46 protein-coding genes and 1 pseudogene (1 of these 47 only partly in view) are annotated in these 57,099 nt (G+C 73.6%); 22 read left to right on the plus strand and 25 right to left on the minus strand.

Going from position 1 to position 57,099, the window contains the following annotated elements; translation table 11 throughout:
• A pseudogene (locus tag AB0O53_RS32980) lies at positions 1 to 266 on the minus strand (fasciclin domain-containing protein); the annotation flags it as partial.
• A gap of 96 nt (positions 267 to 362) precedes the next feature.
• A complete protein-coding gene (locus AB0O53_RS32985; protein WP_435886708.1) occupies positions 363 to 1,949 on the minus strand; it encodes a molybdopterin-dependent oxidoreductase in 1,587 nt (528 codons plus the stop codon).
• 192 nt (positions 1,950 to 2,141) lie between these two features.
• On the opposite strand from AB0O53_RS32985, the gene AB0O53_RS32990 reads away from it, so the two are divergent.
• The gene (locus AB0O53_RS32990; protein WP_365200561.1) at positions 2,142 to 2,624 is read left to right on the plus strand and encodes a peroxiredoxin; all 483 of its coding nucleotides are present in this window, start codon (positions 2,142 to 2,144) and stop codon (positions 2,622 to 2,624) included.
• Between the two features lie 172 nt (positions 2,625 to 2,796).
• Positions 2,797 to 4,083, plus strand: coding sequence for a class I SAM-dependent methyltransferase (locus AB0O53_RS32995; RefSeq protein ID WP_365200563.1), 1,287 nt, complete (start codon positions 2,797 to 2,799; stop codon positions 4,081 to 4,083).
• A gap of 93 nt (positions 4,084 to 4,176) precedes the next feature.
• Here AB0O53_RS32995 and AB0O53_RS33000 read toward each other — a convergent pair whose 3' ends face one another.
• Complete coding sequence (locus AB0O53_RS33000) at positions 4,177 to 5,076, minus strand: hypothetical protein (protein WP_351001874.1); 900 nt, start codon at positions 5,074 to 5,076, stop codon at positions 4,177 to 4,179.
• A complete protein-coding gene (locus AB0O53_RS33005) occupies positions 5,073 to 6,086 on the minus strand; it encodes an SPFH domain-containing protein (RefSeq protein WP_351001872.1) in 1,014 nt (337 codons plus the stop codon). The genes AB0O53_RS33000 and AB0O53_RS33005 overlap by 4 nt, the downstream gene beginning before the upstream one ends.
• 348 nt (positions 6,087 to 6,434) lie before the next feature.
• On the opposite strand from AB0O53_RS33005, the gene AB0O53_RS33010 reads away from it, so the two are divergent.
• Positions 6,435 to 6,887: a peptidoglycan-binding domain-containing protein gene (locus AB0O53_RS33010; protein WP_351001870.1), complete on the plus strand. Its 453-nt coding sequence runs from the start codon at positions 6,435 to 6,437 to the stop codon at positions 6,885 to 6,887.
• A gap of 20 nt (positions 6,888 to 6,907) precedes the next feature.
• Here the strand turns inward: AB0O53_RS33010 and AB0O53_RS33015 are convergent, their stop codons facing one another.
• Positions 6,908 to 7,732 carry a DUF4328 domain-containing protein gene (locus AB0O53_RS33015; RefSeq protein ID WP_365200568.1) on the minus strand — a complete coding sequence of 275 codons (825 nt, stop codon included), beginning with the start codon at positions 7,730 to 7,732 and terminating at the stop codon, positions 6,908 to 6,910.
• Positions 7,733 to 7,940: 208 nt separating this feature from the next.
• Between AB0O53_RS33015 and AB0O53_RS33020 the strand changes: the two genes are divergently transcribed.
• From AB0O53_RS33020 to AB0O53_RS33030, 3 genes are all read left to right on the plus strand, one after another.
• A complete protein-coding gene (locus AB0O53_RS33020) occupies positions 7,941 to 8,477 on the plus strand; it encodes a 2'-5' RNA ligase family protein (protein WP_365200570.1) in 537 nt (178 codons plus the stop codon).
• 3 nt (positions 8,478 to 8,480) lie between these two features.
• A complete protein-coding gene (pip, locus tag AB0O53_RS33025; protein WP_365200572.1) occupies positions 8,481 to 9,443 on the plus strand; it encodes a prolyl aminopeptidase in 963 nt (320 codons plus the stop codon).
• Between the two features lie 146 nt (positions 9,444 to 9,589).
• Complete coding sequence (locus AB0O53_RS33030) at positions 9,590 to 10,324, plus strand: HAD family hydrolase (RefSeq protein WP_365200574.1); 735 nt, start codon at positions 9,590 to 9,592, stop codon at positions 10,322 to 10,324.
• 87 nt (positions 10,325 to 10,411) lie between these two features.
• Here AB0O53_RS33030 and AB0O53_RS33035 read toward each other — a convergent pair whose 3' ends face one another.
• Complete coding sequence (locus AB0O53_RS33035; protein WP_365200577.1) at positions 10,412 to 12,031, minus strand: vWA domain-containing protein; 1,620 nt, start codon at positions 12,029 to 12,031, stop codon at positions 10,412 to 10,414.
• Positions 12,032 to 12,357: 326 nt separating this feature from the next.
• Here AB0O53_RS33035 and AB0O53_RS33040 point away from each other — a divergent pair, with 326 nt between their 5' ends.
• Complete coding sequence (locus AB0O53_RS33040; RefSeq protein WP_351001858.1) at positions 12,358 to 13,233, plus strand: hypothetical protein; 876 nt, start codon at positions 12,358 to 12,360, stop codon at positions 13,231 to 13,233.
• Positions 13,234 to 13,285: 52 nt separating this feature from the next.
• Positions 13,286 to 14,830, plus strand: a complete 1,545-nt coding sequence (locus AB0O53_RS33045; RefSeq protein WP_435886705.1) for a fused MFS/spermidine synthase — start codon at positions 13,286 to 13,288, stop codon at positions 14,828 to 14,830.
• Positions 14,831 to 14,894: 64 nt separating this feature from the next.
• Here the strand turns inward: AB0O53_RS33045 and AB0O53_RS33050 are convergent, their stop codons facing one another.
• Genes AB0O53_RS33050 through AB0O53_RS33060 form a run of 3 tightly spaced genes read right to left on the minus strand, consistent with a single transcriptional unit; the run spans position 14,895 to position 18,806 of the window.
• Positions 14,895 to 16,964: an iron ABC transporter permease gene (locus AB0O53_RS33050; RefSeq protein WP_365200583.1), complete on the minus strand. Its 2,070-nt coding sequence runs from the start codon at positions 16,962 to 16,964 to the stop codon at positions 14,895 to 14,897.
• A gap of 4 nt (positions 16,965 to 16,968) precedes the next feature.
• The gene (locus AB0O53_RS33055) at positions 16,969 to 17,949 is read right to left on the minus strand and encodes an iron-siderophore ABC transporter substrate-binding protein (RefSeq protein ID WP_350993227.1); all 981 of its coding nucleotides are present in this window, start codon (positions 17,947 to 17,949) and stop codon (positions 16,969 to 16,971) included.
• Positions 17,946 to 18,806, minus strand: a complete 861-nt coding sequence (locus tag AB0O53_RS33060; protein ID WP_350993229.1) for an ABC transporter ATP-binding protein — start codon at positions 18,804 to 18,806, stop codon at positions 17,946 to 17,948. Before AB0O53_RS33060 ends, AB0O53_RS33055 begins: the two co-directional genes overlap by 4 nt.
• Before the next feature lie 497 nt (positions 18,807 to 19,303).
• On the opposite strand from AB0O53_RS33060, the gene AB0O53_RS33065 reads away from it, so the two are divergent.
• Positions 19,304 to 19,735, plus strand: a complete 432-nt coding sequence (locus tag AB0O53_RS33065; RefSeq protein WP_365200585.1) for an SSI family serine proteinase inhibitor — start codon at positions 19,304 to 19,306, stop codon at positions 19,733 to 19,735.
• 43 nt (positions 19,736 to 19,778) lie between these two features.
• Here AB0O53_RS33065 and AB0O53_RS33070 read toward each other — a convergent pair whose 3' ends face one another.
• Positions 19,779 to 20,801 (minus strand): magnesium and cobalt transport protein CorA, encoded by a 1,023-nt coding sequence (locus tag AB0O53_RS33070; protein ID WP_434094395.1) that lies wholly within the window; start codon positions 20,799 to 20,801, stop codon positions 19,779 to 19,781.
• A 103-nt stretch (positions 20,802 to 20,904) separates the two neighbouring features.
• On the opposite strand from AB0O53_RS33070, the gene AB0O53_RS33075 reads away from it, so the two are divergent.
• From AB0O53_RS33075 to AB0O53_RS33115, 9 genes are all read left to right on the plus strand, one after another.
• A complete protein-coding gene (locus AB0O53_RS33075) occupies positions 20,905 to 21,195 on the plus strand; it encodes a WhiB family transcriptional regulator (RefSeq protein ID WP_350993235.1) in 291 nt (96 codons plus the stop codon).
• Positions 21,196 to 21,329: 134 nt separating this feature from the next.
• Positions 21,330 to 22,247: an SDR family NAD(P)-dependent oxidoreductase gene (locus AB0O53_RS33080; protein WP_350993237.1), complete on the plus strand. Its 918-nt coding sequence runs from the start codon at positions 21,330 to 21,332 to the stop codon at positions 22,245 to 22,247.
• A gap of 10 nt (positions 22,248 to 22,257) precedes the next feature.
• On the plus strand, positions 22,258 to 22,878 hold the full coding sequence (locus AB0O53_RS33085; protein WP_350993239.1) for a TetR/AcrR family transcriptional regulator: 621 nt from the start codon (positions 22,258 to 22,260) through the stop codon (positions 22,876 to 22,878).
• Positions 22,879 to 23,002: 124 nt separating this feature from the next.
• Positions 23,003 to 24,253, plus strand: coding sequence for a cytochrome P450 (locus AB0O53_RS33090; protein ID WP_365200591.1), 1,251 nt, complete (start codon positions 23,003 to 23,005; stop codon positions 24,251 to 24,253).
• A gap of 121 nt (positions 24,254 to 24,374) precedes the next feature.
• Positions 24,375 to 25,169 carry a class I SAM-dependent methyltransferase gene (locus tag AB0O53_RS33095; protein WP_365200598.1) on the plus strand — a complete coding sequence of 265 codons (795 nt, stop codon included), beginning with the start codon at positions 24,375 to 24,377 and terminating at the stop codon, positions 25,167 to 25,169.
• A gap of 182 nt (positions 25,170 to 25,351) precedes the next feature.
• Entirely contained in the window at positions 25,352 to 26,332 is a 981-nt protein-coding gene (locus AB0O53_RS33100; RefSeq protein WP_350993245.1) for a magnesium transporter CorA family protein, read from the plus strand.
• A 135-nt stretch (positions 26,333 to 26,467) separates the two neighbouring features.
• Positions 26,468 to 27,457 (plus strand): glycerophosphodiester phosphodiesterase family protein, encoded by a 990-nt coding sequence (locus tag AB0O53_RS33105; protein WP_350993247.1) that lies wholly within the window; start codon positions 26,468 to 26,470, stop codon positions 27,455 to 27,457.
• A 263-nt stretch (positions 27,458 to 27,720) separates the two neighbouring features.
• On the plus strand, positions 27,721 to 27,927 hold the full coding sequence (locus tag AB0O53_RS33110; RefSeq protein ID WP_350993249.1) for a hypothetical protein: 207 nt from the start codon (positions 27,721 to 27,723) through the stop codon (positions 27,925 to 27,927).
• A 124-nt stretch (positions 27,928 to 28,051) separates the two neighbouring features.
• Positions 28,052 to 28,339: a hypothetical protein gene (locus AB0O53_RS33115; RefSeq protein WP_350993251.1), complete on the plus strand. Its 288-nt coding sequence runs from the start codon at positions 28,052 to 28,054 to the stop codon at positions 28,337 to 28,339.
• A 29-nt stretch (positions 28,340 to 28,368) separates the two neighbouring features.
• Here AB0O53_RS33115 and AB0O53_RS33120 read toward each other — a convergent pair whose 3' ends face one another.
• From AB0O53_RS33120 to AB0O53_RS33130, 3 genes are all read right to left on the minus strand, one after another.
• Positions 28,369 to 28,755: a hypothetical protein gene (locus AB0O53_RS33120; protein WP_350993253.1), complete on the minus strand. Its 387-nt coding sequence runs from the start codon at positions 28,753 to 28,755 to the stop codon at positions 28,369 to 28,371.
• A gap of 38 nt (positions 28,756 to 28,793) precedes the next feature.
• Positions 28,794 to 28,994: a three-helix bundle dimerization domain-containing protein gene (locus AB0O53_RS33125; RefSeq protein WP_350993255.1), complete on the minus strand. Its 201-nt coding sequence runs from the start codon at positions 28,992 to 28,994 to the stop codon at positions 28,794 to 28,796.
• Between the two features lie 102 nt (positions 28,995 to 29,096).
• Positions 29,097 to 29,483, minus strand: a complete 387-nt coding sequence (locus tag AB0O53_RS33130; protein ID WP_365200604.1) for a winged helix-turn-helix transcriptional regulator — start codon at positions 29,481 to 29,483, stop codon at positions 29,097 to 29,099.
• Between the two features lie 3 nt (positions 29,484 to 29,486).
• Here AB0O53_RS33130 and AB0O53_RS33135 point away from each other — a divergent pair, with 3 nt between their 5' ends.
• A complete protein-coding gene (locus tag AB0O53_RS33135; RefSeq protein WP_365200607.1) occupies positions 29,487 to 29,894 on the plus strand; it encodes a RidA family protein in 408 nt (135 codons plus the stop codon).
• Between the two features lie 39 nt (positions 29,895 to 29,933).
• Here the strand turns inward: AB0O53_RS33135 and AB0O53_RS33140 are convergent, their stop codons facing one another.
• Positions 29,934 to 30,479, minus strand: a complete 546-nt coding sequence (locus tag AB0O53_RS33140; RefSeq protein WP_365200705.1) for a MarR family winged helix-turn-helix transcriptional regulator — start codon at positions 30,477 to 30,479, stop codon at positions 29,934 to 29,936.
• Positions 30,480 to 30,510: 31 nt separating this feature from the next.
• Between AB0O53_RS33140 and AB0O53_RS33145 the strand changes: the two genes are divergently transcribed.
• On the plus strand, positions 30,511 to 31,479 hold the full coding sequence (locus AB0O53_RS33145; protein ID WP_350993261.1) for an EamA family transporter: 969 nt from the start codon (positions 30,511 to 30,513) through the stop codon (positions 31,477 to 31,479).
• A gap of 196 nt (positions 31,480 to 31,675) precedes the next feature.
• Here the strand turns inward: AB0O53_RS33145 and AB0O53_RS33150 are convergent, their stop codons facing one another.
• From AB0O53_RS33150 to AB0O53_RS33160, 3 genes are all read right to left on the minus strand, one after another.
• Entirely contained in the window at positions 31,676 to 33,448 is a 1,773-nt protein-coding gene (locus AB0O53_RS33150; RefSeq protein ID WP_365200610.1) for a methyltransferase, read from the minus strand.
• A gap of 210 nt (positions 33,449 to 33,658) precedes the next feature.
• Positions 33,659 to 34,849, minus strand: coding sequence for a 4-hydroxybenzoate 3-monooxygenase (locus tag AB0O53_RS33155; protein WP_350993265.1), 1,191 nt, complete (start codon positions 34,847 to 34,849; stop codon positions 33,659 to 33,661).
• 335 nt (positions 34,850 to 35,184) lie between these two features.
• On the minus strand, positions 35,185 to 37,137 hold the full coding sequence (locus AB0O53_RS33160) for an FHA domain-containing protein (protein ID WP_365200613.1): 1,953 nt from the start codon (positions 37,135 to 37,137) through the stop codon (positions 35,185 to 35,187).
• Positions 37,138 to 37,306: 169 nt separating this feature from the next.
• On the opposite strand from AB0O53_RS33160, the gene AB0O53_RS33165 reads away from it, so the two are divergent.
• Positions 37,307 to 39,001: a serine/threonine-protein kinase gene (locus tag AB0O53_RS33165; RefSeq protein ID WP_365200616.1), complete on the plus strand. Its 1,695-nt coding sequence runs from the start codon at positions 37,307 to 37,309 to the stop codon at positions 38,999 to 39,001.
• A 42-nt stretch (positions 39,002 to 39,043) separates the two neighbouring features.
• On the opposite strand, the gene AB0O53_RS33170 is transcribed toward AB0O53_RS33165, so the two are convergent.
• From AB0O53_RS33170 to AB0O53_RS33180, 3 genes are all read right to left on the minus strand, one after another.
• Positions 39,044 to 40,285, minus strand: a complete 1,242-nt coding sequence (locus AB0O53_RS33170; RefSeq protein WP_350993271.1) for an NAD(P)/FAD-dependent oxidoreductase — start codon at positions 40,283 to 40,285, stop codon at positions 39,044 to 39,046.
• A 296-nt stretch (positions 40,286 to 40,581) separates the two neighbouring features.
• A complete protein-coding gene (locus AB0O53_RS33175; RefSeq protein WP_031157631.1) occupies positions 40,582 to 40,863 on the minus strand; it encodes a hypothetical protein in 282 nt (93 codons plus the stop codon).
• A gap of 546 nt (positions 40,864 to 41,409) precedes the next feature.
• On the minus strand, positions 41,410 to 42,393 hold the full coding sequence (locus AB0O53_RS33180) for a pyridoxamine 5'-phosphate oxidase family protein (RefSeq protein ID WP_350993273.1): 984 nt from the start codon (positions 42,391 to 42,393) through the stop codon (positions 41,410 to 41,412).
• Positions 42,394 to 42,976: 583 nt separating this feature from the next.
• On the opposite strand from AB0O53_RS33180, the gene rph reads away from it, so the two are divergent.
• Complete coding sequence (rph, locus tag AB0O53_RS33185) at positions 42,977 to 45,607, plus strand: rifamycin-inactivating phosphotransferase (RefSeq protein ID WP_365200708.1); 2,631 nt, start codon at positions 42,977 to 42,979, stop codon at positions 45,605 to 45,607.
• A gap of 61 nt (positions 45,608 to 45,668) precedes the next feature.
• Here the strand turns inward: rph and AB0O53_RS33190 are convergent, their stop codons facing one another.
• The 5 genes from AB0O53_RS33190 to AB0O53_RS33210 form a co-directional block, all read right to left on the minus strand.
• Positions 45,669 to 48,680, minus strand: a complete 3,012-nt coding sequence (locus tag AB0O53_RS33190; protein ID WP_350993275.1) for a condensation domain-containing protein — start codon at positions 48,678 to 48,680, stop codon at positions 45,669 to 45,671.
• A complete protein-coding gene (locus AB0O53_RS33195) occupies positions 48,670 to 50,514 on the minus strand; it encodes an amino acid adenylation domain-containing protein (RefSeq protein ID WP_365200621.1) in 1,845 nt (614 codons plus the stop codon). Before AB0O53_RS33195 ends, AB0O53_RS33190 begins: the two co-directional genes overlap by 11 nt.
• 1 nt (position 50,515) lies before the next feature.
• On the minus strand, positions 50,516 to 52,435 hold the full coding sequence (locus AB0O53_RS33200) for a non-ribosomal peptide synthetase (protein ID WP_350993277.1): 1,920 nt from the start codon (positions 52,433 to 52,435) through the stop codon (positions 50,516 to 50,518).
• Positions 52,435 to 55,620 (minus strand): non-ribosomal peptide synthetase, encoded by a 3,186-nt coding sequence (locus AB0O53_RS33205; protein ID WP_365200623.1) that lies wholly within the window; start codon positions 55,618 to 55,620, stop codon positions 52,435 to 52,437. The genes AB0O53_RS33200 and AB0O53_RS33205 overlap by 1 nt, the downstream gene beginning before the upstream one ends.
• 419 nt (positions 55,621 to 56,039) lie before the next feature.
• Positions 56,040 to 57,099: the 3' portion of a condensation domain-containing protein gene (locus AB0O53_RS33210; protein WP_365200626.1), read on the minus strand. 242 nt of this gene lie beyond the right edge of the window; only the last 1,060 of its 1,302 coding nucleotides appear in the window; the start codon falls outside the window, past its right edge; the stop codon is at positions 56,040 to 56,042.

Here is a 57,099-nt window from a genome sequence, read left to right on the forward strand (position 1 = left end):
GAGGCGGCAGTGGCGACCGGGTCCTTCGCCATCCCGTCGAACGAACCCGCACCCTCCTTCGGAACACCGGCACACGCCGCACCGAACGGCTGGTCACCGGTCATCGCGTCGTCGGCCGGGGTGCTCTCTCCGGTCTTGGCCTGGTCGCCCGCCGCGGGCGGCGCGGCCTTGGTGTCACCCGAGTCGGAGCACGCGGCGAGGGTGAAGGGCAGCACAGCCGCTGCGGCAACGGCAATCGCGGTACGGCGAATCTTCAGGGTATTCATGATCAGTTGCTCCCCTTGAGCTTCTGTCGATGGGTTCCACGAGGGTTCAGAGGTGGTGCTGCCGGAGCCCGCCCTGTGGTCGGCCGGGCCCGGGGTCTAGGGGACGGTGACGAAGACGCTGTGCCAGCCGCTCGCCCCGTCGGGGATGGTCCGGGCACGCTGCTCGGTCTGGACCTGGCCGGTGCCGTCGGTGGCGCGGACGGTGATCGTGTGCCCGCCCGGTGCTGCGTTCCAGCGGTAGGACCACTGGCGCCAGGTGTCGACGGTGTCCTGGGCGCCGAGGTCGGCGTCCTGCCACGGTCCGTCGTCGATGCGGACCTCGACGCGGGTGATGCCGCGTCGCTGGGCCCAGGCGACGCCGGCGACCGCGACCGTGCCGGCGGCCGGGCGGGCGAAGGGCTTCGGGGTGTCGATGCGGGACTGGGTCTTGATCGGCGCGCGGCGGGCCCACTTCCGCTTCACCCAGTACGGGTCGTAGGCGTCGAAGGTGGTGAGCTCGATGTCGGTGATCCACTTGCACGCCGACACGTACCCGTACAGGCCCGGGACGAGCATGCGGACGGGGAAGCCGTGGTCGAACGGGAGCGGTTCGCCGTTCATGCCGACCGCGAGCATCGCGTCGCGGCCGTCCATGACGTCCTCGACCGGCGAACCGAGCGTCATGCCGTCCACGGAGCGGGCCACCAGCTGGTCGGCCGTGCCGCCCTTCGACGGCGGTTCGACCCCGCACTCGGCCAGCAGGTCCGCCAGCCGTACGCCGAGCCAGCGGGCCGTGCCGAGGTAGGGACCGCCCACCTCGTTCGAGACGCAGGTCAGGGTGATGTCCCGTTCGATGAGCGGGCGTGCCAGGAGTTCGTCGAGGGTGTAGGTACGCGGGCGGGTGACGCCTTTGCCGTGGAGGCGCAGCCGCCACGTGCCGGCGTCGACCATGGGAACGGAGAGTGCGGTGTCGACGCGGTAGAAGTCCCGGACGGGCGTGGTGAAGGGGCTGATGCCGTCGACCTGCAGCCGGGTACCGGTCGGCAGTGCGGGAGCGGGAGAGGCGGGGGCGGGCAGGCGGAGGGTGTTGCGGGAGGCGACGGCTCCCAGTCCGCGCTGCCCGGACAGGACCTGGCCCAGCGCTCCGGCGGTGGCCGCCGCGGCCGCCGTGGCGGCAGCGGCGTTGAGGAATCCCCGCCGGCTCCAGCCGCCATCGGTGCGGTCGGCCCGGCTCGGCGGGCCGGTGGGGTCGGCCCGGCCCGCCAGGAGGTGGAGTACCGCAGCGCCCGCGACCGCCCCCGCGAGGGAGGGCAGGGCGTCCGCGGCTCCGGCACTGTCGGGCCGGCTCAGGGCGGCGGCTCCGCCGACGATCCCGAACACCAGCACCCCGGCCGCTCCCGCCCGCCGGTGGCGCAGGGCAAGGATCCCCAGGGCGATCGCGAACAGGGCCAGCAGGACGAGGATGCCGAGCCGGAGGACGAGCTTGTCGTTCTCCCCGAACGTGCGGATCGCGAAGTCCTTCACCGGGGCCGGGGTCCGGTCGATGACCGCGCCCCCGACCACCGTCACCGGTCCGGCCGCGGGCCGCACCAGGGCGGCCGTCAGCTCGGCCACCGCCAACGCGGTGACAGCGGCCAGCAGGCCGGACAGTGCCCCGAGGCCGGCCCGGTCGAGGGTGGTGCGGAAGCTGCTCACACCCGGGATTCGTCGGCACCCGTGCGGTGGATTGGCCCCTCACCCGAACGAATGAGTCCCCGGCCCCGGGCCTTCGGGCGGGGCGGCCGTTCGGACCCGCCGGCCCGGGCGGAGCCCCTGGCCTCCTGACGCGGCCTGACCTACCGTGAGGTCGCCGGCAGCCGAACCCGTGCCTGCAGCCGCACCACAGAAGGAGGGCGCATGCCCAGCACCCCGAAGATCGGGGACGTCCTCGGCGAGTTCCGCCTGTCCGGCGGACGGCTCGACGGGGAAACCTTTCACCTCGGCGACTACAGCCTCCACGAGCAGCGCGGGAACCCCGTGGTCCTCGCCTTCTACCCCGGCGACGACACCCCCGTCTGCACCGCGCAGCTGTGCTCCTACTCCGACGGGCTGGAGCAGTTGCAGTCCGCCGGGGCGGTGGTGTGGGGCATCAGCGCCCAGGGCATCGACAGCCACGAGCGGTTCGCCCGGGCCAGGCAGCTGAGGATGCCGCTCCTGTCCGACCCGGACCGGGCCGTGGCACGGTCCCTCGGCATCACCGCGCCCCTGATCGGGCTGAGGCGTTCGGTCTTCATCGTCGACGCGGGCGGCCGCCTGCACTGGAAACACGTCACGGCCGTGGGCGCCACCTTCCCCCCGGCCTCGGCCCTGGCCGAGCAGCTCGCCGCCCTGCCCGTCTGACCATTGCCCCTCACGCGCGACCCGACACCCGTCACCGGCAATCCGCCCGGCCTCCGGCTGCGAAGTACGGGTGGAACGGCCGCGCACCAGCGGCGTGTCGAGTGGCGGGAGCGGTTGTGGCAGAACACCGGAAGACGGCGGTCACCGACGGTGAAGGCGAAGGGGACGTCCGATGAAGCCCGCGGCCGAGCGTCTCGTCGCTCTCCTGGACCCCTTCTTCACCGGCCCGCTCCCCGTACGGGTGCGCGACTGGCACGGGAGCGAGGCCGGGCCCGCCGACGCCCCCCTGGTCGTACTGCGTTCCCCCGACGCCCTGCGCCGCCTGCTCTGGCAGCCCGGTGAGCTGGGCCTCGCCGAGGCCTACATCAGCGGCGACCTCGATGTGGAGGGGGACCTCGCCGCCGCCCTCTCCCGGGCCGGCCGGGCCGTGCGCGACCAGGGGGTCACCCGTCCCCGTCCGGCCCGGCTCGCGGCGGCGGCAGTCCTCGCCGTCGGGCTGGGCGCCGCCTCGCCGCCCCCACGCCGGCCGGACGGGCGCGCACGGCTCACGGGCCGTCTCCACAGCTCTTCCCGGGACCGCGCCGCGATCAGCCACCACTACGACGTGTCCAACGACTTCTACGCACTGCTGCTCGACGCGTCGATGGCGTACTCGTGCGCCTACTGGGCCCGGCCCGCCGACGCCTCGTACGGCCTGGCCGAGGCCCAGCGGGACAAGCTGGAGCTGATCTGCCGCAAGCTCGGACTGCGGGCCGGCGACCGGCTGCTGGACGTCGGGTGCGGTTGGGGATCCCTGGCCGTGCACGCCGCCCGCGAACACAAGGTGCGCGTCACCGCGGTCACCCTGTCGCGGCGGCAGCGGGACTTCGTCGCCGAGCGAGCCGTCCGCGAGGGCGTGGCGGACCTCGTGGAGGTCCAGCTGAGGCACTGGCGCCACATCGACGGCGGAGGGTACGACGCGGTCGCCGCCGTCGAGATGGGCGAACACGTCGGCGACGCCGAGTACCCCGCCTTCGCCGCCAAGCTGCACGACGCACTACGTCCCGAGGGCCGGCTCCTGATCCAGCAGATGTCGCGCGGCGCCCACGCACCGGGCGGAGGCCCCTTCATCGAGTCGTACATCGCACCCGACATGCACATGAGGCCCGTCGGCCGCACCGCCGATCTGCTGGAGACCGCCGGGCTGGAGATCCGCAACGTCGAATCCCTGCGCGAGCACTACGCGGCCACCATCGACGCATGGCGCACCCGTCTCGAGGACCACTGGTCCGAGGCCGAGGATCTCGTCGGTGCGACCACGGGCCGGGTGTGGCGCCTCTACCTGGCCGGCGCGTCGCTGGCCTTCTCCGAACGCCGCATGGGCGTCGACCAGCTCCTCGCGCTGCGCCCCACCCGCGACGGTGGTTCGGGCATGCCCGCGACCCCCTCCGCCTGGTACCCGTCGGAGGGCCGCGCGTAGGGCGTCGGACGGAGGACGCCGGGCTCCCGCGGGTCCGCACCACCTCGGCCACGACGGCTGCGGTCTGCGGTCTGCGGTCTGCGGGCAGGGCTCCTACGTCACCAGGCGCAGCGAGGTGCCCGCGATGCCCAGCGTCACGCTCTGGCCCCACGTCAGTTCCAGGGCGTCGCCTTCCATCCCGTCGCCGAACACCACGATCCGGTCCGACTCCACGGTCAGCCGCAGCGCCTGTCCGCGCTCCAGCTCCCCGGCGACCTTCGTCGTTCCGGACGTCGGGGAGGGCCAGGCCTCCCGTACGAACCACAGGAGCCGCCGCTCGCAGGGCGCGGGCAGCTCGGCGCGGCTGTCGCGCTCCAGCCACAGGGAACGCAGCCAGCCCGTGGCACCCGTGCCGGTGCCCACGAGCACCCCGGAGGACGCCTGGGCCTCCCCCGGGTCCCCGTCCCCGTCGGAACCCAGGCGGTAGCGGGCCGTCTGGTGACCGGGCGAGCCCAGGTAGATCTCGTTCAGGGCGACGAGGCGCTGGGTGTCGTCGGCGACGGCCTCGACCATGGTCAGCTCGTCCGCCCGGCTCCCGGCGGCGGTCGCCGCCCGCAGCAGGGCGGCCGTGTCGGCGCAACGGTGGCGGACCAGGACCCCGGGGTTGCGCCCCGGGTCGGTGTCGATGCCCACCACGGGCTGCCCGTGCAGGTACTTCGCGGTGTTGGCGACCAGGCCGTCCTGGCCGACCACGACGACCACGTCCTCCGGGGCGAACAGGAAGCGGTCCAGGTCCGCCCGCTCCACCCGGGAGCTGCGCCAGGTGAGCGGCACCGCCGCCGCCACTTCGCGCAGCGCGTGCCGCGTGCGCTCGTGGCGGCGGAGCACCTCGTCGATCGAGCGGCCCCGGCTGGAGAGGAAGAACGCGGCCTGCCCGTGCGTCCCGTGCCGGGCGAGCAGTTCCTCGTACTCGGTCCGGCGGTGCACGATCACCGCCCGGGGGGCGAGGCTCACGCGCCCGATCCGCCTTCCGGGCGTCCGAGCCTGCCGAGGAGCCCGGTGAGGACGTCGGGCGAGAGGGTGATGCTCTCGATCCGCGGCAGGTTCTCCGCCAGCCGGGTCGCTGCCAGGGCGTGCAACGTGCCGGGGTCGACCTCGCCGTGCACCCGCAGCCAGGCAGCCTGGGCCTCGGCGCGGGCGGCGCCCGTCTCGCGCTCCGCCTCGGCGTCCGCGCGGGCCAGGCGGACCTTGCGGGCCGCCTCGGTCTCGGTGCGGATGCCGTCGGCGGCCGCCTTCTCCTCCGCCTCGCGGCGGGCGTTGGTGCCGCGCTGGTCGATCAGCTGCTCCTCGCGCCTGGCCAGTTCGATCTGGCTGGCCAGCTCGTTCTCGGCGATGGCGCGTTCACGCTCGACGGCGACGGCCCTGCGTTCGTAGGTGGCCCGGTCCGCCTCCTGCTGGATCTGCTCGCGGGCCGGGGTGCGCAGGGCGCGCTCCACCTCGGCCTCGGGGCGGATCGCCACGACGCGTACGGCCACCACGTCGATGCCGGTGGCCGGGAGCCTGGGCTCGTCGGCGAGACCGGCGGCGACGCTCGTCCGTACGGAGGCGACGCCGTCCACCAGGGCGACGGCCAGCGGTGTCCTGGCCAGCACGTCCAGCGCGTGCTGCTGCGCGGTCTCGGTGAGGAGCGTGGCGATCTGCTCCAAGGGGGCCCCGCGCCAGCTGCCGGTGTCCGGGTCGACGGAGAAGTCGAGGCGGGCCGCCGCCTCGGCCGGGTCGCTGATCCGGTAGGTGACGGTGGCCTGCACGGCGACGTCCTGGAAGTCGGACGTCCGGGCGTGGAACGCCATCGCCAGCTCCCGGTCGTCGACCGGTACTTCGGACAGTGCCGCCGACAGCGAGCGGTACCAGAAGCTGAGGCCCCGACCGTCGTGGACGAGCCGGCCGCGCCGGTGGTGGCGGATGTGCGTGGTGGGCGCGGAGCGCAGATGGCGCCAGCCGAGGCGCCGGGTGATGTCGGCCATGGCGAACCCCCTTCATTTCGTCAGTGCGACGATAAAGGAGCGCCTCCATATCGTCAAGGGGACGAAAAGAGGGCCATGGCGGGTTGGGGCTCATGTCGGGACGCACGCGGGACGTCTGCGGGACATGCGCGGGAAGGGTTCGGGACGGGCTCGGGACACCGTGGGACGGGGGCCCGCCCGGGGTGTTGCCCGGGACCGGCCCCGGGACGCCCCTGGGAGGCGGGATCCGGCGTGCGCGATCCCGGCTAGGTTTCCAGGGGTCGGGCGGCAACGCACCGGCCACAAGCATCCGTTCGCATCCGATCGACTCCGCTCGCATCGGATCCGCACCCGGGGGTCGACCCACACATGAAGTTCAAGCGCACGCTCGCCACGCTCGGCTCCGCCGCCGCGATGACCGCCGGCCTGATCGGCCTCGGCCCTGCCGCGCACGCGGCCATCCCCGGCTGCACCAGCTACGCGATCTACTACAGCGGCAGCACCAACGCCTGGCACACGAAGGTCCCCACCGTCGGTCTCCAGGGCACCAACTTCTGCACCCTGCGCGCCGGCGCCAGCGGCACGCAGGTGTACCACCTCCAGGACACCCTGAACTACTGCTACGGCCAGGACGTCGGCGGTCTGGACGGCGTGTTCGGCGCGAAGACGACGGCCGCCCTCAAGCGCGTCCAGGCGAGCCTCGGCCTCGACGCCGACGGCGTCTACGGCCCGCAGACGCGCGACAAGCTGAAGTGGCACTGGAGCAACATGGAGGGTGCCCACAACACCTGCAACACCCTCACCGGCGCCGGCGCGCACTGACGCTCTGGGCGGACTCCCCGTCAGGACCGCGCGTACGGTCCCTCGGTCGCCATCGTGTTCTGCATCGCCGTCAGCCTCCGGACGAAGAGGAGGGCGAGGACGCCGGCGACCGCGGTGACCAGGTCGGTGGCTATCCCGAGCTTCCCCACCGTGAGCAGCTCGTCCACGGTCTCGGCCGCCTCGTAGAGGCGGCCGAAGACGCGGTCCCCGGACGCCGCCAGTACCCAGAGCACCCACCAGGACGCCAACAGCGTCACGGACGCCTTGCGTTCGGCGCCGTCGGGGCCGCGCTGGGTACTGGCCCGCCAGGTCTGCAGGGCGACCCGGCAGGGCAGGAACAGGTTCGCCACGGGGACGAACCACGCGCCGATGGCCCAGCCGCGGCCCAGGGTGAAGGCGTCGGGGCGGAAGATGCCGCCGTTGCTGCGCACCCGGTGGAACCAGACGATGAAGACGACGATCGTGGGCAGCACCGTGAGCACCTGCAGCAGCCCCGCGAGGATGGTGAGCCCGGGGGCCAGGCCGAGTTCGAGGTCGTCGAAGTGGGTGTCGCCCGGGAACCCCTGGAGCCACGACTGCTCGTACGTGCCGACGCCGGCGGAGAACAGGCGCACGGCGGCACAGGCGCCGAGCAGCCAGGTCAGGGCCGTCGCCAGGCCCTTCGGGGAGCGCAGCGTACTCGGGGGCCCCGACGGAGCCACGTGGGCGGGGCCGCCGGGGTAGGGGTGGCCCTGCTGGGCGACCGGGTACGGGACCTGGTACGGGGTCGGGCCGGGCGGTGAGGGCGCTGAGGGCTGCGCGGGCAGCGGGGGCGGCGGCGGTGAACCGGGCGCGCTGAAGGACATGACGGGTGGACCCCCCACGGGAACGGACGACGTACGGACGGCCCCCGCGGGGCGGGGACCCGGGTGAAGATATGCCGGTCCCGCGCCGGAGTCCACACGATTTCCGCTGGTCAAAGCCATCGGCTCAGCGCGCGCTCCGGGAGCCGAGCGCGCCGCCGGGGGGGGGTGGGCCGGGCCGTTCCCCTGTGTGGCCTGCGATGATGGCGTCATGCCTGAGCCGGGGACCACTGCCGTCGTCATCCTTGTGCCGGACGCCGACCCGCTGCTCGAAGCCGCCCGGGGCATCGACCCGGCTCTGGTGCGGCTCGGGGTGCCGGCGCACGTCTCGCTCCTCTACCCGTTCGTACCGGAACCGGCACTGACGAGACAGGACGAAGACGACGTGCGGTCCCTGGCCGCGAGCTTCCCGGCCCCCGACCTGCTCCTGGAGGACATGGTGACGGCGCCCGGCTTCGTCGCCGTCCCCGTTCCGGAACTCCAGCCGGTCGTCGATGCGTTCCACGCCCGGTGGCCCGGGTTGCGCCCGTACGGTGGCCGCTTCGGGGCGCGGCCCGCCGCCCACGTCACGGTGGCCATGGGCGCGGACGACCCGGCCACCGCCGACCGTGTGCGCACCGCCGTGGGGTGCCTGCTGCCGCTGCGCGCCCGCGCGGCAGCGGTGCAGTTGGTGGTGCTGACGGAGGGCGGCTGGCGGCCGCGGTTCACCGCGCCGCTCGGCGCCCGCGCGACGTCACAGGAGGTCTGAAGGATGGCCGAGCTGTACCCGCCGGTCGAGCCGTACGAGACCGGCATGCTCGACGTCGGCGACGGCAACCTCGTGTACTGGGAGGTCTGCGGGAACCCGGACGGCAAGCCGGCCGTCGTCGTCCACGGCGGACCGGGATCGGGATGCGGGACCGGCGCGCGCCGGTACTTCGGCCCGGACCGCTACCGGGTCGTCCTGTTCGACCAGCGCGGTTGTGGCCGCAGTACGCCCCACGCGAGCGAACCCACGACCGAGATGCGCCACAACACCACCCGCCACCTGATCGGCGACATGGAGCGGCTGCGCGAGCACCTGGGTATCGACCGCTGGCTGCTGCACGGCGGTTCGTGGGGTTCCACACTGATCCTGGCCTACGCCGAGACCCACCCGGAGCGGATGTCGGAGATCGTCATCGCCGCCGTCACCACCACTCGGCGCTCCGAGATCGACTGGCTGTACCGGGGTGCGGGCCGGTTCTTCCCCGAGCAGTGGGAGCGTTTCCTCGAAGGAGCCGGCGGCACACCGCGCGACGGTGACATCGTCGGGGCCTACGCAGGCCTGATGGACCATCCGGACCCCGCAGTGCGGGAGAAGGCCACGGCCGACTGGTGCGCCTGGGAGGACGCGGTCCTGTCCGGGGAGACCGACGGCGCCTCCCGTCCCTACGGCGACCGCCCGCCGGCCGCTCAGCTGGCCCTGGTCCGCATCTGCTCGCACTACTTCTCCCACGGTGCCTGGCTGGAGGAGGGCGCGCTCCTGCGCGAAGCGCACCGCCTGGCCGGGATCCCGGGCGTGCTGGTGCACGGCCGGCTCGACCTGGCCGGCCCGCTCGACACGGCGTGGGAGCTCGCCCGCGCCTGGCCGGACGCCCAGCTGACCGTCGTCACCGACGCGGGCCATCTGGGCAGTGAGACGACCCGCGCCCACGTGGTCGAGGCCCTCGACCGGTTCGCTCGCCAGGGCTGAGAAGCCGTTGTCGTACCGAACGTGATCGGCGGGTTTCGCGATGTCCTGAGTATCGTCACCGACATCGACCACCGCAACATCTGCTCGCGCACGGCGGGCAGCGAATCCGTCCCGTCCTCGCGTGATCGCCAACGAAAGAGCAACCGATGCAACCGACTGTCCTGTTCGACCTGGACGGCCTTTTGATCGACTCCGAGCCGGTCTGGGACGCGGCAAAGCGTGAGGTGTTCGGTCCTCTTGGGCTGCACCTCACCGCCGAGATGCAGGCGGCGACGCGCGGGCTGCGGCAAAGGGACATGGTGGCCCACTGGTTCGACCGGGCCACGATCCACGCCGACCCCGACGACGTCGAGCAGCAGATCGTGGCCGCCGTGTGCCGGAGGCTGCAGGGAGTGGCGCTGAAACCCGGCGCCGAACACGCCGTCGCGGCGTGCGCGCGTGCGTCGAGGGCGATGGCCGTCGTGTCGTCTTCGCCGGAGTCGGTGATTCGGCATGCGCTCGCGAGCACCGGCCTCGACCGGTTCTTCGATGCCGTGTTCTCGGCCGAGGACGACGAACACGGCAAGCCCCACCCGGGCGCCTATCTCCGCGCGGCCGCCGCCCTCGGCGCGTCACCCGACGCATGCATCGTGATCGAGGACTCCTTCAACGGCGTCCTCGCCGGCGTGTCGGCCCGGATGACGGTCGTCGCCGTTCCCGAGGCCGCCGATCGCTGCGATCCTCGCTTTGCCATCGCCACACTGGTACTGGAGTCCCTCAAGGATCTGGATACCTCTGCGTTCGGCGCATATGTGTCCGGGGGCAGCCGGGAGGCGACATGGGCACCGAGTGCTGCGGATCCTCAACCATCCTCGATCGTGGGTTCGGGCCCTCACGGGTGAAGGCCCGAACCCACCTCGGGACGGTTCACTCTCGTCGGACGAGCAGACGGTTCAGCAGCCCCCGCGCGGGGAAGCCGCCCGCGCGGGTCAGCCCATGAGCCGGCGGGCCTGGCGCACCGCCTCGGACAGTTGCCGGACCTCGGGGTCCTCGGTCCGCTCGGCCAGCCGGGCGGTGATCTCCGACAACCTGCCCAGGCCGACCGCGCCCGGAACCGCCTCCCAGCCGCCTCCCCTTTCACGCAGCGACGAGGCCAGGTACGCCGCCGCCGCCGCGACCTGGAAGCGGGGCGCGGCCTGATCCCAGCCGCCTCCGGTCAGCGCGGAGGCCTCCACCCGGCCCGACTCCTCGTGCGGGGCCCTGCCGTCGGGGTCGAGCCACCGGACGGTGGCGGTGGCCACGTGTCCGGACGCGCCCGGCCGCAGCCGCACCGCGTACAGCGCGGTCACCGTGTGGCCCGGGCCGACCTCGCCGCCGTCCACGGAGTCGTCGCGGAAGGAGTCGTCGGCGACGCGCCGGTTGTCGTATCCGATCAGCCGGAACCGTTCGACGTTGCGCGGGTCGAAGGAGACCTGGGCCTTGGCGTCGCGGGCCCGCAGTTCGACCTGTGCGGGCAGTTCGTCGCAGAAGACCCTGCGGGCCTCCTCCTGGTCGGAGACGTAGACGGTGTGCCCGTCGCCCTTGTCGACCAGCCGTTCCATGAACGAGTCGTTGTAGTCGCTGCCCACACCGACCCCGAACAGGGTGATGCCGTGGTCGCGGCGGGCGCCGTCGATCCGCTTGAGCAGGGCGTCCGCGGAGGTGGCACCGGTGTTGGCGAGGGCGTCGGACAGCAGGACGACGCGGTTGGTGGCGCCGGCCCGACGGCCCTCGACAGCGGTGTCGTATCCGCGGGTGACTCCGGCTTCGACGTTCGTGGAGTCGGTGGGGCGCAGTCGGTCGACGACCTGGTGCACACGCTCGCGGTTGTCGTCCAGGCGGGTCATCGGGAGCCGGGTCTCGGCCTTGTCGCTGAAGGCGACGATGGCGACCGAGTCGTCGTCGCGGAGCCGGTCCGTCATCAGGTCCAGGGACGTGCGGACCAGGTCGAGGCGGCCGGGTTCGGCCATGGAACCGGAGATGTCGACGACGAAGGTGAGGGCGGCGGGCGGGCGCCGCTCCTGGCCGAGGCCGGTCCGGGTGGCGAGTCCGACGCGCATCAGGGACCAGTCCGCGGCGTCGGTGCGGGCGCCGTCGACGGTCACGGAGAAGCCGTTGCCGTCAGGCTGCCGGTAGTCCTGGCGGAAGCTGTTGACGAACTCCTCCGGGCGGACGGTCGCCGGGTCGGGGAGCTTGCCGTCGGCGAGGGTCCGGCGGGCGTAGCCCCAGCTCGCGGTGTCCACGTCGAGGGCGAAGGTGGAGAGGTAGTCCGGGGGCGGGGCCGCCGTACGGCGGCCGTCGTCCTCGCCCTGCGCCGTGCCGTCGGCGCGCTCTGCGGTGCCGGGCGCGCTCTGGCCGGGGACCGGGGCGGGGTTGCCGCCGCGGGTGCCCCGGCCGGCCTCCTGGGCGGTGCCGCCGCTGCGGTCGTGGCCGCTGTCGGAGGCGCTGCACCCGGAGAGCAGCACCGCCCCGGCGGCGAGGACGGCGAGCAGGGCCGGTCCCGCCGGCCGCCGGTCGCGGCTTCGGTCGCGGCGGCGATGGCGGTGGCGGCCGGGCGTGCGCAACGTCATGGTGTCCCCCTTCGAACGATCGGTGTCTGCGAATGTGACGTTCGAGAAGGGGAGTTGGAACCGACGAGGGTGTTGCGAACGCGTCTCGAAAGGGCAACGGCAGGCGGAACGTCAAGCTCTGGCGGAGATCAGGACACGATGACGTCGCGGAGGGCAACCCCGGCCGAGCGCCGAGCGGTCCCGCGCGAAGCCGCGCTCGTCCCCGCGACCGTCCGGCGTGAGGCACTCGGGTGCGGCCGCGGAGGAACCGGGTTGCGCGGCGGTCGGACCCGCGGTGGAATCGGGCGGGCCGTGCACCTGCGGCCCTGACCGGGAGGGGCCGGAGGATGAACGGCACGACAGCGCTCGACGGCGTACTGCAGCGGGCTCACCTGGTCCGGGTGAGCCCGGTGAGCGGGGCCGGGGAGGACGGGGAGATCCGTGTGGACCTCTCCGATCCGGCGGAGTCGGCCCGCATCCGGGCGGCCATGGCCGTGGAATCGCTGCCCGGGTTCCACTGCATGTGCCTCGGAGACGTCCGCTTCGAGGTGCTCGACCGGGCCGGTGAACGGCTTGCGGCCGTCGTCCTGCACCACGGGGTGACCCTGAGGTGGGGGCGCTGGGAAGGCGACGCGGTCCTCGCCGACGGCCGCCTTCTCCTGGCGTGGCTGGACGGGCACGGCATGCCCGGCCCCCTGCGGGAGTTCGAGGCCGACCGCCTGCGGGCGCGCAAGAGCGCCGACGCGGAGCGCGACTGGCTGGCCGCGATGCCCGCGGGGCTGGAGGGGACGGCTGACCGGATCCTCGGCCTCTCCCGCACCGGCGGCAGTCCTTCCCCCGACTTGCTCGCGGAACTCACGGACCGACTCCAACTGGCCTTCCCCGAACCGGTGGAGCGGACCCTGGCCCTGCTCGACTGGTACGGCTCCGGCAGCGGGCGCTGCTCCGGACACCCCCTCCACGAGGGCGTGCCGGGCGAACTGCTCGCCGGGGTGCCGATCGCCGGCCTGATCGCCGCCCTGGCCGACCCGCGGGCCGAGGACCGGCACGACGCCGGGGCCGTACGGCATCTGGCGGGCTGGAAGACCCGCCCGCGCCAGAAGCGGGACGTCGCGAGCCTGCCCGAAGCGCTGCGCGTCCGTCTGCTGGCCCACGCCCGCCACTGCGGGGACTCCGACAAGCAGGCCCGCGCGGAAAGGTGGTTGGCACCCCCGCGGGCGTAAGTCCCTGCGCATCGGGGGTTTTCGCCCTGCTGCCGACGAAACGCGTGGAAGGATGTCGCCCGTGACCGGATCGTCCTCCTCGCCCGTCGCCGAGGGCACACCTCGCGACCGCCGGCTGGGTCCCCGCACCGCTGCCGTGCTCGTGTTCGGGTCGTCGGCCGCCGTCCTGGTGGTGGAGATCGTCGCCCTGCGGCTCCTGGCTCCCTACCTCGGCCTCACCCTCGAGACCAGCACCATGGTGATCGGCATCGCGCTCACCGCCATCGCCGCCGGCTCCTGGCTGGGTGGGCGCGTCGCCGACCAGGTCGATCCGCGCCGGCTCATCGGCCCCTCGCTCGGGGTGTCGGGAGCGGCCGTGGCGCTCACCCCCGCCGTGCTGCGCACCACCGCGGAGTGGGCACCGGCGGTGCTCCTGCTCATCGCGTCCCTGACCATCCTCGTGCCCGGCGCACTGCTCTCCGCGGTGACGCCCATCGTGACGAAGCTGCGCCTCACCGACCTCGCCGAGACCGGAACGGTCGTCGGCCGGCTGTCCGGTGTCGGCACCGTCGGCGCCATCGTCGGCACGGTACTCACCGGCTTCGTCCTCATCGCGCGGTTGCCGGTCAGCGGCATCCTGATCGGCCTCGGGACACTGCTGGTGGCCGGCTCGGCGCTGGTCGAATGGCGAACGCGCGGATGGTTCGGCACGCCGGCCCTGGTACTCGCGGTGGCCGCCGGCGGCCTCGCCACCACCGTCGCACCCGGCGGCTGCGACACGGAGACCAGGTACCACTGCGCGCGGGTCGTCGCCGACCCCGATCGGGCCGGCGGCCGCACCCTCGTGCTGGACGGCGTACGGCATTCCTACGTCGACGTGGACGACCCGACCCACCTCCAGTTCGCGTACGTGCGCGCCATCGCGTCGGTGGTCGACGCCGCCTTTCCCGCGGGCGCGCCGCTGGCCGCCCACCACTTGGGCGGCGGCGGGCTCACCTTCCCCCGCTACCTCGCCGCCACGCGGCCCGGGACGCGGAGCCTGGTGTCCGAGATCGACGGCGGGGTCGTGCGCATCGACCGCGACCGGCTGGGTCTGGGCCCGGACGGCGGCATCGGCGTGCGCGTGGAGGACGGCAGGATCGGCCTGCGGCGGCTGGAGACCGGAAGTCGCGACCTCGTCGTCGGCGACGCTTTCGGAGGCGTGAGCGTGCCGTGGCATCTCACCACGGCCGAAGCGATGGCGGACGTACGGCGGGTGCTCAAGGAGGACGGCCTGTACGTCGCCAACCTCATCGACCACGGCGACCTGGCCTTCGCACGTGCCGAAGTGGCCACCCTCGGCCGGACCTTCGCGCACGTCGCCGTCGTGGGCAGGCCCTCCGACATCGGCCTCGACCCGACGGCCCCGGCCGAGGGGGGCAATCTGGTCGTGCTCGCCTCGGACCGGCCGGTCGACCTGCGCGCGACCCAGGCGGCGCTCGACGCCCGGCAGAACGGCTGGAGGATCGCCGCCGGTGCCGACCTCGCCACGTGGATCGGCGACGCACGGCTCCTCACCGACGACCACGCACCCGTCGACCAGCTCCTCCAGCCGTACGGCCCGCCGGGCGGCCGGTGAACGACGGTGCGGGCGGCGGGCGTCGTGCCCGCCGCCCGCACCGGACGGTTCCCGCTGCGATGCCCTAGTGGGTGCGGCTGCGGAGCAGGAGGTGGAGGAAGTACGGCGTACCGATCAGGGCGGTCATCAGTCCGGCGCCGATCTGGGTCGGGGCGATCACGGTCCGCCCCACCAGGTCCGCGGCGCAGACGAGTACGGCGCCGAGGAGCACCGCGACGGGGACCACCCGGACGTGCCGGCGGCCCACCAGGGCCCGGGCGGCGTGCGGGGCGACGAGGCCGACGAAGCCGATCGTGCCGGCAGCGGCCACGGCGGTGGCGCTGAGCAGGACGGCGAGCAGCAGGAAGGCCAGGCGGCCGCGGGCCGGGTCCAGGCCGAGGAGCCGGGGAGTGTCCTCGTCGAGCGAGACGAGGTCGAGGTCGGCGCGCCGCTGGACGGCGAGGAACACGCCCGCGGCGAGCACCACGGCGAGCGGCACCACGTCGGGGAAGCCCCGCCCGTACGTGGAGCCCGACAGCCAGGTCAGCGCCTTGGTGGCGTTGAACGGGTCGGTGAGGATGATCAGCATGCTGATCAGGGCCGCCGATCCGGTGGCCACGCCGAAGCCGACGAGGACGAGCCGGTTCTGCTGGAATCCGCCCCGCGCGGCGAGGCCGAAGACGATCGCGCCACTGACGGCGGCGCCCGCGAAGGCGGCGCCCGCCATGCCCCACGAGCCGGCCGCGGGGACGGTGGTCACGAGGAGCACGGCGCCGAGGGCCGCGCCGCCCGAGACGCCCAGGACACCCGGCTCCGCGAGGGGGTTGCGGGTGACGGCCTGGACGAGGGTTCCGGCCAGGGCGAGGGCGGCGCCGGCGAGGAGGGCCGCGAGGACGCGGGGCACGCGGGTGTCGAGCACGAAGGTGATGGTGCGGCCGGCGTTGCCCTGGGCCCAGTTGACGACGTCGCCGAGCAGCAGCTTGCTGTCGCCCAGCAGGACGCCCGCGATGGCGACGCCGACGAGCGCGGCCACCAGGACGCCGGTGGCGGTGAGGAAGGCGGTGCGGCTCCTGATGCGCAGCCGCTCGGTGTCCGTCGTTCCGGCGGTGTCACGGGCCTTGGTGGCCATGACGATGAGGAAGACGGCGCCGACGAGGCTGGTGACGACACCGGTGGGTACGGCGACGGCCACGTCCGCGGGGACGAGGCTGCGCAGCAGCACGTCCGAGCCGAGCACCAGGGCGGCGCCGACGAGCGCGGTGACCGGCAGGGCGCCGCGGGTCCTGGTGTAGGCGCGGAACCGGCGGGCGAGGGGCCGGACGAGCGCGGGGGCGCACAGGCCGACGAAGCCGATGGGGCCGGCGAGGGTGACGGCGGCGGTGGACAGCAGGGCGGCGAGGACGACCACGGTGACGCGGGTGGCGCGGACCGGTACGCCGAGGCCGCGGGCGGTGTCGTCGCCGAGGGCGAGGGCGTCGATCCGGCGGGCGACGAGGAGCAGTCCGACGAGGCCGACGAGGGCGATCGGCAGCACCTGGAGGATGCCGCCGAAGCCGTTCTGGGCGATGCTGCCCTGGTTCCAGCGGTAGACGCCGGTGGTCTCCTGCGGGAAGAGCAGGAGCATGCCCTCGGTGGCGGCGGTGAGGCCCAGGGTGAGGGCGCTGCCGGCAAGGACGAGGCGTACGGTGCCGGCGCCGAGGCCGGACAGGCCGAGGACGACGGCCGCCGCGGCGAGCCCGCCGAGGAAGGCGACGCCGGAGGAGGCGAGCAGCGGCAGCGAGATCCCGGTGACGGCGGTCAGGCCGAGGGCCAGGTAGGCCCCGGAGTTGACCGCGAGGGTGTCGGGGGAGGCGATGACGTTGCGGGTGACGGCCTGCAGGGCGGCGCCGGCCATGCCGAGCACGGCGCCGACGAGCAGTCCGGCGGCGGCCCTCGGGAGCCGGGAGGCGATGACGACGGAGGAGTCGGCGGCGTCCCCCCGGCCGGTGAGCGCCCTCCAGACCTCGGGGGCACCGGCGTTGGCGGTGCCCTGGGTCAGGTCGGCGATCGCGAGGGCCGCGACGAGCAGGCACAGGGCGGCCGTCACCGCGGCAGCGCCGGTCCGGGACGTGGCCGCCGACGGACGGGTGGCGGGAGCGGTTGCGGTGACGGCCATGCTGTTACTTCGTCAGTGCGGCGACGACGGCGTCGATGTACTTGCCCATCGACTCGGGCCCGCCGAACATCCAGATGCCGTCGGGCAGACGGTGGACGTTGTTGTTCTGGACGAAGGGCAGCGAGGTCCACACCTTGTCCTGGGCCAGCTGGCCGGTGAAGGGGTTGCTGTCCTTGTCGGTCTCGTTGCCGATGTAGGCGAACTCGACGTCACCGAGCTTGGTGAGGCCCTCGACGTCGGTGGTGCCCAGGCCGTAGGCCGGGTCGCCCTCGACGGTCCAGGCGTTCTTCAGGCCGAGCTTCTCGTTGACGCCGCCGATCAGCGAACCGCTGGTGTAGGGGCGGATCGAGACCTGGTTGGAGACGACGTAGCCGTCGGCGAAGGCGTAGGGCTTGCCGGCGAGGCCCTTGTCGGCGAGGGCCTTCTTGCCCTCCGCGATCTTCGCCTCGAAGGCCTTCTTGAGCGTGTCGGCCTTGGCGGTGGTGCCGGTGGCCTGGGCGAGGATGTCCAGGTTCTTGGTCATCTGGCCGACCGGGTCGGCGGCGTCCGCGGCCTTCAGGTTGATGACGGGCGCGACCTTCTTGAGCTGGTCGACGGCGGCCGCCGGGAGGTCGGTGGTGGCGACGATGAGGTCCGGCTTGACGGCCGCGATGGCGTCCATGCTCGGCTCGCCGCGGGTGCCGACGTCCTTGGGCTCGTTCTTCAGCGGAACGGCGGTGTCCCAGGCCTTGTAGCCCTTGACGTCGGAGACGGCGGCGGGGTCGACGCCCAGCGAGATGAGGCTCTCGACGACGTTCCACTCGGTGGCGACGATCGTCTTGGCCGGGCCGTCGAGCTCGACCTTGGTACCGGTGCCGTCGGTGAGGGAGATCTTCTCGGCCGCGCCCTTGGCCTTGTCGTCGGCGGCGGGCTCGGTGGTCCCGCAGGCGGTCAGGGTGAGGGCCGCGACGGTGGCGGCCGCCGCGGTGATGAGGAGTCGTCTCATGAGGTGGTACTGAGCCTTTCGCTTCGCGTGTGGTGGCGGCCGATCGCACGGGTGCGCAGGAGGCCGGTCAGGGGGTCGGTATCCACTTCGATGCGGATGCCGTAGGTGTCCGTCAGCCGTTCGCCGGTGAGGACCTCCTCGGGGAGGCCTTCGGCGACGACCCGGCCGGCGCGCAGGAGCACGATCCGGTCGGCGACGGCCGCGGCCTGGTCGAGGTCGTGCAGGACGGCGCCGACGGCGATGCCGTGCTCGTCCGCCAGGTCGCGTACGAGGTCGAGGAGTTCGACCTGGTAGCGCAGGTCCAGGTAGGTGGTGGGCTCGTCGAGGAGGAGCACGCCGGTTTCCTGGGCGAGGCAGCCGGCCAGCCAGACGCGCTGGAGCTGTCCGCCCGACAGGTGCTCGGCTCCCCGGTCCGCGAACTCCGCGACGCCGGTGAGGGCGAGCGCGCGGTCCACGGCGGCGGTGCCGTCCGGGTCGGCCTTGCCCCAGCGGCCGCGGTAGGGGTAGCGGCCGAACTCGACGACGTCCCGTACGCTCAGCCCGCTGGGGGTGGGCCGGCCCTGGGTCAACAGGGCCACGCGGCGTGAGAACTCACGGGGGGACAGGGCGAGGCCGTCGGTGTCGGCGTCGATGACGAGTTTCGCGGTCCGGGGTCGCTGGAGCCGCGATACGGTGCGCAGCAGCGTCGACTTGCCGCTGCCGTTCGGGCCGACCAGTACGGTGACCTCTCCGGGCCTCAGCACCAATGACGCGTCGTGGACGACGTCGACGCCGTCGTACGCCACGGTGACTCCCGTGGCCGACAGTTCATGGCCGCGGGGGCGTCCTACCGCGGATCTCTCTTCACCGGCTTGCACGACCCGAAGGTTAGCCTAACCTAACCGTTAGGCCAAGCGGGGGATCCAGCGTCTCGGCAAGACGAATTCCCGTCAACCTCCACAGGCCGCCGGAACGCGACCCTCAGGGTCACCCGCCACCCGTCACCCGTCACCCCCTCCCCCGGTCGGCACGGCGGCGGAGCCCGTCCCGGAGCTCCGCGCGCGGGAAGACCCGCCCGCGACCGCACGCATCCCGTCACCCTTCGGGTCACTTCGGCGAACCGCGCACCGCCGCCACCAGGGCGGGACGCGTCACGGGCGGCGGCGCCCCCCTGCCCCCGGAGCCTTGCGGAGGCCGGGAACGTGCCCCGCCAGCTGCGGGAACGCCCGACGCGGGTCCGGTATGCGAACGAACTGTCCGTAAATCGACCGCCCATTGGCGACCCTCCTTCGGACCTGCCAGGCTCGTCGTCAGTTCAGCGTCAGATCACAGGCACCGAAACGTAATCGGCATCGAATCGAAGGGGAAACTTGTCATGCGCCGCCACATCATCGCCGCATCCGCCCTCAGTCTTCTCTGCATCGCAGGCGCCACGGGGGTCGCGGCGGCCCAGCCCGCCGGGGGGCACGGCCCGTCCGCGATGGTCTTCACCATCACCGCGGGGTCCGGCGCGGCCGCGGACACGGACACCGTCCTGCGCGCGGCGACCCTCAGCTGCGCCTACACCGCCGAGGGCACCCACCCCGCGCCGAGGGCCGCCTGTGACGCCCTGGTCGCCACCGACGGCGAACTCAACCACCTGCTGGCGGCGCCGGACACCTCGCGGGCCTGCCCCATGTACTTCGACCCCGTCACGGTCACCGCGGACGGCGTGCTGAGCGGCAGGCGCGTCGCCTGGAAGCACACCTTCTCCAACGCGTGCACGATGTCCGCAACGCTGAACGGGAACCCGGTGTACGCGTTCTGACGCCGCGCCGCCGACCGCCCGCACAGCGGCCCTTGCCCCGCGCCTACAGCCAGCCGTTGCGCCGGAAGGCGCGGTGGAGGGCGCCCGCCGCGAGCACCATGAGGGCGAGGGCGAGCGGGTAGCCGTAGGTCCAGCCGAGTTCGGGCATGTGCGCGAAGTTCATCCCGTACACGCCGGCGACCATCGTGGGGACGGCGAAGATCGCCGCCCACGCGGAGATGCGCCGCATGTCGTCGTTCTGCCAGGTGCCCACGCGGGCCTGCTGCGCGCCGAGGACCGAGTCGAGCAGCTCGTCCAGGGTCCGGACCTCCAGGTCCGTACGGTGGAGGTGGTCGGCGACGTCACGGAGGTACGGGGCGATCTCCGGGTCCGCGCGCTCCCCTGCCGGTCCGCCCAGGAGGCCTTGGGCCACCGGGACGAGCGGCAGTACGGCATCGCGGAACTCCCGGACTTCGCGCTTGAGGGCGTAGATGCTCCCGGTGTGGTCCACGCGAGAGGTCGAGAACACCTTGTCCTCCAGCTGGTTGAGGGTGGCGCGCACCCTTCGCGCGGCGTCGCTGTACGCGTCGACGGCGGCGTCCAGTACGGCGTGCAGGACGGCCCACGGGCCCAGACGCACCATCTGCGGGTCGCCGTGCAGCCGCCGGGCGGCCTCGGTGCAGGGATCGATCGGTCCGTGGCGCACGGTGAGGACGCTGCGGGGGCCGGTGAAGACCATGATGTCGCCGGTCTCCACCGCGGTGCCGTCCTCCACGTAGCGGAGGGTTTTCAGCGCCACGGCCAGGACGTCGCCGAACCGCTCGCTCTTCGGACGCTGCCGTCCGTGGAGGGCGTCCTCGACGGCCAACGGGTGCAGGTCCAGCTCCTCGGCCAGCTGCACCAGTTCGCTCTCCGACGGGTCCGCCAGCCGCACCCAGGCGAACTCGCGGTCGCCGAGGTTCCGCAGTCGCTTGAGGGCGGACCGGCAGGCCGCTTCCGGCAGTTCGCACTCCACGTGCTCCGACTGCCCTGAGATCTGGTCGTAGATGACGCACTCCATGGTCCGCGCATGCTTCACCGAACCCATTTCATGCGCCGGCGACCGCAGTTCGGGGCACGGGACCGGGTGGGTTTCATCCGCGCGAATGCGAACAGACGTGGCTCAGGACACCGACGTCAAGGAGCCAGCAATGCCGAACCCCTCCCGCCTCCCGGCCCCCCTGCTGCAGAACTGGGCCTGGCAAGCCGAAGCGGTCTGCCGCGAGGTGGGGTCGGAGCCGTTCTTCGCTCCGGCGGAGGAAGAGCGCAAGGGGCGCAAGGAACGCGACCGGCAGGCGAAGTCGCTGTGCGGAACCTGCCCCGTGGTCAAGGCCTGTCTGCATCACGCCCTCGCCACGCATGAGCCCCACGGCGTCTGGGGCGGGCTCACGGCCCGGGAGCGCCGGCGGCTCCTGCCTGCCGCGGCCGCGACGACCCCCTGACGGGCTGACGGGCCGCCACCCCACCCGACCACCGCCCCACCCCACACCGCCACACAAGAAACGGATAGATCATCCGGTTGTGTTATCGTCCCCGTGAAGCGGATGAGCCATCCGCATTGGGGTCGGAGGGGTGTATGGACAGGACAGCCGTGGTCACGGCCGGAACCGGCGGCATCGGGCTGGAGACGGCACTGGGTCTGGCAGCGGCCGGATACGCGGTCACGGTGGTCGGGCGCGACGCCGGCCGCGGGGCCCGGGCCGTCGACCTGCTGAACGCCGCGAATCCCCGGCGCCCGAGCCGGTTCCTCTCCGCGGACCTGGCCTCTCTCGACGCCGTGCGTTCCCTCGCCGGACGCCTCGCCGCCGCACACACGGCTCCGGGGGAAGGGCTGACGGTCCTGGTCAACAACGTCGGGGCGATGTTCCCCCACCGTCAGGACAGGGACGGCATCGAGGCATCCTTCCTCGTCAACCACCTCTCCCCCTACCTCCTGACCGAACTGCTGCTGCCCAGCCTGACGGCGGGAGCTCCGAGCCGGATCGTGAACGTGACCTCCGGGGCCGTCGGCCTCGCCAAGCGGGCGTTCGACGACGTCGAACCGCCGGGGGGCTACTACGGATTCCACTGGTACGGCCGCGCCAAGCTCGCCAACCTGGCCTACACCCTCGACCTGGCCGGGCGCCTGGACGGTACGGGCGTGCAGGTCTTCGCCGCCGACCCCGGCGGCGCGGCGACCGACATGACCGACGGCACGCTGCGCGACCCGAGGATCGTCGCACCCGCACTGCGGCTGCTCTGGCCACTGGTGCGCCGGAAGTTCGAACGGTCCACGTCCGGCCCCGCCTCGGTGGCCGCCCGGCCGTCCGTCGCCGCGGCCACCGACGCGGGTCTGGCGGGGCGGACCGGCCTCGTCATCGGCTCCCGGGTGCGCCCCGTACCGGCCTTCCGGCCGGCGACCGACGCCCGCCTCGCGGCGGCCGTGCGCCGGCTCAGCGAGCGCCATGCCCCTCCGGCCGGCCGAGCGGTCCGTTCGGATGACCCATCCGGTTAGCATGGCCGCCATGACGACACCCCTGCGCAAGGACGCGGCGCGCAATCGGGAGCTGATCGTGGCCGCCGCCCGCGGCCTGGTCGACGAGGGCACGGCCCTGCAGCTCAACGACGTCGCCCGGCGCGTGGGCGTGGGGGTGGGCACCGTATACCGGCACTTCCCCACGGCCGAGGCGCTGCTGGAGACCGTCGCCACCCCCTCCCTCGAAGCCCTGGCCGCGTACGGGGAGGAGGCGCTGGCGGACACCGACCCCTGGCGGGCCTTCGAGACCTTCCTGATGCGCACGCTCGAAACGCAGGTCACCGACCCGTCCCTGGCACCGGTGACGGCCGCGGCCGCCGACGCCCTGCCACGGACCACGGAGCTCAAGCAGCTGCTCCGGTCGACCGGCGCCGCACTCCTCGACAACGCCCGCTCGGCCGGAGCGGTCCGCTCCGACGTGGAGCAGGGCGACCTCGTCCCCCTCATGTGCGGCATCGCCCACGCCGTCGACGTCCGCGGCTCGGGCTCCGACCCGAGCCCCGGCCCCGGCCCCGGCCCCGGCCCCGGCCCCACCGAACGCGTCGACACCGCCCGCCGCTACCTCGCCACGCTCCTCGCAGGGCTCCGGGACCGGCCGCGGCCCGTCTGACCGAGCGGCCTGCGTGACCTGCGGCTCCGCCGCCCGGCAGGCGGTACCCGACACCTCCGTGCATGCTGGTAAAGACCTCTCTCCCGCCCCGCCCCCACCCCCGCGAGCCGTACGAGGACACGCCATGGGCAAAGCCATGCTCCGGCAGATCGTCGACTACTCCAGCCGTGCCGACCCGTACCCGCTGTACGAGGAGCTGCGCCGGACACCGGTGTTCCACGACGAGGACGGACCGTACCTCGTGAGCACCTACCACGAGATTCACGGCCTGTTGCACGACCCGCGCATCAGCTCCGACCCCCGCAACCTGACGCTGCCGTCGAGTGACCCGCTGGCGCAGGACGAGGGGGACGATTCGGCGCTGCCCCCGGTCTTCCTCAAGCTCGACCCGCCGGACCACGACCGGCTGCGCCGCATCACGAACCGTCCCTTCGGGCCCCCGCACTCCCCGCACAAGGTGCACGACATGCGCGGTGAGCTCGACGGCATCGTCGCCGGCCTCATCGACGGCATCGCCACGTCCGGGGACCTGGACCGGGTCGACCTCGTGGAGCAGTTCTCCTACCCGTTCCCCGTGACGGTGATCTGCCGGCTGCTCGGCATTCCGCACGAGGACGAGTCCCGCTTCCACGTGTGGGCCGACACCATCGCCGCCAGCCTGGACCCCGCCCCGGACGCCGACCCCGCCGAGCGCCACAAGGACGCGTCCGCCGCGCAGTTGGAACTGGGCATGTACCTGGGCGGGCTGATCGAGGAGCGCCGCAGCAAGCCGGGTGAGGACATGCTGTCCCAGCTGGCCGCCGTCGAGGAGGAACCGGACGGTTCCATGAGCACGCTGGAGATCGTCAGCACCGCGGCGCTGCTCCTGATCGCGGGCCACGAGACCACGGTCAACCTGATCACCAACGGGATGCTGACCCTGCTGCGCCACCCGGACGTCCTCCAGCGGCTGCGCGAGGACCCGGCGCTGTCCGTCCCGATCGTGGAGGAACTGCTGCGGTACGAACCGCCGGTGCAGATGCTGCCCCGGCGCAGCACGCTCGCCGACATCGAGGTGGGCGGGGTGAACATTCCCAAGGGCGCGACGGTTTCGCTGATCCTGGCCTCCGGCAACCGCGACCCGAAGCGGTTCGAGAACGCCGACCGCTTCGACCCCGACCGCAAGGACATCCAGCACCTCGGGCTCGGCAGCGGCATCCACAGTTGCTTCGGCGCCCCGCTGGCCCGCTTGGAGGCCCAACTGGCCCTGAGTGAACTGGCTCGCCGGCTGGAGAACCCCCGCCTGCTGGCGGACCCGCCTCCGTACCGTCAGAACGCGGTGCTCCGCGGCCCCCGGCACCTGCCGATCGCCTGCGACGGCATCGTCAGGGCCTGAACCGAGAACAGCGCACCGCGCACCGGCTCAACACCCCTCGCCTGCAGGTGTGGTGCACCCCATACGCCCCGGGCGGCGCCGCGTCCTGCGGCACCGCGGTCACGCGGATTACCGTCGGCGGATGTCTGAAGACGCAGAGAAGTTCGAAACCGCCCTGTCCGTCTGGAAGCAGTGGCAGGAGGCCCCTTGGGGCCGTCTGCGCTACGCGACCGCCGAGGCGAACCTCGTCCGGCACTTCGGTGAACGGGACGGCGGGCCGCTGCGCGTTCTCGACCTGGCCGGAGGGGACGGCGGCGACGCCCTGCGCCTGGCCGCCCGGGGACACCACGTCACGATCGCCGACCACGCCCCCGCGATGCTCGGCGCGGCGGCCGAGCGCGCTGCCGCGGCCGGCCTGACGGATCTGATCACCTGCGTCGAGGCCGATGTGAACGCCCTGCCCGCCGAGGTCGCGCGCGGAGCGTTCGACGTGGTGCTGTGCCACAACCTCCTGCAGTACGTGGACGACGTCCGCCGCACACTCGCTGCGTCCCTGGCCCCCCTACGACCGGGCGGCCTGTTCTCGGTGATGGCGATCAACCGGCATTCGGCTCCGCTGACCGCCGCCGTCCGCGCGATGGATCTCGCGGCCGCGACGGCCGCGCTCGACACCGATATGGCCCGCACGCAGATGTTCGATTCGGTGCTGACGCTGCACACCGCCGAGGAGATCACCCGTCACCTGTCCGACCTGGGCTGCCAGGACCTGCGCCATTACGGCATCCGCAACGTCTGCGACTACATCACCGACGATGCGCGCAAGCACGACCCCGCGTTCTACGCCGATCTGGAGCGCCTCGAACTCGCCCTGACAGCCCGCCACCCCTACATGCACACCGCCCGTCTCTTCCAGCTGACCGCACGCAAGCACGCGTAGTGACGCCCGCGGCTCCTGGGCCGCAGGGGCCTCAGGGGCCGGGGGCACCCGTCCGGGCATCACCCGTCCGGGGGGCGATCGCGGGCGAACGCACCGCTGGGGTTGCGGCGGGCCGGTGTGCGTACAGGGTGGGAGGCAACGCACCTGACGGCACACGACGAGGGGCAATGATCGTATCGGTGATGTCCATGCCGGACGGCGCCCTGACGCGTGCCCACGTCTCCGAGGCACGTGAGCATCTCGCGACGTCCACCTTCCTCCTCGTGGACGTGGAGCTGCCCGAGGGCGCCGCCCCGCCCGCCGGGCCGTCGCTCGCGGACCTGCTGGGTCTGGAGGCCGCGGACCTGGCGTGGCTCGGCCAGGAGGGCGAGTCCGCCCGGGCCGAGTTCCTCGGGGACAGCGCCGCCTTCGTCGTGCCCGTGGTCGAGGGGGGCCAGGTCTTCCACATCCATGCCGTGGTGACCGAGAGGTACCTCGTCACCGTGCACCGGGCCGCGGCCCGGTTGATCCGGAGCCTCACCGCCCGCTTCCCGGCCGAACGTCCTCCCGACGCCGTGGCCATGCTGTTCCTGCTGCTGGACGAGGCCCTGGAGACGTATCGCGGGGCGGCCGTCCAGGCCCTGCTGGACGTGGAGGACCTGGAGGACGAGATGTTCCGGCGACGACAGCCCGAGCAGGTCTACCGCCTCGCGCGGCTGCGCCGCACCGCGGCCCTCCTGCACCACACACTCCTTCCGTACCTCAGCGTCACGGACGAGACGGTGACCCGCCGCATGATGAGCGGCAGCTTCCCGCAGGAACGCGAGCGGCTGGTCCGCGAGTACCAGCGCACCGCACGGCTGGTCCTCACGGACATCGAGTCGCTCCAGGAGGCGTCCCGCCGCGCCTTCGGCAGCTACTCCTCGCTCGTGTCCGCCGACCAGAACGGCGTCATCAACCGCCTGGCGATCGTGTCGACGATCTTCCTGCCGCTGACCTTCCTGACGGGGTTCTTCGGCATGAACTTCGCCTATCTGACGGACGAGATCGAGGGCGGAGCCGTCTTCTGGCTGCTCGCCGTCGGACTGCAGGTGGCCTTCCTCGCCGTCGCGCTCTACACCCTGCACCGCACCGGCCTGTGGCGCAGGCTCCGGGACGAAGAGGGCGGCCTCGACGACGAATAGGCGCGGCAGGGGCGGTTTCCCGCCACTTGGAGAGCGCTCTCAGCCGGTTTCATTCACTATGCATTCACCGCATGTCAGCATGTGGCGGGCGAGATCGTTCGCCCGTTTCGCAACCCGACATGACGGAGTACGTTCTTGACGACTCACCTCTTGCGTGGTGCCCGTGCCCGGATGCTCCTGGCGCTGGTCGCGGCCTTCTGCGCGGTGTTAGGCACCACGGCAGCCGGCACGGCCTCCGCCGCGACCGCCGACCAGCGTCACGCCATCTACGCCATCGCGCACCGCGTCAACACCCTGAGCGGCGTGGACGACGCGCTCAAACACGGCGCCAACAGCATCGAGATAGACGTCTGCGCCTGGTGGAACCCGAACGAATGGCGCGCCTATCACGACTGTTCCTCGGCCGGCGACAACCGCCTCGGCCCCAGCTTCGACAGCATGATCGACCGCATCCTCTCCAACGCCAACGCGGGACGCCGGCTGTCGCTCGTCTGGCTGGACATCAAGGACCCCAACTACTGCGGGGAGAAGGAGAACCGCGGCTGCAGCGTCGCCGGACTGCGCGACAAGGCGCAGCGGCTGACGGCTGCCGGCATCCCGGTGCTGTACGGGTTCTACGAGTACCACGGCGGCAGCAACCCGGACGTCGGCGGCCGGGGCTGGAAGAGCCTGGAGGGCCGGCTCGGCAGCCTGGAGGGGATCACCACGACCGGAACCCGCGACCAGGCCCAGGGGGCCTTCAACCGGTCCGGTTCCGGATTCCCCGCGGGACGCCGCGTGATGGACTACGGCGACAGCGACATCACCAAGGGCTTCGGCAACTGCACGGAGGCCACCTACTACACGTGCGCCGAGCTGAAGAAGGGAGCCGCCGACCGTGACGCCGGACGGCTCGCGGCCACCCTGTCCTGGACGACGACGTACAACGACCCGTGGTACGTGGACAAACTGCTGGGCGACGGCCGCGTGGACGGCATCATCGCGGGCTACGGGGCGTTCACCGGGGTGCGCGAGTACGACGACAGCTGGCAGTGCGCCAACTCCATCGCCCTGATCCGCGACTGGGTGAGCCGTCACAGCGGCACCCATCGCATGGCCACCCCGGGCGACCGCCTGTTCCGGTAGACATCGGGGAGCCACCGGGCCCCTCCGGGACCGCCGCCGGGGCTGCCCCGTGATGGCGTGCGCCCCCGCACGGGTGCACGCCATCACGGGGACCGGACCCCCGGGGGCCGTGCTGCCCCGGTCTCCCGCCGAGGCGGTCACCCCGTGGCGTCCGGCCCGCCTCGCGATCCTCCCGGGCGGCGCCCATGCTGGGAGGTAGGGCACCTTCGGCCTGAGGGCTGTCCTCCCACAGGGCCGAGCCGGGCGCCCGAGAGGAGGAAGCCATGCGCATCCGCAGAACGCTGGGCCTGATCCTGGCCGCAGCGACCCTGGCCGGTACGGGCGCGGTCGGAGCCGTCGCCGCCCAGGCCGCATCGTCCCCCACCATCACCAGGGAGGAGTGCGCGGCCGCGGGCGGACAGGTCAAGTCCATCCCGTACGGCGGCGACACCTGCACCCTGCCCGACGGAACCAACCAGAGGATCACGTGACGCAGCAGGCCCGGCACCGCCAACCGGCCTGACACCGAAGGGAATCGGCCGCACCGCGGGTCGGCGTCGAGGAGGGCCGGAAGGGGAGCCGGAAGGGGCACGCCTGCGAAGTACGCTGACCCGCATGACCGATACCACCCCGCACGACGAGCAGGTCTACGCGGAACTGCGCGCCCTGACGGACCAGTACATGACGGCCGTGCGCGCGCGTCTCGCCGAGATCGAGTCTCCGCTCACGCGTGAGCGCGGCGCCCGACTGGTCACCGACGACATGCTCACCGGCGCCAAGCAGACCAAGCTCATACGCAGTGCCGCCATGGGCGAGTTGAAGGAGGGGCGCACCCTCAAGGAGGTCGCGGAACTGACCGGTCTCTCCGTGCCCAGGGTCGACCAGCTGCTCAAGGCGAAGTGAGCGGCGGGACTCCTGCCGCCTTCCGGACCTCAGGCGGCCGCGCCGCCGGCTCCGCCGTTCCCGCGGCCGCCCCGGAAGGCGGTGTGCAGGGCGACGGCGGTGGCCGCGGCGACGACTCCCGCGGCCATGAGGCCGTCGCGCGAACGCCAGGAGAGCACCGACCAGCGGGACTGCGCCGACAGCACCGAACCGAGGCTGAGCCAGGACCCGGCGGAGAGCAGCGAGAGGGAGGAGCCGATGGACGCGGCGGAGAGGGCGGAGCCCACGGAGCCGACGGACAGCACCGAGCCGACCGATCCGATCGACAGGACCGAGTCGGCGGACCCGATCGACAGCACCGAATCCTTGGACCAGAGGGAGAGGTAGGACCCGTCGTGCCGGAACCAGGCCTTGGCCGTCGCATGCGGTTTGGTCACGAGGTTCATTCTGTCACGCGAGCGGTCTTCCGCAGCCGCTACGCGTCGGGAGGGAGCAGGTCCTGTGCCCTGCGCTCCATGAGCACCGGCAGGTAGGTGCGTACGCGCGCGTACCGGAGCTCCTCGTACGCGGTCTGTACCGAGCTGTGCACCAGGCCGGCGTCCACCTGCGGATGCGCCTTCATCAGCCGCTCGGCGACGGCGCGGATGGTCACTGCGTCCTCTGGATCCGCCGTCACACGCCTCAGCCTCCCGGTGGCCTTCCCCCTCCTCATTTTCGGGGTGCGGCCGCCGGTCGGGAAAGTCGATCTTCCGCCGTCCCGCGCCGGTGCCGGCCGTGGTCACCGACCCGGATCCGCCGCATCCGTGCGGTCGCGGGCGGCCTCGATGTGGCCGAGGTAGCGGTGGGTCCAGTCGCAGAGGGCGTCGATCGTCACCCGCAGGGCCTGCCCCGGTTCGGTGAGGGCGTACTCCACCCGTGGCGGCACCACGGGGAACACCGTCCGCTCGATCAGCCCGTTGCGCTCCAGCATGCGCAGGTTCTGGGTGAGCATCTTGTGGCTGATGCCCTGGACCTCGTCGCGCAGCTCGCCGAAGCGCAGGGTCCGCTCCCCCAGGGCCTCGATGATCAGGAGCGCCCATTTGTTGGCGACGTCCGAGAAGATCTCGCGCGCCAGGGAGTCCGCGCGCCGCAGATCCGCGTCGTCCGGCGAACCGAGGAGACACACGGCATGGCCATCACCCTGATCAACCCCACGGGACTGCCGAAGATCGACGCCTACCGGCAGGTGTCGGTCGCGACCGGGTCGAAGCTCGTCTTCGTCGCCGGCCAGGTGTCCTGGGACGCCGACGGCGTCACGGTCGGCGAGGGCGACCTCGCCGCGCAGGTCGAGCAGTGCTACCTCAACGTCGGCACCGCCCTGGCCGAGGCCGGCGGCTCCTTCGACGACGTGGCGAAGCTGACCGTCCACGTCGTCGACTGGACGCCCGACAAGATGCCGCTGCTGATGGAGGGGATCACCCGCGCGGCCGGGAAGCTGGGCGGCGTGCCGGTCCCGCCGGCCACCCTCCTGGGCGTGGCGGCCCTGGACGTGCCCGAGCACCTGGTCGAGGTCGAAGCCACGGCGGTCCTCGACTGACCCGGCCGCCCGCCCCGATCGGGGTCCCGCTCCCCCGGCTCAGTCGTCCAGTCGGCGGAGCCACGCGGCGAGCAGCGTTTCGAGCGCCGCGGCCTCCTCGGGGGTCACGAGGTCGAGCAGCCGGCGCTCGTTGCGCATGTGGTCGGTGAAAGCCCGGTCGACGAGGTCGCGTCCGGCCGGGGTGAGGGCGACGATCCGGCCGCGCTGGTCATCGCCGGAGCGGCGCCGGGTGACGAGCCCGGAGCGTTCCAGGCGGTCGATCCGCTTCGTCATCGCACCCGTGGTGACCATGGTGTGCGCGGCGAGCTCCCCCGGCGCGCGTTCGAACGGCTCACCCGCCCGGCGCAGCGCGCACAGGACGTCGAACTCCCCTTCGCCCAGTCCGTAGCGGTCGTAGACGAGGCGGAGTTCCGCGGCGAGCCGGTCGGCGAGGCGGTGCAGCCGGCCGATCACACCCTGCGGGCCGACATCGAGGTCGGGCCGCTCGCGCCGCCAGTCCGCCTGGATGCGGGCCACCCGGTCCGGGGCGAGTTCCTGCCCGTCCTGCGCGTCCTGCGCGTCCTGCTCATGCCCCTCGGACGGCATATTGGCTTCCATGGAAGCTATATTACCTTCCATGGAAGCCAATACCCGCTGGGTGGCCCTGACCGCGGTGGCGCCGGTGGCCTGGGGAGCCAACTACTTCGTCACGCACGAGTTCCTGCCCGCGGACCGCCCGCTGTACGGAGCCGCCCTGCGGGCGCTGCCGGCCGGCCTGGTGCTGCTGGCGTTGTGCCGGCGGCGGCCGCACGGCGTGTGGTGGGGGCGGTCCGCCGTGCTGGGGCTGCTCAACGTCAGCGTGTTCTTCGTCCTCGTCTTCGCCGCCTCCCAGCTGCTGCCGACGAGCGTGGCCGCGACCGTCATGGCCGTCTCCCCCCTGGTCATGATGGTGGCCGCCTGGCTCCTGACGGCCGAGCGGCCCCGCCCCGCCCACCTGGCGGGCGCGGTGGTCGGCCTGGCCGGCGTGTGCCTCATGCTGCTCGGTGGCGCGGACGGGATCAGCCTGCCGGGCGTACTGGCCTCGGCCGCGGCAGTGCTGGTGTCCTCCTTCGGTCACGTCCTGGCCAAGCGGTGGAGCACCGGAACCGCCACCGCAACCGGGGCAACCGGGGCCGGTGTGCTCGCGTCGACCGCCTGGCAGCTCACCGCGGGGGGCCTGCTCCTGTTGCCGGTCGCCGTGGCCGTGGAGGGCGCCCCGCCCCCGGTGTCCCCGTCGGCGCTCCTGGCGTTCGGCTACGTCGCCCTGGTCGCCACCGCCCTGGCCTTCTCGGTCTGGTTCGCGGGCCTGCGCCGGCTGCCCGCCGGGACGGTGGGGCTGATCGGGCTGCTCAACCCGGTCACGGGCGTCCTGCTCGGGACGGTCGTCGCCGGTGAGGTGCTGACGGGCCGGCAACTGGGCGGACTGGCCCTCGTACTGGCCTCAGTCGCCCTGGGCCGGCCCGCGGCAGGGGCCCGCACCGGGCGGCGGCATCCCGCCGGGGCGCCGGACCGTCCCGCACCCCGCCGCGGGCTGCGAACCGGTCCGGGCCCCGGCCGGCCCACCTAGGCCGTCTCTTTCGGATCTTGCCGGGCCCGCACTGCCCGGCACCGCACCTCCCTGCGTTGTCGGGGCTCCCGAGTACGCCCAGTACACGAGGAGCTCCTCCGCCTTGCGATGCACGGCACCGGACAACGCGGGCTCGGCCGACAAGATCCGAAAGAGACGACCTAGGGGCGGCGGCGCCCGCCGTGCCTGCGCCGTGTCAGCTCCGCCGGGCGACCGGCTCCGGCACGGCTGCCCTGCGTGCGTGCATCACGTGCGCGTCCAGCGGGAGGGGGCTGTGGCCGACGAGTTCGAGGCCGGCGTCGGCCAGCAGGCGTGCGTAGTGGTCGGCGCTGCGTTCGCGCCCTCCCACGTTGCAGAGCATGTGCAGGTCCCAGGCGGTGGCCAGTGAGGGGGAACCGTCGACGGGCAGGAGGCGCTCCACCACGAGCAGGTCCGCGTGGGCGGGCATGGCACGGGCGCAGTGGCGCAGGATCTCACGGCAGCGGTCGTCGTCCCAGTCGTGCAGGACGCGTGAGAGGACGTAGACGTCGCCGCCGGTCGGCACGTCGGCGAAGTCCCCCGAGCGGTACGTGCAGCGCTCCCCGCAGCCCGCGGCGTCGAGCCGGCGCCGGGCGGCCTCCACGGCGTGCGGGCGTTCGAGCAGGACGCCCCGCAGGCGCGGGTGCGCGGTCAGGATGCGGCCCAGGAGCTCCCCGTTCCCGCCGGCGACGTCGACCACGGTCGCCGGGGCGGTCGCGGGCGTCCGTGCGGCGGCGGTGATGACGGGGTGGGTGGGGAGCGGCTGGAACATCCGGGAGCTCGCGGCCATGGACTGGTCGAAGAGCGCGGCGAGCTGGGGGTCGCGGGCGAAGTGGTCGAAGTGGTTCTCGCCGAAGATGTGGTCGAAGGCCGGGTCCCCGGTCCGCACGGCGTGGTCGAGGCCGCCGAAGGAACGGTAGAACGGGCCGCCGTACATCAGGGCCAGCGGCCGCATCGACCCCGGTGTGTCCGCACGCAGCAGGGCGCCGAGTTCCGTCAGGCGGAATCCTTCCTGCTCCTCGGTGACGGCTCCGATCATGGCCAGGTGGCGCAGGAGCGTGGCGAGGCCCCGGGAGTGGGTGCCGGTCGGCCGGGCGAGGTCCTCGGTGCGGTGCGCGGTACGGATGTCCATGGCGTCGGGCAGGCCCAGCCGGGCGAACGCGGCGAGCGCCTGCGTCGTCCAGGCGCCGGTGAGGAGGTGGAGGAGCGTTTCGGCGGGCTCTCCCGCGCCGGGGCGGACGTCGGCGCGGGTGAGGTCGAAGGGGTCGGCGTGGTCCAGGTGGGCGGCGAGGGTGTCGCGGTGGTCGCCGGGTGCGTAGAGCTCCAGGCGCCCGTAGTCGCAGGCCGCCTCGGCGGGAAGGGTGAAGTAGAGGACCGTGCCGTCCTCGTGCGGGTTGTAGCCGCCGCCGTCCGGCCGGGCGCCGTGGCGGACGAGGATCGCGCACAGGCCGCGCAGCGCCAGTGGTTCCGGGTGCTCGACCTCGAAGGCGAGGTGCGCCTCGTGCCGGTGGGTGCGCTCGTGGGCGGCGATCGCTTCGAGACCGGAGTGCGGGGGCACGGTCAGGGCGAACACCTCGACCGCGCGCCGTTGCCCTGCGGAGCCGTACACCCGCGGGCGCAGGATCCGGACGTCGAGGTCCGCCGGGTCGCGGCCGTGGCGCCGCGCGAGGCGTTCGCGGACCACCACGCTGGGGTGCGAGGGGGTGTCGGCCTCCAGTCCGCAGGCGGCGAATTGGGCCCGGAGGCTGTCCGCGTCCGGCGGGAAGAGCAGCAGCCCCGCGTGGGCGAACCGGCAGTGCCCGGCCAGCGCCTGCAGGTCCGGGCCGTCCAGACCGGGCAGGAGGAGCGGGAGCAGGGCGACGCTGTCGTGCTCGCGGACGAACCGGGCCGCCGCGCGCAGGTCGGCGATGCCGTCAAGGAGCAACGTTCTGTCGGGGAGGGTCGTGGTCATCGTGGGGGTGTCCTCGGGGCGGTACGGGGCTGGGCAGGGCGGGGCGGGCGGAACAGGGCTGGGCAGGGCGGGGCGGGCGGAACAGGGCAGGGCGGGGCAGGGCGGAGTGGAGTGGAGTGGAGCCGGTGGAAGGGGAACGGCGGGCGGTACGCGGGGGCGGAACGCTGCGGTGCGCCCGGTTCGCCGGTGCGGCCGGTTCGCCGCGGTGCGTCACACGCCGACGTAGTTCTCGGCGAACCAGTCCTGGTGGATGCGCGAGGTGCGCAGCGAGTTGAGCCGTGAGCGCTGCAGGGCGGCGTGGAAGAACGATCCGGCACCGGCGACGCCACCGCCACCGCGGCCCTGTTCGGGTACGGCGTGCAGGAGGCGGGTCATCCACCCGGTGAACTCCTGAGCCCGCCAGATGTGGGCCAGGCACCGGTCCGAGTACGCGTCGAGTCCTGTGGTGTCCCCCCGGGCGAGGGCGTCGGCGAGGGCCTCCGCCAGGATCTCGGCCTCCAGGACGGCGAGGTTGGCGCCCTTCGCGGCGGCCGGGGCGAGCAGGCTCGCCGCGTCGCCCGCCAGGAAGAGCGAGCCGTGGCGCAGGGGTTCGACGACGTCGCAGGTCAGGTCGAACACGGCGCGTTCCAGGAGTCGGCCCCGTTGCAGCGGTCCGTGGTCGGCCGCGCGCATGCGGACGTCGAGTTCGTCCCAGACGCGTTCCTCGGACCAGGCGTCGGCGTGGGCGCCCCGCTGCCACTGCAGGTAGTAGCGGGTGACGTCCGCGGTGCGGGCCATGTGTCCGGCGAAGCCCCGGCCGTGGACGGCGTACCCGACGGCGTCGAGGCTCGGCGGGGTCTCGGCCAGCAGGCCGAGCCAGGTCACGCCGTGGTCGTGATGGTGGTGGCGGACGCTGCCCGGAGGCAGGGAGCGGCGGGCCGCTCCGTGCCGGCCGTCGCAGCCGGCCACGTACCGGGCGGTCCACCGGGCGGGGCGGCCGTCGGGCTCGCGGGTGGTGACGGACGGCCGGGCGCTGTCGGCGTCGTGCACGGCGAGCGCCTCGGTGTGGAAGCGGATGCGTCCGCCGGTGTCGAGGTAGCGGGTGAGGAGGTCCGTGACCAGGTTCTGCTGCGGGTAGACGTGGTGCTGCCCGCCCTGGCCGAGGCTTCCGTAGTCGAGGCGGAACCGGCCGTCCTCCGTGCGGAATTCGCACGTGCCGTGGCGGTGGCCGCCTCGGTGGAGGCCGTCTGCGAGGCCGTGGCGGTCCAGGATCCGCACGGTGTTCGGGGCGAGGAACCCGGCACGGGCGCGGGTCTGCACATGGGCTCGGGAGGCGCGTTCCAGGATGACGCAGTCGAGTCCGGCGGCCTGCAACAGGAGTCCGAGGACCAGCCCGGCGGGACCTGCTCCGAGGACGACCACGTCGGCCGATTCACATAACGTGTGAGAGTCGTGACTTTCCGTCATAGCGGGTGAAGCATAAGCACGCGAAGATCGCCGGACCTACCCAAGCCATCCGAAGGCGGGAATAGAGTGACAATCGGCATGGCGGTTCCTGCCCGGTGACACCGGGACGCGGGGGCCGGTTCCTCGGTCCTCCGGTAGTGCGCGCCGGGCGTACGGGAGCACGCGCACTCATCCGCACGCCCCTGCGCGGGCCCGGCCGTTCGGCGTACGGCCAGGGGCGGTGCTCCCCGGGCCGACGCCTCCACCGGGACCGGGGCGACCCGGTCCGGCGGAGGATCGGCGAACGTCCCCTAGGCCTGCGGCTGCAGGAGGCTGCGGGGGTCGGCCGGGCGGGGTACGTAGACCGGGGAGTCCGACTGGTAGAAGAGGTCGATGTCGGCCTCCTCTCCCCCGACGATCAGGGTGTCCCAGGCGCCGCTCTCCCGCAGGGTGCGGAGGGTGACGGGGGCGATCGGCGCGAGATGGGCGCGGAGTTCCCCGTCCGTGGGCAGCCCGGGGAGCCGGGATGCCAGCCGGTCGCGGATCTCGGCCATCCGGCCCAGCAGCACGTCCAGGTCGCTCCCGCCAGCGGCGTCGGAACCAAGGCCTGCGCCAGGACCGGCGCCAGGACCGGCACCAGCACCGGCACCAACGGCTTCCGCGCTGCGCGCGATGATGTCCTTGATGGCGCGGGTGATGCCCTGCTCGTCGGTGGTGACCATGGCGTTCCAGGCCCGGCTCTTGTGCCGGTACTGGAGCATGGACATGGCGGCCTCGTGCCGGATGAAGTCGGCGTCCCGGAGCGGTCTGCCCTGCCAGGCCCGGCTGAGCGACCGTGCCAGCGAAGTGGCCGACGCGAGACCGCTGTTGAGGCCGCGGCCCGGCCAGAAGTGGATGGCGTTGGCCGCGTCCCCGAGCAGGAAGCCGTACGTACCCGGAGTGGTCGCGGTGGGGCGGTGCAGCTGCGCGGTGAACCGCGGGCGCTGCACCATGTCGAGCCGGAACGAGGTGATCGCCGACAGGTCCTCCTCGGCCACGCCGAACAGTTCGAGGCCCTGCCGGATCTCCTTCCAGAGCGGCGAACCGCGCAGCAGGGCGGGCAGGAAGAGCGTGCCGTGGGTGGGGCAGCGGAATTCGTTGTCCTCCTCCTGGCGGCTCATCAGGCAGGGGCGGGAGGCGATGCACTCCTCGAAGACGTGGCGGACCGGGTCGATGCCGATGACGTTCTTGGCCTCCTCCCGGGTGAGCCGCATGTTCAGGAAGCCCTCGCCGCGCAGCGAGTTGAGCAGGAAGCGGTTCTGCGACACCGTGAGCAGCACGCTCATCGGGTCCGGCAGCTTCGACTTGACGCGCAGCCCCAGCACGATGTCCTGAAGGTGCTCTCCGTCGAGGGAGTAGATGGAGGCGTCGGCGGCGCCGAAGCGGTCGGCGTAGTGCTCGCGGGTGCGGGAGCGGCCGCCTTCGGCGACGACCAGGACGTGGTCCTGGGTGATCCTGTTCTGCTGCTCCGTCACGTCGAAACGCTTGGCGACGAGCCGGATCGCCGGCCTGCGGTTCGCCAGCTCCAGGAGCCGGTCCTCGATGTGGGCGATCCTGATGTTGCGGGGCGGGTGGCCGTCGACCGAGTCCGGTCCGACCGGCCACATCTCGCTGTAGGCCCCGGTGTCGTCGAACAGCGCGCCGCGGACCTCCTCGGAGAGGGCGAGGTACTGCCGGCTCTGGACGGTGACGACCTGCTGGCGGCGGAAGTTGCCCTGGGTCTCGTCCTTCCAGACGACGGTGGAACCCTTCCGGGTCCAGCGCCCGTCGTAGACGGTGACGGCAGTCCGGCCGGGCAGCATCTCGTCGAGCGCCAGGGCGAAGGCGAGGCCCACCGGGCCGCCGCCGGTGATGGTGACGCGCAGGGTCCCGGGGTCGGCCGCGGCCGCTCGGGGGACGTCCATGAGGGAGAGGTCCATCACCGTCTCCATGGAGTCCTGCGCCTCATAGAGGAACGTTTCGTCACCGATCCGTATGCAGTCGTTCGGACGCAGTACGTGCCGGGTGACGCGCTGGTCGTTGACGAACGTGCCGTTTCGGCTCTCCCGGTCGTAGAGCACGAACCCGGCGTCCTCCGTGAGGATCTCGGCGTGCAGCCGGGAGGCGCTCGGGCTGACGATCACCACGCTGTTGTCGCTCTTGCGCCCGAAGCTGAGGGGCTCGCCGCCCAGGACCACGCTCTGCCCGGTGAACGGACCCGTGCGCCCAACGATGACCGATGCCACTCCACACCCCTTGAAGACGATGCCGCTGATTCCTCGTACGCCGACAACACGCCCCCGAGAAGGTGTTCGGTTCAACCAATTTCGAGAATCTTTTGAGTACCGCTGAACCAGCAGCCGGAACCGTACGTGATGTTCGCGTCGGCCGGCGATACGAGGGAGAACCGCCCCCATGCACAACGAAGAATCCGAGACCCTGACGGAGACCGCGCTCGCGGCCACCACGGCGGTGACCAGCACCGGTACCACTGCCACCACCGCCGTGACCACTGGGGCCGCGGAGGCCACGGAGGCCGCTGGGGACGCTGGGGACGCGCTGATCGCGAACCGCTACCGGCTGCTGTCCCGGCTCGGCGAAGGCGGCATGGGCACCGTGTGGCGGGCCCTCGACGAGACCCTGCACCGCGAGGTCGCCGTCAAGGAGGTACGGGCCCCGGCCGGTCTGCGGACCGGTGACATCGCGCGGATGTACAGCCGGCTGGAGCGGGAGGCGTGGGCGGCGGCCCGCATACCCGACCGCAACGTGGTCACCGTTCACGACGTGGTCATGGAGGACGAACGGCCCTGGATCGTGATGGAACTGATCCGCGGTCAGTCGCTGGCCGATCTGCTGCGGGCCGAGGGACCGCTCACCCCGCGGCACGCCGCGCACATCGGCGCGGAGGTGCTGAGCGCGCTGCGCGCCGCGCACGCCGTCGGGGTCGAGCACCGGGACGTGAAGCCCGCCAACGTGATGCTCGCCGAGGACGGACGCGTGGTGCTCAGCGACTTCGGCATCGCGGTGGTCGAGGGCAGCACCGCCCTGACCATGACCGGAGAGGTGGTCGGCTCCCCCGAGTACCTGCCGCCGGAGCGGGCGCTGGGCCGCCCCTCGGGCCCCGAATCCGACCTGTGGTCCCTCGGCGTGATGCTGTACGCGGCCGTGGAGGGGATCTCGCCGTTCCGGCAGGACACCGCGCTGAGCACCCTTCGGGCCGTGGTGGACGAGGAACCGCCGGCGCCGACCCGGGCCGGCCCGCTGGCGCCGGTGATCGCCGGACTGCTCCGCAAGGAGCCGGCGGAGCGGACGCCCGCCGCCGAAGTCGCCGCGACCCTGCGCGAGATCGCGCACGGGCCGGACGCCACCACCGCCACCACCACCGCCACCTCCCGCGTCTTCCCCGCCCCCGCGCGGCCGGACACGGCGACGACCGGGCGGACGAGCACCGGAACAAGCACGGCGACGAGCACGGCGACGGACGCCGCGACGAGCACCGAGACGATCACCGGGACGACCGCCGAGACCCCGACGGGGACCGCCACGGCCGTGGCCCCCGTGCCCGACGGGAGCACCGCCACCGCGGCGACGCAGTCCCCGCCCGAGCCGCCCGCCGAGCCCCAGGCAGCGGCTTCCGGGGCCCCGCGCGGACGCCGGAAGGCGGCGCTCGTGGCGGCCGGCGCGGCCGCCTGCCTGCTGGTCGCCGGCGGACTCGCCTACGCGCTCAGCGGCGACGGCGACGGCAACGGCAACGGCGGTGATGCCGCGGCCGGTTCGGGCGTGCGCGTGTCGGTGACGGGCACGAACACGACCTACAGCGGCAGCTGCCCGACCCCCGAGGGCCGGGCACCGGCGTTCACCGCGACGTTCACCGCGCCCGAGCCGACGCTGATCTCCTACCGATGGGTCTCCGGCGACGGCTCGGTGGTGGATCCCCAGTGGCGCACCCTGTCGATCGGTGACAAGGGGGACCCGACCGGACGCGACACCATACGCCTGGCGACCTACGCGAAGACGGGCACGCTGACCACGGGGATGGCCGTGGAACTCCAGAGCCCCACCCGCACCCTCTCCAATCCGGTCCCCTTCTCCATCACCTGCACCGGCTGACCCCGTGACCCGCCCGCGCCCCGCACGGCCCCGCCCCTCCGCTCAGGGGCGCAGGTCGCGGAGCACTTCACGGGCGGCCCGGGCGCCGGAGGCCAGCGCGCCCTGCACGGAGGCGGTGGCGCGGTGGTCCCCGCACACGTACCGGCCCGCCGCCACCCGCGTGGTGCGGGTCAGCGGCTGCGGCGGGGGCATCGCGGGCAGTGCGTCCTCGATGGTGCGGACGGTCAGCAGGTCCCAGCCGTCCGTGCCGGTTCCGTACGCCTCGTCGAGCGCGGCCCGCAGCTCGCGTTCCCGGCCCTGCCCGTCCCGGCCGAGGACCGATGTGGCGACGAGGGCGTGGCCGGGCGGGGCGTAGGAGGGGACGACGTCGCTGAGGACGCAGGTGTTGAGGAAGCGGCGGCGGGTGTCCGTGAGCAGCGTCGGCTCTCCGAGGGGGGACCGCGGAGCGACGTGGTAGTACGTGGTCACGATCCGGTAGTCGGGCAGGGCCACCTCGGGCAGCAGCGCCGGAACCGCCCCCGGACCGGTGGCGACCACGACGGCGCGCGCGGGGATCTCCTGTCCGTCGGCGGTGAGCACGCCGTCGTCCGTGAGCGCGGCCGCCGGGGTCTCCAGCCGTACGGTGCCCTCGGGCAGCCCGGCCGCGAGCGCCCGCGGAACCGCCCCGATCCCCTCGGTCGGCAGGCAGATCGTTCCGCGCAGCATGCTCCGCCACACCAGGTGGAACACGCGGGCGGACGTCTCCAGTTCGTCCTCCAGGAAGACCCCGGACACGAAGGGGCGGAAGAACCTCTCGACGAACGCCTCGGAGATCCCCGCGTCTGCGAACGCGGTGCGGGCGGTGGTGTCCGGCCGCCGTTTGATCCGGCCGGGCGGCAGCAGCATGTCCCGGGCGGACAGCAGACCGAGGGCGGCCAGATCGCGCGGGCCGGCGAGGCGGCCCGAGAGCAGTTCGGGAACCGTGCGCGGCCGGCGGGTGGGATCGCTGAAGTTGAGCCTGCCCGTCGGGGTGTGGACGAGGAAACCCGGCGTGAAGGGCCGCAGGCGCAGTGCCTTCAGCTCGAACCTGCGCCGGACCTGGGGGTAGGCGGTGTTGAACACCTGGAACCCCCGGTCCACGACGAAGCCCCCGATGCGGTCCGAGCGCATCCGCCCGCCGACCGCGTCGCCCGCCTCCACGACCCGTACGCCCACGCCGGCCGCCCGCAGATCACGGGCGCACGCCAGCCCGGCGACTCCGGCCCCGACGACCAGCACGTCCGTCGCGTCCAGGGCTGAGGACATTCGAACACCTCTCTCACATGTCGGTGCGGCGCGCGCCGCTCCTCCACTGTGTTCCGCGTATCCCCCGGACACGGATGCGACACCGCCGGCCGGCCCCACCGCCGCCCATCCGGACCCGGCCCCGGGCCCTCGGATCAAGGCAGGACGGAGAACCTTAGTGCAATGGGGGTCGCGGCCGCAGGAAGGTTGCACAGTGGACCCCGGAGAGGGAGCATCAAAAGACGCTCCGGGAAGACGTTTCGGGCGTCTTCCCGGAGCGCCGGGGTTGCGACTGACCGACTCGGGTCAGCCGCGGGTCACACCTTGGCGAGCGAGCACGCCGTCTGGGCCAGCGCCGGCGGGACCGCCGAGACGCTCGTCAGGAGCAGCCGACAGAGCGCCGAGTCGGCCGGCAGGCCGGAACCGCCGATCGTGCAGGCGAGGTTGATGTCGGTGCTGGAGAAGCCGAAGGCGGCGAGGTACGTGGTGCAGTCGCTCGGCGCGGCCTGGGCGGCCGGGGCCGAGACGACGGCGAAGCCACCGAGGGCCAGAGCGCCGACGGCCACGCTCGCGATGCGGGCGCGCAGGGATCCCTTCATCTTTTCCTCCGAGGAGATAGGTTTCGCCGGAAGCCACTACTCCGGCGCAATCACGAGGCTAGAGAGAGATCTTGCAGAAATGGCAGAAAAAAGGATGGAAATATCCGGCAGGCAGGCGTAGGGAAACAATGCCGCCTACTTTTGCTCCTCGTGGACTCTCTTCGGCCGTGCGACGGGAGGCGGTCCGGCGAACCCGTGGGACGTACGGGGCTGAACGCACCCGAGATCTGATCATTCAATAGCAGGAGTCTTGCATTCCCGTTCATTCACGGCAGATTCGATCCGGTTGAACTCGGCCGAAACCCGCCCCTCCACGTATGCCGCGCGAATAGTCCTCCGGGTTCGCCCTGGAGGGTGATGGTACGAGAGTCAGTTCTGGGCGCGAACGACGGAGCGCGGACGCGGTTCAGTGGTGCGGCGACCGCATCACCCGTCGCAGTGGGTCGTCCCCCGCCGGCGGCCGCGGGCGGCGGCCGCGCGCCGCACGCTTCCGGACGGCCGCGAGCACGGCGACGAGCACACCGACGCGACGGGACGGCCGAAGGGTCACGAGGTCTGCTCCCCGTGCGCGGCGGCCGCGGCCAGGGCGCGGAAGCGGTCCCACTGCACCTTCGGCCGTTGCAGGCCCCGGCGTTCCAGATACCGGTCGGTGGAGCGCCTGGTGCGGCGCAGGACGCGGAACGCGTCGACCGGTCGTCCCGATCCCATGGGCTCGACCACGGCCGACGGGACGAGCAGCCAGCCGGCGTCGGTCCGCCGCAGGTCCCCGCGGACGGACGCGTTGTACATGTGGTTCAGCAGCGCGTCGTGCCGGTGCACCAGCAGCGTGGCCGGCCCCCGTTCGACGGCGCAGTCGGACGGTACGTCGACCAGGTAGCCGGCCGGGGTGGGCCGCGGCCGGGTCCGGGCGAGCAGCGGGGCCCCGGAGGCGTCCCGGGCCGCCAGTACCGCCGTGGGGAACCGGCTGAGCTGCGCGGCTCCGGGCAGCCGCTCGGTCCCGGTCACGGCCGCCGGTGCCCCGGGAGCTCCCGGTGTTCCCGGTGTTCCCGGTGTTCCCGGGGAGCCCGGTGCCGACAGCTCGGCCAGGGGCGCCCGTACGACCACGCTCTCGGGCTCGACGGTGATGAGCAGCCGGAGGTAGTACCACTGCATCAGCGGCCGCATGAGCGGCGAGAGGTACGCGCGACTGTGCGGCTGACGCTCGAACAGCATCCGCCAGTACTCTTCCGCCCCCTGCGGGCCCGCCATGATCTCCTCCGGGCACCGGGCCCGGCCTCCCACGAAGATCTGCGGGGCGTGATCGAGGCCGCTGCCCGTCGGATCCGAGAACAGCAGCGACACCCGCCCGTCACGGCGCACGTTCAGCGCCTTCTGCGCGAAGGCCAGCGAGGTCGTCAGCAGCAGGGTCCCGTCCTCGCGCCGCGCCACGGCCGTGGGCCAGGCCAGCGGGGTACCGCTCCGGCCGAGAGTGACGAACTCGCAGGTCCGGTAGGCGTCCAGGGCCTCGGGGGCGGAGTCGAGCAGCGTCATCGTCCGGCACCGCCTTCGGGCTCGGAGCGCCGACCCCTCAGGGCCGGGCAGGACGCGGCGTACCGTCGGCGTCCGACCGCCTTCCACGGTTCCGCGTCCGCGGCGTGCTCGCGCGGCAGCGGCCGGATCGTCTCTGTGTGGGGTCGCTCGGGAATGGTGCTGGGGAACACGCTCTCTCGCTCCATGGATCGCATGCGGGTCGGATGACGTCCACCAACCTGCCGCTCCCCTCTTGGCGTTGACTTGGGGAACCCACCGCACCGTCGCCCGCGGCCTGCAAGCCATCCGCAAGGTCCCACCGCCCGACCGGCTACCGGGCCGGGCGGTCGCGCGCCGGAGCGCGGGCGGTGCTGCGGGAGGAATGGGGCGATCGGCCGCTCTCCCGGCGGGCGCATCCGTCCCCGGAAACGACAAAGGCAAGGAGAAGACTCTCCTTGCCACTCTCAACTTATAGCGCGCCGGGGGGCTTGCCGCAAGGCCCCGGGTATGCCGCAGAATCACCGCTCGAAGCCACAACCTGCGGAAACGGGGACTGCACGTGCGGGATGAGCGGGATGAGTACGGGCGCATCGAAGGGGCCGCGGTGCACGGGGCGTACGTGTTGGACCTCCAGGAGGTCGACGAGACGCAGGTCTCGGTCGTCGGGGGCAAGGGGGCGCACCTGGGCGCGCTGTCACGGATCGAGGGCGTCCGGGTGCCGCCCGGCTTCTGCGTGACCACGGAGGCCTTCCGCCGGGTGGTGGCGGGGGCTCCGCCGCTGGACGCCCTGCTCGACCGGCTGTCACGGGTGGACCCGGACGACCGGGAGGCGGTGCGCACCCTCAGCGAGGAGGTCCGCCGGACCATCGAGGCGCTCGCCGTCCCGGACGATCTCGCGGCGGCGATCACCGGCGCGCTCGCCCGGCACGGCGGGCAGGCGGCCTACGCCGTCCGCTCCAGCGCGACGGCGGAGGACCTGCCGACGGCCTCCTTCGCCGGCCAGCAGGACACCTACCTGAACGTCGTGGGCCCCGTGGCGGTCCTGCGCCACGTGAGCCGGTGCTGGGCCTCGCTGTTCACGGAACGGGCCGTGACCTACCGGGGGCGGAACGGGATCGACCACCGCACGGTCCACATGGCCGTGGTCGTGCAGCGGATGGTCTCCCCGCACGCGTCCGGGATCCTGTTCACCGCCCACCCGGTCACGGGCGACCGCAGGACCGCCACCGTGGACGCCGGCTTCGGCCTCGGTGAGGCCCTGGTCTCCGGGCTGGTGAACCCGGACGTCTTCACGGTGCGGAACGGGGAGGTCGTGGACCGGGCCGTCGCCGCCAAGAGGACCGCCCTGCGGGCCCTGCCGGACGGCGGGACGCAGGAGGTGCCGGTCGAGGCGGGGCAACAGGAGCAGCCCGCGCTGACCGATGAGCAGGCCGTGGGGCTGGTACGGCTCGGGCGGCGCATCGAAGCGCACTTCGGCCGGCCGCAGGACATCGAGTGGTGCCTGGCCGACGACGGCTTCCGGATCGTCCAGAGCAGGCCGATCACGACGCTGTTCCCCGTTCCAGTTCCCGAGACCGGCGACGGGGACAACCGCGTCTACGTCTCCGTCGGCCACGGGCAGATGATGACCGACCCCATGAAGCCGCTGGGCTTCTCGATGTGGCAGCTGACCGCCATGGTGCCGATGCGGGAGGCCGGCGGGAGGCTGTTCGTCGACGTCACTCCGCGCCTGGCCTCGCCCGCGACCCGCGACGGTCTCCTGGAGGCCCTGGGGAAGGGCGATCCGCTGGTGCGGGACGCTCTCGAGACGGTCCTCGGCCGCGACGGCTTCGTCGCCCCGCTCCCGGACCCCGGTCCCGTCGCGCCACCGGCCGGCGCCGCTGCCGCACCCGCCCCGGCGCCCGCCCCGATCGAGACCGACCCGGGCATCGTCGGCGAACTGATCGAACGCAGCCGGGAGTCGATCGCCGCGCTGGAGCGCGGCATCCGCGCGAAGAGCGGACCGGCGCTCTTCGACTTCCTGCTGGAGGCCTTCGAGGAGCACAAGCGGGTCCTCGGGGACCGGCTGAACATGCAGGCGGTCATGGCGGGGATGGACGCCACGTGGTGGCTCAACGACCGGCTGGAGGAGTGGCTCGGCGAGAAGAACGCCGCCGACGCGCTCACGCTGTCCGCCCCCGACAACATCACCTCGGAGATGGGCCTGGCGCTGCTCGACGTCGCGGACGTGATCCGCCCCCACGCGGAGGTGGTGGCGTTCCTGCAGGCCGTCGGGGTCGGGGACGACGACTTCCTGGACGGACTGGCGAAGGTGGCCGGCGGGGCCGAGGCCCGCGACGCCGTCGAGGCCTACCTCGACCGTTACGGCATGCGCTGCGTCGGCGAGATCGACATCACCAGGCCGCGCTGGCGCGAGCGCCCCGCCACGCTGGTGCCCGTACTCCTCGACAACGTGCGCAACTTCGAACCGGGCGCCGCCCGGCGGCGGTTCGAGGAGGGCCTGCAGAAGGCGCGGCAGAAGGAGCGGGACGTGCTGTCGCGCTTGCGGGACCTCCCGGACGGGGACCGCAAGGCCGACGAGACCAAGCGGATGATCGACCGGGTCCGGACCTTCATCGGCTACCGGGAGTATCCGAAGTACGACATCGTCAGCCGCTACTTCGTCTACAAGCGGGCCTTGCTGGAGGAGGCCGGGCGCCTCGTGCGGGCGGGTGCGGTGCCCGAGGCGGAGGACGTCTTCCACCTCACCTTCCAGGAGCTCCACGACCTCGTGCGCACCGGGCGGCCGGCGGACCCGGAGCTGATCCGGCGGCGGAAGGAGGCGTTCGCGGCGCACCACGCGCTCACGCCGCCCCGGGTGCTCACCTCGGACGGCGAGGCCCTGACGGGCTCGTACCGGCGCGAGGACGTGCCGGCCGGCGCCCTGGTCGGCGTACCGGTCTCCGCCGGGACCGTCGAGGGCAGGGCCCGTGTCGTCCTGGACCTGTCGGAGGCCGACCTCGAGGCGGGGGACATCCTGGTGACGGCCTTCACGGACCCCAGCTGGTCCCCGCTGTTCGTCGGCGCCGCGGGTCTGGTGACGGAGGTGGGCGGCCTGATGACCCATGGTGCGGTGATCGCCCGTGAGTACGGCCTGCCGGCCGTCGTGGGCGTGGAGGGCGCCACCCGGACAATCCGGGACGGGCAGCGGATCCGGGTGCACGGCACCGACGGGTACGTCGAGATCCTGTCCTGACCGCGCCGGCCCCGCGACCGCGTCCGGAGCCCCGTACGGGGCTCCGGGCGCGGCGGGTGCGTCAGGCGTCGCCGGCGGCCATGGGGGCGATCATCTCCGCCAGTACCGTCCGGCGGTCCTCGCCGGGCCGGGGGCGGAGCGGGCGGGCCAGGCGGGCGCCGTCGTAGTGCCAGCGGTGGTCCAGGTCGCGGGGCACGGTCGCGCTCTCGCGGAAGTCCGGGCGGGTGCCGAGCAGTTCCGAGAGGTCCTGGGCGAGGTCACGCCACGAGACGTGGCCGCTCACCGCGTTGGCGACTCCGTGGACGGGCCGGTCCAGGCATTCGGTCACCGTCCGTGCCAGGGCGGCCGCGTGCACCCAGGCGGCCCCGTACCAGTCGTGTCCGCCGGTACCGGGACGCGGCAGTTCGATCGGCAGGCCCTGGCGGGCGGACTGGTACAGGGTGCCGATGGCGCCCCAGCGCAGCTGCTCGCGCAGCCGGTCGTGCGCGCCCCAGACGATCGGTGACCGCACGGCGCTCGCACCCCCGCGGCCCTCGGTCCCCGCGGCACGCAGCACCATGGCCTCGCAGTCGAGCTTGGCCTTCCCGTACGGGCTGACCGGCTCGTGGGGCGGCGCCTCCTCGGCGACCCGGTCCGTTGCGGGGTGCCCGTAGGCGTCGACGCTGCTGACGAAGACGAACGGTCCGCGCCGCCAGGCGTCGACCATCGCCTCCATCGCCGCGAGGTCCACGTCGTGCCGGGTGAAGGTGCAGGCGGCGTGGACGACCGCGTCCGCCTGGGAGACGGCGTCCCGCAGTCCGGCGAGGTCGGTGAGGTCGCCCTCGATGACGTCGACGCCCTCGGTGGCGATCAGATGGGCGGACTCGGGCCGGGCCAGGGCCAGCACGGGGCGTCCCTGGGCGGCGAGTTCGCGGACGACGTACGCGCCCACGCCGCCCGTGGCACCGGTGACGAGCACCGTGCCCGGACGGACGTCCCGGGAGCGGGGGGCCGGCCTGCTCGCGGCCTTCGCGGCGCTCTGCCGCTCCGCCCGTTCGTCGAGGAGGACGGTGAGCGCCCGGGGGGTGCGGGCCTGGAGCACGTCGAGGCCCGTGAGCGGCAGCCCGAGGTCCGTGCGCAGGCGTTCGGCGAGCTGGACGGCCTTGAGGGAGTGGCCGCCGAGGGCGAAGAAGTCGTCGTCCGGCGACGGCCGGACCCCGAGCACGGCGGTGAAGGTATCCGTGACCGCCTCGGCCCGGGGGCCGGCCGGGGCGCTCGGCGCGGACGGCCCGGGCAGCCCTGCGGGGTCGAGCGGCCCGGCAGCCGTGCGGGGCAGCGCGTCGAGCAGCGTGACCGCCGCGGGCAGGTCCTCGGGGGCGAGCGACCGGCGCAGCAGGCCCAGCAGTTCGTGGCCGGACGGGCCGGTGCTGTCGCGGAGGACGGCGTAGGCCACGGGCGGCCCCTGCGCGGGCCGGACCACGACGGCGTCGGCGACCTTCGGGTGGGCGAGCAGGGCCTGAGCGGCGGGGTGAGGGTCGCCCTCCGGGGCGGAGCCGTCCCCGGCGCCGCGTGCCGGATCGCCGTCCGGGGTGGCGGTGTCGCCTTGCGGGTCGGGCAGGGGAAGCCCGCCCAGGGCGAGTTCCGGGTCGGCCGCCACCGCGTGGAGGAGGGCCGCGAAGTCCCGTACGGCCGCCTCCGCCACGGTGTCGTCCAGGGTGTTCGCGTCGTACTGGACGAGGGCCTCGGGCCGGTCGGCGTCGCCCAGGTCCAGCCCGTAGGAGAGGCTGAACTTCGCTCCGTCGGAGGGTACGTCGACGTACTCGGCCGAGGTGCCGGGCAGCCGGAGGACCGTCGGCTCGCCGAGGACGTCGGAGGTGACGCGGACCAGCGCGGTGCCGTCGGCGCCCCGTGCCCCGGCGCCGAGTCGTTCGAGGACCATGTCGAAGGGGATGTGCCGGTGGCACTGCGCTTCGAGGAGGGCGTCGTTGACGCGTCGCAGCAGTTCGGCGAAGGACGGGGCGCCGGAGGCGTCCACCCGTACGGGCAGGGTGTTGACGCACAGGCCGACGAGACCGCGCATGGCGGTTCCGCTGCGGTGGGTGCCGGCCACGCCGATGACGAGGTCGTCGTCGCCGGTGAGGCGGTGCAGTGCGGCGAAGGCCGCGGTGAGGGACACCGCGAAGAGCGTGGCCTGCCGCTGTGCGCCCAGCGCCCGCAGGGCCTCGGGCACGGCGGGCGCCAGGGGCACGCTGCGCGCTGCCGCGAGGCGCGCGGCCGTGTGCGGCTGCGCCTGCGCGGGGCGGGGAAGGCGCGGCGGGGCGGCGTCGGCCAGCAGGTCGCCCCAGTGCTTCAGCTCCGTCTCCAGGCCGGGCAGGGCGTCGTGCTCGCGGCGCGCGTGGTCGGCGTACTGCGGGGCCGGTGCGAGCGTGTGCGGGACCTTTCCGTCGGTGACCGCCGCGTAGAAGGCCGCGAGTTCGGTGGCGACGGTCTCCAGTGAGGCTCCGTCCATGGCGATGTGGTGGAACGTCAGGAGCAGGGTGTGGTCCTGCGGGCCGTGGCGCAGGACCAGCGCCCGTACGGCGTCGCCCGCGGCGAGGTCGAACGGCCGGGCCGTCTCGCGCCGCAGCAGCTCCGCGGTCTGCGCCGCGTCGGTGTCGACGACGTGGACGGGAACCGTGTGCGGCGTCGGGAGAACCTCCTGGTGGGGCTCGCCCCCGTGCTCCGCGTAGCGGGTGCGCAGGATGGAGTGCCGGGCCACCAGGGAGGTCAGGGCGGTGGCGAAGGCGGCCACGTCGAACGGTCCGCGCACTCGGGTGGCGAACGGTACGTGGTACGAGTCGCCGGCGCCGCCGAGCCGCTCCATCAGCCACATGCGGTGCTGGGCGCGGGAGAGGGGGACGCGGCCCGTCTGCGGGGCCCGGGCGTCCGGGCCCGTGCCCGCGCCCGTGGCGCCGACGGCCGTGTCGGTGTCGGCGGGGGCGGTGCCGGCGGATTCGCCCGCCGTGCGCCGGGCCGTTCCGGCGCGGGCCCGGCGCAGCAGTTCCCGCTGGAGTTGCTGCCGGTCGCGGGCCTCGGGGTCGGCGTCAGTGGGCATCGCTGTGCTCCGGGGTCTCGGGGTGGAGGTCTCGGTGGGCGGCCAGGAGGGCGCGTTCGACCAGCGCGGCCTGCTCGGCGACGGTCGGGGCGGCGAAGAAGTCGGCGAGGGGGATCTCCACGCCGAGTTCCTCGCGCAGGTCCTCGGTGACGACGAGGGCGAGGAGGGAGTGGCCGCCGAGGAGGAGGAACTCGGCGTCGGCGCTGGTGACCTCGATGCCCAGGGCCTGGCCCCACACCTCGGCCACGGCCTGCTCCAGCGGTGTCATCGGCGCCGCCGGCTCGTCGGCGTGCCCGCTGTCGCCGGTGTGCGCGCGAGCGGTGAGGGCGCGCCGGTCGACCTTGCCGGCCGGGGTGAGCGGCAGCCGCTCCAGCACGGTGACGGCGTCGGGGACCAGGTGGGCGGGCAGGTGGGCGGTGAGCCGCTCGCGCAGCGCCGCCCCCGCGGGCACGGGGCCGGGCGCGGCGACGACGAACGCGACGAGGCGCGCCTCGGGCGTGCCGGCGCCGTCGACGGTGACGGCGGCGTCGTCCACGTCCGGCTGCTCGCGGAGGGCGTGTTCGACCTCGGCGGGCTCGATACGGAAGCCGCGGACCTTCACCTGGTCGTCGTTGCGGCCGTGGAACTGCAGGACGCCGTCGGGGCGGAGGGAGGCGATGTCGCCCGTGCGGTAGAGCCGCCCGCCGTCGGCGGCGGGGTGCTCGACGAACCGTTCGGCGGTGAGTTCGGGCAGGCCCGTGTAGCCGTGGGCGAGCCTGCTGCCGCCGATCCACAGTTCGCCGCGTTCGCCTTCGGCCACCGGGTGGCCCGCGGCGTCCAAGACGTGGGCCGTGGCCCCGCAGATGGGCCTGCCGATCGGTATCGGGCCCTCGCAGTCCTGCGCGGTGACCCGGTGGGCGGTCGCGAAGGTGGTGGTCTCCGTCGGCCCGTAGCCGTTGACGAGTTCCAGCCAGGGGAAGGCGGTGAGGACCTCGCGGGCCTGTGCCGCGGCCATGGCCTCGCCGCCCACGACGACCGAGCGGAGCTGGTCGAAGACGCGGGAGCGGCGCGCGGCGAGCTGGTGGAAGAGGGCCGTGGTGAAGAAGGCCACCGTCACGCCGTGCCGTTCGACGTGCCGGGCGAGGTCCTCCAGGGACGGCCGCTGCTCGGTGCAGACGACGACCGCGGCGCCGCCCGCGAGCGCGACCCAGACCTCGAACGTCGAGGCGTCGAAGGTCATCGGGGAGTGGAACAGGACGCGGTCGCGGCCGGTGAGCGTGACGTAGTCGGGCGCGGTGACCAGCTCGGCGACGGCCCGGTGCGGGACGAGGACGCCCTTGGGGCGGCCGGTCGAACCGGAGGTGAACATGATGAACGCCGGGCTGTCCGGGTCGGACCCGTCGACGGGGCGGCCGCTCGTGAGCGGCTCCTCGGGCAGGGTCAGGACGGGGCCGGGGAAGGCGGCCGCGTCCAGCAGCTTGGCGTCGCCGACGGTGAGCGTCACCTCGGCGTCGGCGATCATCGCCTCCGTGCGCGGCCGGGGCTGGGCCGGGTCGAGGGGGACGCAGACGGCTCCGGCGAGCCATAGTCCGAGCTGCGCCACGACCGTGCGGTGGGAACGCGCCGTCAGCAGCGCCACCCGGTCGCCGCTGGCCACTCCGTGTTCGCGCAGGCGTGCGGCGAGGGCGTGGCCGGCCCCGAGGAGGCGGCCGTAGGTGAGGGTGGTGTCGCCGTCCACGACGGCGAGGGCGTCGGGGGTGAGCTCGGCGTGCCGCGCGACGAGCGCCGGCAGGGTGGTCGCCGGACGCGGGGTGTCCGGATGCGGGGTCGCCGGGATCACGTCGGTCTTCGTCATGTCAGGCTCCTTCCGGGCGCGGGGTCCGGCGGTGGTCGATGAGGGCGGCGAAGGCGCGCAGGTCGGTGCTGCGCAGCAGTTCGGGGGCGCGCAGGCGCACGCCGGTCTCGCGTTCGAGGGCGGCGAGCAGCCGGGCGGCGATGATGGAGGTGCCGCCGGCGTCGGTGAAGTTGTCGCCGAGGCCGGTGCCGGGCCGGCCGAGGAGGTCGCGCGCGGTCGTCAGTACCAGCAGCTCGGTGGCGGTGGCCCCGGCGGCGTCGGCGTCGGCCGGGGCTCCTGCGGTGTCGGTCCCGGGCGTCTGCGCGGCGGCGGCCTCGGCCGCCAGGGCGGGGCGGTCCACCTTGCCGTTGGCGTCGAGCGGGAAGCCGTCGACGATCCGGACCGCGGCGGGGACGGCCTGCTCGGGGAGCCAGGGCCGGACCGCGTCGAGGAGCTCCGCGGGCGCCGGTTCGGCGCCGTCGGCGAGCCGTACGTGGGCGACGAGGCGGCCGTGGCCGGAGCCGTCGCGCAGCACGCTGACGACGGCGGTGCGCACGCGGGCGTCCTGCTCGAAGGCGGCCTCCACCTCGACCGGTTCGATCCGCACTCCGCTGATCTTCACCTGGTCGTCGAGGCGGCCGAGGAAGTCCAGGCCGCCGTCGGCGTTCATGCGGACCCGGTCGCCGGTGCGGTAGAGGCGGTCGGTGGCGGCCAGTGCCGGCCTGCTCGGCGGCGGGGTGAACCGGCGGGCGGTGAGGTCGGGGTCGAGGTAGCCGAGCGCCAGGCAGTGGCCGCCGAGGCGCAGTTCGCCCTCCTGCCCGCGGGCGACGGGGTTGCCTTCGTCGTCCGTGACGACGAGGGTGACGCCGGGCAGGGCGGTGCCGATGGGCGGCGGGGTCGGGTCGCCGGCCTCCGGGTCGGTGGCGCGCATGGTGTGGACGGTCGCGAGGACGGTGGCTTCCGCGGGGCCGTAGGCGTTGTGGACGGTGGTGGTGACGTCGGCGCCGGGGCGGCGGCGCATGCGGTCGCCGCCGACGACGAGGTGGCGCAGCTCCAGGCCCTGCGGCCAGGGCCGGTCCAGGAGGGGTTCGACGGTGGGGGTGGCCGCCACGGCGTGGGTGAGGGCGCTGTCACGCCACCAGTCGGTGAGGACGCGGCTGTCCCAGCGGGTGTCGTCCGGCGCCGGGACGAGGGCGGCTCCCGAGGTCAGGGCGGCCCACAGTTCCAGCAGGTGCGGGTCGAACGCGACGCCGATCAGCAGGGACTGGCGGTCGCCCGGTGCGATGCCGGTCTCGGCCCGGTACCAGTCCAGGGCGACGGAGAGCGAGGCCTCGGCCACGGCCACCGCCTTGGGGCGGCCGGTGGAACCGGAGGTGAGGACGGCGTACAGGGCGCCTTCGGGTGCGCGCCGGGTGCCGCGGGCGGTGTCGGCGAAAGCGGCCACGGCGGTGGCGGGGGCGTTGACGCCTTCGGTGGGCAGCGGCAGCGGGGTGTGCTGCCCGCCGCGGTGGTCCGCGGGGAGCACGCCGGGGTCGCCGATGAGGCAGGCGACGTCGAGGTCCTCGGTGACGGCCTGGGTGCGGCGTTCGCCGGGGCGGGGACCGAGCGGCAGGTAGACGGCGCCGATCCGGGCGAGGGCCACGGCGGCCACCACGAGGGCGGCGGAGCGGTCGAGGCACACGCCGACGAGGTCACCGGGCCGGACGCGGTCGCCCAGGGCGTCCGCGACCTGCGAGGCGGCCGTGTCGAGGTCCTGGTACGTCCAGGTGCGGGTGGAGTCGATCACGGCCGGGGCCTGCGGGGCGCGGCGGGCCCATTCCTCGAAGCGGGCGAGCACGCCGCCCGGTTCGGCGGCGGGGCCGTGGGCGATGCTCGGCGCGGCGTCGGGGCCGGCGCCGTGGGGCGTGGCGGGAAGGGCGACTGCGGTCGGGGACTGGATCATCACGACTCCGTGGAAAGGGCGTTGGTGGCGAGGGCGGCGGCCTGGTCGGCGAGCACGGGGTTGCGGAAGAGCACCTTCAGCGGCGGGCGCGTGCCAAGCCGGGGCTCCAGCCAGGCGGCCAGCTCGGCGGCCAGCAGGGAGTGGCCCCCGCTGTGGAAGAAGTGGGAGCGGGCGTCGAAGCGGCCGTGGCCGAGGACCTTGGTCCAGCCTTCGGTGAGCAGCGCCGTCATGGGGTCGTCGGAGGCGGGGGTGGCGGCGGCCGTGGCGGCGGCCGTGTGCTCGGGTTCGGCGGTGGTCGCGGTTCCGGGCGTGACGGTGTCGTCGGGGTCGAGCGCCGCCGCGCGGCGGGACAGGGCCGTACGGTCGGGCTTGCCGCCGGCGAGGGTCGGCATGCTGTCGAGCCGTGCCCACCGGGCCGGCACGAGGGGGCCGGGCAGGCGGCCGCTCAGCTCGGTGTGCAGCGCCTTCTCGTCGAAGTCGGAGCCGTCGGCCGCGCCGGCCCCGTTCTCGATGAAGCCGACGAGACGGGGCCCGCCGGCGCCCTCCCGGTCCAGGACGACGGCGCAGGAGCGTCCGCCCAGCACCGCCGAGGCGGCGGCCTCGATCTCCTCCAGCTCGATGCGGTGGCCGCGCAGCTTGATCTGGTTGTCGCGCCGCCCGAGGAAGTACAGCAGTCCGTCCAGGCCCCGGTAGCCGAGGTCGCCGGTGAGGTAGACGCGCTGTCCGTCGAGCGCGTCGACGGTCACGAACCGGGCGGCCGTCGCGTCGGCGTTACCCGCGTAGCCCTCGGCGAGACCGGGCCCGGCGACGGCGAGTTCGCCGACCGCACCGGACGGCAGCGGTCGGTGGTGGGCGTCCAGAACGTGGACCCGCTCGCCGGGGAGCTCGGTGCCCAGGGGGATCTCGGCGCCTTCGACGAGGGCGTCGCGGGAGATCTCGTGGACGGTCGAGCTGATGGCCGCCTCCGTGACCCCGTACACGTTGAGGACGGCGGCGTCGGTGTCGGCGAGGACGCCGCGCAGCGCGTCCGCGGGAATGCGTTCGCCGCCGAGGACCAGGAGCCTGGGCGCCCAGCTCTCGTCGCGCAGCGCGGGGCGCAGGTCCTCGCGGGTGGCGAGGAAGTAGCTGGTGGGCAGGTTGGCGACGGTCACCCGGGCCGATGCGAGCAGTTCGGCGAGCTCGCCGCCCGTGGGCACCTCGTGCTCGGGCAGGACCAGGCACGCGCCGGCGTGCAGGGTCGGCAGCACCTCCTCCAGGGCCACGTCGAAGGACGGCTGGGCGAACATCAGGACCCGGTCCGAGGTGGTGAGGCCGAACCGGTCGGCGGCGGCCGTCATGTGGTGGACCAGCGCGGCGTGGCCGACGGCGACCGGCTTGGGCGTACCGGTGGAGCCGGAGGTGTGGATGACGTACGCGGTACCGGGCAGTTCGGTGGTTCCGTGCGCGGCCGGCAGTTCCGGGGCGTCGATCCGGGCGGTCGGCAGTCCTTCGGGCAGGTCGGGGGTGGCGTCGCCGGTGAGGACGAGCGCCGGGGCGAGCCGCTCCAGCAGCAGGCCGAGGCGGGCCGGCGGGTCCGACGGGGACAGCGGGCAGTAGACGGCGCCGGTCCGCAGGCAGGCGAGCAGGGCGACGACCGAGTCGGTCCCCCTGGGCAGGACCGCGGCCACCGGCCGGCCGGGCGTCACGCCGGCGGTCTTCAGCCGCTCGGCGAGCGAGCCGACGCGTGCGTCGAGCTCGCCGTAGGTGAGGCGGCGGGCGCCGCACAGCAGGGCGGGCAGCGAGGGGTGGTGGGCGGCCACCGGGTCCAGCGGGTCACGGTCGGCCGGGACGGCCGGGGCCTCGGCGGCCGGCTCGACGGCGGTCGGGTCCAGGTCGGCCAGCGGCGTTTCGGGGCTGTCGAGGTAGGCGCGCAGCAGGTCCAGGAAGCGGCCGGAGACGAGGCGGGCGACGTCCTCTCCGAAGAGGTCCATGTCGTAGTCCCACACCAACGTCATGCCGGGCGCGCCGTGGCGGGTGGTGACACCGCGCCGGTCGTCGGGGAGCAGGACCACGTCGAGGTCGAAGCGGGTGGTGCCGGTGTTGAAGCCCTCGAAGAGGGTGATGTCGAGGCCGGGTACGTCGATCTCGGGCAGCGGTGCGTCGTGGGCGCTGAACATGACGGAGAACAGCGGGTTGTCGGCGCCGGAGGTGTGCATGCCGAGCGCGCGGGTGAGCTCCTGGACGGGCACGTCCTGGTGCGGCAGGGCCCGGATGAGGGTGTCGGTGACCTCGTCCATGGTGTCCTGGGCGGGGACGGCGCCGTCCAGGGAGAGGGCCAGCGGGATGGTGTTGACGAACATGCCGACGGCGTCCTCGTAGCCGAGGGGGCGGTTGCCGACGGCGGTGCCGATGACCATCCGGGAGCGGCCGCTGTGCCGGCGCAGGAGTTCGGCGAAGAGCCCGAGGAGCGTGGCGAAGGGGGTGAGGCCGCGGGACCGGGCGTGCCCGCGCAGGCGTTCGGCGAGGTCGGCGCCGATCGTCTGGCGCAGCTGGCCGCCGTGGTGGCGCCGGCGGGCACCGGGGCGGGTCAGGCCAGGCAGGGGCATGTCGTGCTGCTGGTCGAGGAGTTCGGCCCGCCAGAAGTCGAGCGATTCGGGGGCGTGGCCGGCCTCGGCGCGGTCGCGGACGTGGTCGGCGTACGAGGAGGCGGGCGGGAGCTCCAGGCTCTCGCCGAGGACGTGGGCGCGGTACACGCGGAAGACGTCGTCGAGCAGGATCGCGAAGGAGTGCCCGTCGTGGATCAGGTGGTGCTCGACGTGGACCAGCCGGTGGTGGCGCTCGGCCAGCCGTACGAGGGTCCAGCGGATCAGCGGGGCCTCGAAGGTGTCGAGCGGTGTCTCGGCCTCGGTGCGCAGGAGCCGGGCGAAGGCCGCCTCGGGGTCCTCCTCCGTGCTGAGGTCGGTCGTGTGCAGCCGCGGCGCGCACTGCGGTGCGACCCGCTGCGCGGGTACGGAGCCGGTGGAGGCGACGAGTTCGAGGCGCAGGCCGGGGTGGCGCGCCAGGGTGGCGGCGAGCCCCTTGTGCAGCGCCTCGGGGTCGAGCGTGCCCCACAGGTCGAGTGATGCGGTGAAGTTGTAGGCGCGACTGCCGGGCTGCATCTGCTCGTGCAGCCAGACGATCTCCTGCGAGGAGGAGAGGGGAAGCATGGGCGATCCCTGAGGTTGTGGGTCGGTCTCCGGTACCGGTCACGGTCGTGTCCGGCGGTGGTGCGGGCGGCTTCGCGGGTCGCGCGATGCCGTTTTCTGCGTGGGGGGATTGCCGTGGGGGGAGGCTTGGGGTGCGCGGCGGCGGGGGCGCGCCCGGGGTCGGGCGCTGCGGCCCGGCGGGCGGCCGCGCCGGCGCGGGCGGGCGCCGGCGGTCGTACGGGAGGCCGCGAGGGGAGCGGGGCGGCGCCGGGGGTGCCCGGGCGGCGCCCGCGTCGCGGCGGTCGGACCGGTGGCGGGAGCGGACGCGTGTGCGTCGTTCCCGCCCGTCTGCCGGTCGTTCGTCGTTCGGTCGTCGGTCGTCGGTCGGTCGTGCTGCGGCGGACGTCCGGGCGGCGGGGTGGGCCGCCCGGAACACCGGGTCACCGCACGGAGCGGTCCGCGGGACGCAGCGCCGCGGTGAGCGCGTCGAACGCCCGGTGGGCGCTCTCGTCGTCGAGCACCGCCCGGTCCCACACCATCCGCAGGCGGATCTCGGCCCCCTGGGTGACGGAGACGGCGAAGGGAGCGCGGACCGGTCTGCCGTCGACGTGGACCTCCCGTCCCTCGACGCCGTCCAGCACGAGCGGCGGACGGCGCGTGTCGTCGTCCACGGTGAGCAGGCCGTCGAGGCCTCCCGTCCAGCCCGAGCCGGCGGACCGTACGGCGGCCACGACCGCGTCGAAGGGGACGTCGGCCCGGTCGAGGTCGTCCCACCAGGCGTCGGCCGTCGCCTCGGAGCCGTGGCCGTCGCCGTGGCCGGTGTCGACCGGGAAGACGAGGGTGTTGAGGAAGCAGCCGATCACCGGCTCCGCTCCGCCGGGGCGGCCGCCCCACGGGTAGCCGAGCGGGACCACCCGGTCGGGGCCGTACAGCTCGCGGGCGGCCGAGCGGCAGGCGTCGAGCAGTCCGGGGAAGGACACGCCGCCGTCGTGCGCGGGCAGCCGGGCCTGTGCGGCACCGCTGGGCTTCGCGCCCTCGGGTACGCGTGCCGGACGGGGCGGCGGGGCGTGGGTCCGCAGCGCGTTCAGCCGGTCCGCCCAGTAGGCGGCCGCTTCGGGCGTCTCCGCCTTCTCCTCCGCGGCGAGCTGGCCGAGGACCGCGTCCCGGTAGGCGGCGAGTTCGGCTTCCGTCTCCCCCGGTGCGGGGAGCGCTCCGGCGCCCTCCTCGGCGTAGGCGGCGCCGAGTTCGTCGACGATGCGCGCCAGCGAGCGGCCGTCGCAGACGGCGTGGTCCAGGACGACGGCGAGGACGTCCTGCGCACGCTCCTCGTCGTGCACGAGGAAGAGGCGCAGGGCGGGTCCCTGCGCGTCCCAGGCGGCCAGCGCGCGACGGAGTGCGTCGGCGGGCGACTCCCCCGGTGCGGCGTCCACCGGCCGGGTCACGGTGACGTCCGGATCGGTGGCGACGCTCAGGACGGGAGTGCCGCGGACGACGGTGGGC

Source organism: Streptomyces erythrochromogenes, assembly GCF_040684695.1.
Taxonomy (GTDB): domain Bacteria; phylum Actinomycetota; class Actinomycetes; order Streptomycetales; family Streptomycetaceae; genus Streptomyces; species Streptomyces erythrochromogenes_C.

Excerpts from the sequence above, each read along its gene's own strand:
- AB0O53_RS32995 (WP_365200563.1), top strand. The coding sequence starts at position 2,797 with ATGAAGCCCGCGGCCGAGCGTCTCGTCGCTCTCCTGGACCCCTTCTTC.
- AB0O53_RS33190 (WP_350993275.1), bottom strand. The coding sequence starts at position 48,680 with ATGCCCACTGACGCCGACCCCGAGGCCCGCGACCGGCAGCAACTCCAG.
- AB0O53_RS33005 (WP_351001872.1), bottom strand. The coding sequence starts at position 6,086 with ATGGCCGACATCACCCGGCGCCTCGGCTGGCGCCATCTGCGCTCCGCG.
- AB0O53_RS33070 (WP_434094395.1), bottom strand. The coding sequence starts at position 20,801 with ATGGGTTCGGTGAAGCATGCGCGGACCATGGAGTGCGTCATCTACGAC.
- AB0O53_RS33175 (WP_031157631.1), bottom strand. The coding sequence starts at position 40,863 with ATGAAGGGATCCCTGCGCGCCCGCATCGCGAGCGTGGCCGTCGGCGCT.
- AB0O53_RS33055 (WP_350993227.1), bottom strand. The coding sequence starts at position 17,949 with ATGAGACGACTCCTCATCACCGCGGCGGCCGCCACCGTCGCGGCCCTC.
- AB0O53_RS33205 (WP_365200623.1), bottom strand. The coding sequence starts at position 55,620 with ATGCTTCCCCTCTCCTCCTCGCAGGAGATCGTCTGGCTGCACGAGCAG.
- AB0O53_RS33030 (WP_365200574.1), top strand. The coding sequence starts at position 9,590 with ATGCAACCGACTGTCCTGTTCGACCTGGACGGCCTTTTGATCGACTCC.
- AB0O53_RS33010 (WP_351001870.1), top strand. The coding sequence starts at position 6,435 with ATGAAGTTCAAGCGCACGCTCGCCACGCTCGGCTCCGCCGCCGCGATG.
- AB0O53_RS33045 (WP_435886705.1), top strand. The coding sequence starts at position 13,286 with ATGTCGCCCGTGACCGGATCGTCCTCCTCGCCCGTCGCCGAGGGCACA.
- AB0O53_RS33135 (WP_365200607.1), top strand. The coding sequence starts at position 29,487 with ATGGCCATCACCCTGATCAACCCCACGGGACTGCCGAAGATCGACGCC.
- AB0O53_RS33165 (WP_365200616.1), top strand. The coding sequence starts at position 37,307 with ATGCACAACGAAGAATCCGAGACCCTGACGGAGACCGCGCTCGCGGCC.
- AB0O53_RS33145 (WP_350993261.1), top strand. The coding sequence starts at position 30,511 with ATGGAAGCCAATACCCGCTGGGTGGCCCTGACCGCGGTGGCGCCGGTG.
- AB0O53_RS33110 (WP_350993249.1), top strand. The coding sequence starts at position 27,721 with ATGCGCATCCGCAGAACGCTGGGCCTGATCCTGGCCGCAGCGACCCTG.
- AB0O53_RS33085 (WP_350993239.1), top strand. The coding sequence starts at position 22,258 with ATGACGACACCCCTGCGCAAGGACGCGGCGCGCAATCGGGAGCTGATC.
- AB0O53_RS33065 (WP_365200585.1), top strand. The coding sequence starts at position 19,304 with ATGCGCCGCCACATCATCGCCGCATCCGCCCTCAGTCTTCTCTGCATC.
- AB0O53_RS33200 (WP_350993277.1), bottom strand. The coding sequence starts at position 52,435 with ATGATCCAGTCCCCGACCGCAGTCGCCCTTCCCGCCACGCCCCACGGC.
- AB0O53_RS33080 (WP_350993237.1), top strand. The coding sequence starts at position 21,330 with ATGGACAGGACAGCCGTGGTCACGGCCGGAACCGGCGGCATCGGGCTG.
- pip (WP_365200572.1), top strand. The coding sequence starts at position 8,481 with ATGGCCGAGCTGTACCCGCCGGTCGAGCCGTACGAGACCGGCATGCTC.
- AB0O53_RS33115 (WP_350993251.1), top strand. The coding sequence starts at position 28,052 with ATGACCGATACCACCCCGCACGACGAGCAGGTCTACGCGGAACTGCGC.
- AB0O53_RS33100 (WP_350993245.1), top strand. The coding sequence starts at position 25,352 with ATGTCCATGCCGGACGGCGCCCTGACGCGTGCCCACGTCTCCGAGGCA.
- AB0O53_RS33075 (WP_350993235.1), top strand. The coding sequence starts at position 20,905 with ATGCCGAACCCCTCCCGCCTCCCGGCCCCCCTGCTGCAGAACTGGGCC.
- AB0O53_RS33180 (WP_350993273.1), bottom strand. The coding sequence starts at position 42,393 with ATGACGCTGCTCGACTCCGCCCCCGAGGCCCTGGACGCCTACCGGACC.
- AB0O53_RS33195 (WP_365200621.1), bottom strand. The coding sequence starts at position 50,514 with ATGACGAAGACCGACGTGATCCCGGCGACCCCGCATCCGGACACCCCG.
- AB0O53_RS32990 (WP_365200561.1), top strand. The coding sequence starts at position 2,142 with ATGCCCAGCACCCCGAAGATCGGGGACGTCCTCGGCGAGTTCCGCCTG.
- AB0O53_RS33170 (WP_350993271.1), bottom strand. The coding sequence starts at position 40,285 with ATGTCCTCAGCCCTGGACGCGACGGACGTGCTGGTCGTCGGGGCCGGA.
- AB0O53_RS33015 (WP_365200568.1), bottom strand. The coding sequence starts at position 7,732 with ATGTCCTTCAGCGCGCCCGGTTCACCGCCGCCGCCCCCGCTGCCCGCG.
- AB0O53_RS33035 (WP_365200577.1), bottom strand. The coding sequence starts at position 12,031 with ATGACGTTGCGCACGCCCGGCCGCCACCGCCATCGCCGCCGCGACCGA.
- AB0O53_RS33090 (WP_365200591.1), top strand. The coding sequence starts at position 23,003 with ATGGGCAAAGCCATGCTCCGGCAGATCGTCGACTACTCCAGCCGTGCC.
- AB0O53_RS33095 (WP_365200598.1), top strand. The coding sequence starts at position 24,375 with ATGTCTGAAGACGCAGAGAAGTTCGAAACCGCCCTGTCCGTCTGGAAG.
- AB0O53_RS33150 (WP_365200610.1), bottom strand. The coding sequence starts at position 33,448 with ATGACCACGACCCTCCCCGACAGAACGTTGCTCCTTGACGGCATCGCC.
- AB0O53_RS33050 (WP_365200583.1), bottom strand. The coding sequence starts at position 16,964 with ATGGCCGTCACCGCAACCGCTCCCGCCACCCGTCCGTCGGCGGCCACG.
- AB0O53_RS33020 (WP_365200570.1), top strand. The coding sequence starts at position 7,941 with ATGCCTGAGCCGGGGACCACTGCCGTCGTCATCCTTGTGCCGGACGCC.
- AB0O53_RS33140 (WP_365200705.1), bottom strand. The coding sequence starts at position 30,479 with ATGCCGTCCGAGGGGCATGAGCAGGACGCGCAGGACGCGCAGGACGGG.
- AB0O53_RS33040 (WP_351001858.1), top strand. The coding sequence starts at position 12,358 with ATGAACGGCACGACAGCGCTCGACGGCGTACTGCAGCGGGCTCACCTG.